Below are 57,025 nucleotides of genomic sequence, written 5' to 3' on the forward strand. Positions count from 1 at the left end.
CTTCGCCGGCGACGACATCTCCCGGGCCGTCTTCTATGCCGAGGACGACGAGTATCTGGTCGACCGCGAGACCACGGTGACTCACCACGAGGTCGTTCGCCGCATCGGCTGACAGGCGGCTCGATCCAGCGCCCCGGTCGCATTATTTCAGGGAGCCGTCCAAGTATTGCGTTCGTGTGAACAGAACTGTCACGATGACCGTCGATCCGTTCCCCGAATCCCCCGGATCGACAGGAGTCCCCCATGCCCGTCACCCGACGAACCCTGCTGTCCACAGCGGCCTTCGGCTCGGCCGCGGCCCTGCTCACCGACCTGTCCCCCGCCTCCGCCGCCTCGCCGCCGGGCGATGTCGTCGGCAAGATCAGCGTCGGCTACCAGGGCTGGTTCGCCTGCCCGGGCGACGGCGCGCCGATCGGCGGCTGGTGGCACTGGAGCCGCGACCGCTTCCAACCGCCCTCGCCGGCCAACACGACTATCGTGTCCTGGCCCGACATGCGCGACTTCACCCACGCCTACCCGACCGCGTACCCGCATCTCGGTGACGGCCGGACCGCGACGCTGTTCTCTTCGTATGACCAACAGACAGTCGACACCCACTTCCAGTGGATGCGCGCCTACGGCATCGACACCGCGGCCCTCCAGCGCTTCAATCCGACGGGTGACGAAGGGCCGACCCGCGATGCCATGACCCTCAAGGTGCGGACGGCGGCCGAGGCCACGGGCCGCAAGTTCTACATCATGTACGACGTGACGAGCTGGACGTCGATGCAGAGCGAGATCAAGGCGGACTGGACAGCCAAGATGTCGGCCCACACGGCGTCACCGGCGTACGCCCAGCAGAACGGCAAACCGGTCGTCTGCATCTGGGGTTTCGGCTTCTCCGACGACGCCCGCCCGTTCGCTCCCGGCCCGTGCCTCGACGTCGTGAACTGGTTCAAGGCACAGGGCTGCTACGTGATCGGCGGCGTGCCGACCTACTGGCGCGAGGGTAAGAACGACAGTCGCGCCGGCTTTTCCGACGTCTACCGCGCGTTCGACATGATCTCGCCGTGGATGGTGGGCCGCACCGGCACGCTCGATGGCCTCGACTGGTTCCTGGCCAATGTGAACACCGCCGATCAGGCCGAGTGCAACGCGTACGGCATCGACTATCAGCCCTGCGTGCTGCCCGGCGACCTGTCGACCGGCGCCCGGCACCACGGCGACTTCTACTGGCGCAGCCTCTACAACATGATCAAGCTGGGCGCCCAGGGCCTGTACGTGTCGATGTTCGACGAGTTCAACGAGGGCAACCAGGTCGCCAAGACCGCCGAGACGGCCGCCTCCGTCCCGGCCGGCAGCGGCATCCGGCCGCTCGACGAGGACGGCACGTTCTGCTCGTCCGACTACTACCTGCGCATCACCCAGGACGGCGGCCGGATGCTGAAGGGTCAGCTCGCCCTCACCGCCGTGCGTCCGACCCCACCCGTCACCGGGACGACACCGCCGCCGCCCACCGGGGACCTCGCCGCCGGCAAGGCAGCCACCGCCGGCAGCGCCAACGGCCCCTACGCGGCGGCCAACGCGGTCGACGCCAGTCCGTCGACCTATTGGGAGAGTGCGGGCGCCCTGCCGCAGTGGTTCCAGGTCGATCTGGGCGCCGGCTACGCGGTCAACCGGCTTGTGCTACGTCTGCCCGCAGGCTGGGAGCGGCGCACCCAGACCATCACCGTGCAGGGCAGCACCAACGGCACGACCTTCACGACGCTCGCCGGCTCGACCGGCTACGTGTTCGACCCCGGCGCCGGGAACACGACGACAGTCATGCTGTCGGGTGCGACGGTCCGCTACGTACGGCTGAGCTTCGCGGCCAACACCGGCTGGCCCGCCGCCCAGCTGGCGCAATTGCAGGCGTACGCGGAAAGCTCGCCGCCGCCGGCCGGCGACCTGGCTCGGGGTAAGCCGACCTCGTCGAGCGGTCAGGCCCAGGCGTACGGGCCCGGTCACGCCGTCGACGGTGACGCCGGGACCTACTGGGAGAGCGCGAACAACGCGTTCCCGCAGTGGATCCAGGTCGACCTGGGCTCCGCGACCGCGGTGAGCCGGGTCGTTCTGAAGCTGCCGTCCGGCTGGGGCGCCCGCTCGCAGACGGTGGCCGTCGCCACCAGCACGAACGGCACCGCCTTCAGCACCTTCTCGGCCGCGGCGGCCCGGGCCTTCGAACCGGCTGCCGGCAACACCGTGACCGTCGACGGCTCGTCCGTTCAGGCGCGGTACGTGCGGGTGACCGTGACCGCCAACACCGGCTGGCCCGCCGGCCAGTTGTCGGCCCTGGAGGTCTACACCACTTGACGTTCCTCGTCGTCGAGGCGGCTCGCGGCTCACTGTGCTCGGCCGCCCCGACGACGAGGACGTGGGAAACATGCGAGCCATCACGGAGACGGACCGCGGCGCGGGCGTGCCGGGGCACGAGGTGGCCGGAGTCGTGGCCGCGCTGGGCCACGGCACCACCGGCCTGACCGTGGGTCAGCGGGTATCGGCCTCACCGACTGGACGCGACGGCTCGCCGGAAGACACCGCCGCCGCCTTCGCTCCGGCTATACGGGTGACGGGAAGGACGATCATTCAGGTACGGCCCCGAGCGGGTCGCAGACCAGCCAGCTCAGCCGCGTCGACGCCGCCCACGAGCTCTGAGGCGATGAGCCGCCCGGCGCTGGGCGCCAGGGTCACGCCCGAGTGCATCACGGCCACGTAGGCGCCCTCGACGCCCGGGACGGGGCCGATCAGCGGCAGGCCGTCGGCCGGCATGGGACGCGCTCCCAGCCGTACGCCGAGCAATTGGACAGCATGGGTGTCGAACGTCGCGACGAGCCGGCGCCGCATCGCCTCGCCCGCTTGGCGCAGCTCGTCGTGGTCGATCTCACCGTGGTAGGCGTCGGCGACCAGCAGCTCGCCGCCGGCTGCCTCCCGCACCTCGAGCTCCGGCGTGACGACCAGCGTGCGCACCAGGCCGGGCGGCGCGGCGAAACGCATGAGCAACGCCGGCGACGGCGTCACCGGCAGGTCGAAGCCCAGCGGCCACAGCAGCGCGGGTGCGTCGGCCCCGGCCGCCACCACGACGGTGTCGGCATCCACACCACCACCGGACCACCGCACGCCGGCGACGCGACCGTCTCGCATCAGAAAGGCGGCCACCGCGGTGTTGGCCATCAGACGCGCGCCGTGACTCCGGGCCGCGCGCACCAGAGCTTGGGTCACGGCAACGGGATCCACCGCGCCGTGGCTCTCGAGGAAGACCGCGTGCGCGGGCGGCTCCCGCAAATGCGGCTCCAGCCGGGCTGCGCCGGTCGTCGGCTCGCCTTCGCCGCAGAGCAGCACGCCGCGCCACCGCACCTGCAGGCCTGGCACGTCCGCCTCCCACCGCCGCCAGTCCCGCAAGACCCCGCGCCGCAGTGCGGTACTGGCATCGACCGCGTCGCCACTCCGCGGCTCGCCGATCCAGGCGAACGAGTCCGCGGTCACCCCCGACCCGGGAAGCGCCTTGTCGATGAGCACGACGTCGCCACCGGCCCGCGCCGCCTCGTACGCCACCGCGGCGCCGACGATGCCCGCGCCCACCACCACGATCCGCGTGCTCATCCCGCCAGCCTGCCACCCGGCGACGAACTGTCCACCGAGTTCCGATCGGGGGAACCGATCGGACGGCCGATGTCTTTGGGACGGTGACGAAGGTTCACTGGCGACAGACCGACGGGGCAGGCCATGACGCAGCGCTTCAAAGAACTGCTGGACGACGCGCCGCACTGGCCGACGCGTTCACCCTCAGCGAGACGCCTTGACCGTAGCCGCTCGCGGGACGGGGGACTCGGCCGACCCGCACCCGGTGGCTCAGTGCGACTCGGCCGGCGCGGAGCAGGACGGCTGGAGCCAGGGGGTCAGGTCTTCCAGGTCAGTCGCCAGGAACCGTGCGAGGCCGAGGCCATAGCGGTGTTCGGTGACAACCGGGCGGTCGCCGAAGGCTCGCAGGACGACCTCGGCGCCCGCGGGTTCGAGGTCGTCGAGCCAAAGGTGGCCCTCGCCGGGGAGGTGGCGAATGGCGCGTATGCCGAGCAGGTCGTCGAAGGCGCCCGGCGTGACCCGGCAGTGCTCGTCGGTCAGGCCACAGCCGAACGTCAGGATCAGGGTGCCGCTGGCCTTGACGTACGACCGCAGGGCGCGGTGGGTGGCGCTCGACACGAGGTGCAGCAGTGGCGCGGCGACAACCCGGTAGGTGTCGAGCGGAGCGCCTATCGGGATCACGTCGACCGGTGGGCCGAGGGCGCGGTGCCAGCGGCGGCAGGTGGCCTCGTAGTCGATCTGGCGGGTGGGCAGGTGCGGGGACTGCCAGGCCCACATCGTCTGTTCGTCATACAACAATGCGCGGTCGGCTCTCTCGGTGGGCGGCGTACAGCCGGCGAGCGCGGCGCCGACAGCAGCGATCTCGCGGAAGACCGGGGTGTCGGGGCCCTCGTGCGGAACGATCGCGGGGTGCCACTGCTCGGCGCCGCCGCGGCTGGCCCGCCACTGGAAGTACATGACTCCGGTGGCGCCGCGATCCGTGTAGGTCTGGGCGGCTGCCAACGCCTCACCTTCGGCGAGCGCGCGGACGACGCCCTGCTCCACCACGGCGCCGGGCGCGTGTTCCATGACCAGCCACGGCCTGCCGTCGGTCGAGCCCGCCTCGCTGGGCCCGCCGTCCCAGCCGGACACGCTGGACCCGCCGGTCGAGCGGGACACGCCCGACCCGCAATGCCAGCCGGACACGGTCGACCCGCCGGTCGAGCGCGACTCGCTGGACCCGCCCGCCCAGCCGGACACGCTCGACGCGCCGGCCGAGCCCGACACGCTCGACCCGCCGGCCGAGGCGGCCCAGCCGCGGGCCAGGTCGGCCACGAAGGCGCGGTCGTCGAGGTGGCCGGCGACCGAGGCCGGGTAGTCGTCGACCGCCACCACGTCGACCTCGCGGGACCAGCGGGCATGGTCGACCGGCACCCAGCCGCCGAGGGCGAAGTTCGTCGTCACCGGCTTGCCCGACGGTCGGACAATGTCGCGCTGCCGGACGTAATGGTCGAGCATCGCGTCCGAGACGAAGCGCCGGTAGTCCAGCAGGTGGGCGGGGTTGTTCAGGTACTGGGTGGTCCGGGGTGGCCGCACCTCGTCGAAGGACGCGTAGCGCTGCGACCAGAAATCGGTGCTCCAGGCGGCGTTGAGGGCGTCCGGGTCCCCGTACGCGCGGAAAAGCCACAGCCGGAACGCAGCCGCGCAATGGTCGCAATAGCACGTCGTGCCGTACTCGTTGTGCACATGCCACATCCGCAGCGCGGGATGGTGCGAGTAGCGCTCCGCCAGCGCCGAGGCGATGTGCGAACTGGCGGCGAGATAGGCCGGAGCGTTCACGCAGTACGTGTCCCGGGAACCGTAGGTCAGCCGGACCCCGTCGGCCGTGACCGGCAGCCCGTCGGTGAACCACGGCGGCGGGGACGCTGTCGGGGTAGCCAGACAGGCGCCGATGTCGTTGTCCCGCAACAGGTCGAGCGCCTCGTCGAGCCAGCCGAAGTCGAACCTGTCCGGCGCCGGTTGCAGCCGGGACCACGAGAACACGCCGACCGTCACGAGATTGACGTGGGCCTCGCGCATCAGGGCGACGTCCTCGTGCCACACCTTGGAGGGCCACTGCTCGGGATTCCAGTCGCCGCCGAAGAAGATCATCCCTTGATGGCCCCGACCAGGACGCCCTTGGTGAAGTGCCGCTGCACGAAGGGGTACACGAGCAGGATCGGGATCAGCGTCAGCGTCACCACGGCCATCTGGATGGCCAGCGGCGTGATCTCCTGGGTGCCGAAGTACTGGCCGGTCGTGTTCTGGCCGGAGCCGGGCATCGCGTTGCCCTGCAAGGTGTACGTGTAGATGACCATCTGCAGCGGCCATTTCTGGTTGTCGGGCAGGAAGAGCAGCGCGTTGAAGAACGTGTTCCAGTAGCCGACCGCGTAGAACAGCGCCACGACGGCGGTGACCGCGCGCGACGTCGGCAGCACCACCGACCACAGCGTGCGCCACTCCCCCGCGCCGTCGATGGCCGCGGCGTCGATGAGGTCCTGCGCGGTGTTCGAGAAGAACGCGCGCACGACCAGGATGTTGAAGACGCTCACCGCGGTCGGCAGGATCATCGACCAGTAGCTGTCGTAGCCGCCGAGGGCCGAGACGACCAGGAACGTCGGGATGATGCCGCCGCTGAAGAACATGGTGGCCACCAGCAGCAGCAGGATCGGGCGGTGGGCCCACGAGTTGTGCCGCGACAGCCCGTACGCGCAGAGGATCGTCACGACCATCGACACGAGCGTGCCGACGATCGTGATGCCGAGGCTGACCGCCAGCGAGTGCATCACCAACTGGTTGGTGAAGATCTGCCGGTACGCCGCGAAGGTGATGCCGTCGGGCACGAGCACCATGCCGCCGGCCTCGTTGACCGCGCTCTGGGTGGAGAGACTGGTCAGCACCACCATCCACAGCGGAATGGCGACGACGGCCACCACCACGAGGAGCACCACGCCCTTGCCGGTCTGGCCGGCTGCGGTCGGCGGCTCCTCCCAGTTGGGCCGGTTGCGGTTGCGGCGGTTCGGATCCGCCAGGGGGGTCACGACAGTCATCGCCGATACAGTCCGTCCTCGCCCAGCAGGTGCGCGATCTTGTTGGCGGCCAGGAGGAAGAGCAGCGACAGCACGCCCTTGAACAGCGAGGCGGCCGCGCCGAGGCTGAAGTTCGCGTTGACGACGCCGTAGAAGTAGGCGTACGTGTCGAGCACCTCGGCCGCGTCACGCCCGACGGCCCCGCGCTGGATGAGCATCTGCTCGAAGCCGACGGTGAGCACGTTGCCCAGGCGCAGCACCAGCATCAGCACGATGACGCCGCGGATGCCGGGCAGCGTGATGTGCCACAGGCGGCGCCAGCGCCCGGCGCCGTCGGCCGCGGCCGCCTCGTACAGCTGGGTGTCGATGGCGGCCAGCGCGGCCAGGAAGACGATGATGCCCCAGCCGGCCTCCTTCCAGATCACCTGCGAGGTCACCAGGAGCGCGAAGGTGTCCGGGTTGGTCATGACGTCGAAGGTGCCGAGGTCGTTCTCGCGCAGGAACTGGTTCAGCGCGCCGGCCCCGCCCAGCATCTGCTGGAAGATGGTCACGGCCAGCACCCACGAGAAGAAGTGCGGCAGGTAGACGACCGACTGCACGATCGTACGGACCTTGGAGCTCATGATGGAGTGCAGCAACAGGGCCAGCGCGATCGGGATCGGGAAGTAGAACACCAGCTGCACGAGGCTGAGCAGGAGCGTGTTGCCGAGCGCGCTCCAGAACAGGGAATCCGAGAACAGCTGCCGGAACGTCTCGAGGCCGACCCACGGGCTGTGCCAGAAGCCGGCGTAGATGCTGTAGCGCTGGAACGCTGTCGCCGTGCCGAACATGGGCACGTAGTTGAAGACGATCAGCAGCACGAGGGCCGGGATCACCATCAGGAGCAGGGAACGGTCGCGCCGGAAACGGTTCTTCCTGACCGGCGCCGCCTCGTCCGGCTTCTGCTGAGCGGGCGGCGCCTCGTGGAGCGCTGTCACTGGCCCGTGCCGTACTTGCTGCGGATGTCCTCGTAGAACGCGCGCAACTGATCGCCTCCCTGCGCCTTCCAGGTCTTCAGGCCCTCCTGGTACGCCGAGATCGGCTTGCGCCCGAACCGGATGTCCTTGACGAGGTCGACCATCGGCTGGTTGATGCTCGCGTACTGCGCGGGCTCGGTGACGTTCATGCCGTAGAACGCGGGCTTGGCCGCGTACTTCACCATGTCGGCCTCCCACGCGGCGTAGTCCTTGACGACCTGGGTCTGCCCGGCGATGACGGTGGTCGGGCTGATCGGCGTGATGAGGAACTGGTAGGTGGTCGCCACCTCCTTGCTGCCGCGCTCGGTGAGCACCGGGTTGCCGTCGACCATCGTGTAGTCGGTGCCCTCGACGCCGAAGTTGACCGTCAGGTACTCCTTCGACCCGTACGGCGCGGCCAGGTAGTTGGCGATCGACAGGCATTCCTTGATCTCGTCGGCGCTCAGCTTCGCGTTGAGGAAGCTGTACATGCCGGCGCTGGGGTTCATCCAGATCTGCGGCTTCCCGTCGGTCGACAGCAGTTTGAAGGCCTGCCGCTCGTACGAGGGATTGGCCGCCTTGCCGCTCTTGGCGTCGTCGCCCTTCCAGGCGCCGGGACCGTCGCCGGTGATGGCCACCTTGCCGCTCCAGAAGCGCTGCTTCGCCTCCTGGGTCTTGTCGGCCAGCGCGTCCGGGTGCACGTGCCCGGCCTTGGCCTGCGTCTGGTACCAGTTCAGCGCCTCGAGGATGCCCGGCGTCTCGTACCGGTGCAGAATCTTGCCGCTCTCGTCGATGACCCAGCGGTTGGGGTCGACCGGGAACTTGTAGATCTGGCCGAGCGTGTCGAAGACGTCGTCGAACGCCCACCGGCCCGCCGCGGCGCTGGTGAGCTGCTGACCCAGCGCGGCCAGGTCGTCCGGGGTCTTGATGTCGTCGGGGTTGATGCCCTCCTTGGCCAGGATGTCCTTGCGGTGGAAGAGCGTGCCCGCGATCGTCGCGCCGCTGTAGTACACGGGCAGGCCGAACAGCTTGCCGTTCCAGATGCAGCACTGCCAGGCGCTGGTCGGGATGGCCGCGAGATTGGGGTACGCCTTGATGGCGTCCCCGGACAGGTAGGGCCCCAGATCGGCGAACTTGTTGACCGCGTCCGCGAAGCCGAGGTTGCCCATGTTCCAGCCCGGAATCTGCAACCAGTCGGGCAGCTTGTCGCCGGCGAACAGCGTGGGCAGCACCTTGTCGTAGTTGTTGCCGTCGGCCGGTTGCAGCTTGAGCGTCGCGCCGATCGCCTGGTTGACCGCGGCGTAGTAGGCGTTGCCGCTCGCCGACGGGATGGCGCCCCACAGCGGCGTCATGGTCGTGTAGCTGCCGCCCTTGCCCGGCACCCCGGTCGAGCTGGTGACGGGGTTGGCCGGGTACTTGAGGAACGCCGGGCTGCTGAAGAAGCCGTTGGCGCCCTGAACACTGGGTATGTCGGCCTTCACGAGCTCGTTCGGCGTATACGCGGGCAGCAGCTTGGCCAGCTGGTCCTGAGTGGTCGTGCCCGGGCCGCTGGACGTCTTGGCGTCACCACAGGCCGCCAGAAGCCCCGACGCCGCACCCAGACCGGTCAGCGCGAGCAGTTGCCTTCTGTCGAGTTTCATCGTTGACTCCTCCGTCTTTAGTTGGGACGGTAAACGAACTAAGTGCGGCCCGGCAAGACCTGCCGGGGATCGGTGCCGTACGCTGCCGGAGGGAATGTTCGTGGGGCGGGGGTCGTCGGTGCTCACCAGGGAGAACGGGCCACAACCGGCCGATTTCGCCGACGTCAGGGCGACCAATCTGGCCGTCGTGCTGCGTCATCTGCGCACCCACGCGCCGTGCTCCCGGGCCGACATCGCGGCCACCACGGGCCTCAACAAGGCCACCGTGTCCAGCCTGGTCACCGACCTCATCGACCGCCGCCTGGTGCGCGAGGTCGGCATGACCGAGAACCGCATCGGCCGCCCCGCGGTGATGCTGGTGCTCGACGGCTCCCCCTACGCCGCAGTCGGGTTGGAGATCAACACCGACTACCTGACGGCGGTCGCGCTCGACCTGGCCGGCGAACGGCTGCTGTCGTGGCGACGCGCCTTCACCGGAACCGCGGGCCAGCCGGGGCAGGCGATCGCGGCGCTGGCGGCCCTGGCCCGGCGCACGGTGTCGAAGCTTTCCCATGATGGACGGCGAGTCCTGGGGCTGACGGTCGCCGTGCCCGGGCTGGTCGACGCGGACGGGGTGGTCGAACTCGCGGCCGGCCTGGGATGGCAGCGGGTCGACGTACGAAAGTCGTTGCTGGCGGCGCTGGGCGAACCGGGCTACCCGCTGCTCGTCGAAAACGACGCGAACCTGGCGGTGCTGGCCGAGCAACGGCTGGGCGACCAGTCCGGCACCGGCGATCTCGTCTACCTGACGGGCGGCGCCAGCATCGGCGCGGGCATCATCAGCGACTTCCGGCTGCTGCGCGGCGCCCGCGGTTTCGCCGGCGAGTTCGGCCACCTGCCGCTCGACCCCGCCGGCCCGGCTTGCGGCTGCGGGCGGCGGGGCTGCCTGGAGGCGTACGCCGGACTGGGCGCCGTCATTCGCCGGGCGCTCCCGGAGGTCGGCATCGAGACGGCGCTCTCCCCCTCGGAGTTCGGCCCCCACATGGACGAGATCCACCGCCTCGCCAAATCCGGCGACGCGCACGTGCTGGCGGCCCTGACCGAGACGGGCGCCCGCCTGGGCCAAGGCCTGGCCATCCTGGCCAACCTCATCAACCCGGCGTGCGTGGTGCTGGGCGGCTACTTCACCGGCATAGCCCCCTGGCTGATCCCGGCCGCCTCCCTCGAGCTGGCCGCCCGCTCCGCCGCCGCCGACAGCGGAGGCACGGTCATCGTCGCCTCAGCCCTCGATTCCAGCGCGGCCGCCGCCGGCGGCGCCACCCGGGTCCTCGACGCCATCGACTCGGGAGCACTACCCACCCCGCGATGACAGGCGGTCGTTCCAGCACGACGAGCCGAACCCCGGCGCACCAGCATCGATGGTGATCTCTTGACGGTCCTCGGCGGCTCGGGTAGACAGATCGTCAAATCGCCGAAACATGGACGACATGCTTGCCTGCCTCTGTCGAAGCGCTTCGACACGGGCGCTCGCCGATGAACCGCCACGGATGTGAAACCCATGAGCGACACACCGATGTTCCGTCAGGTCGCCGCGCCCCTCGCGGAGCGTGTGGAGGATCTGCTGGGCCGCCTCACGCTGCCCGAGAAGATCGCCCTGCTGCACCAGCACCAGCCCGCGATCGACCGGCTCGGCCTCGCCGCCTTCACCACCGGCACCGAAGCGTTGCACGGCGTCGCCTGGCTGGGTGAGGCCACCGTCTTCCCGCAGGCGATCGGGCTGGCCACCAGCTGGGATCTCGGCCTCATGACGAGGGTCGGCGCGGCCGTCGGCGACGAGGTGCGCGGCCTGCACAGCGCGGGCAAGTGCGGCCTCAACGTCTGGGCGCCGGTGGTCAACCCGCTGCGCGACCCGCGCTGGGGGCGCAACGAGGAGGGCTACGCCGAGGACCCGTTGCTCACCGGGCTCATGGGGGACGCGTACGCCCGGGGTCTGGCCGGCGACGACCCACGGGTGCTGCGCACGGCGCCGACGCTCAAGCACTTCCTCGGCTACAACAACGAGACCGACCGCTGCCTCACGTCGAGCAACCTCAGCCCGCGGGTGCTGCGCGAGTACGAACTGCCCGCCTACCGCCCCGCCGTCGAGCGCGGCTCGGCCGTAGCCGTGATGGCCGCGTACAACCTGGTGAACGGCCGCCCGGCGCACGTCTCGCCGTACCTGGAGGACGAGCTGCGCAGCTGGACCGGCGACGAGATCTTCGTGGTGTCCGACGCCTACGCCCCGACGAACCTGGCCGACCCGATGCAGCAGGCCTTCTTCGCCGACCACGCGGAGAGTCACGCGGCGGCGCTGCGGGCGGGCATCGACAGCTTCACCGACGCCGATCGGCGCAGCGAAGTCACCGTCGAGCGGATCACCGAGGCGATGCGGCGCGAACTGATCAAGGAGGAGGACGTCGACCGGGCGGTGCGACGCGCCCTGACCACGCGGGTGCGGCTCGGCGAGTTCGATCCGGCCGGTGAGAACCCGTACGGGAAGATCGGGGCCGGCGTGGTGAACTCGCCGGCCCACCGGGAGCTCGCGCGCGAGGCCGCCCGGGCGTCGATCACGCTGCTCAAGTCGGAGTGCTGCCTGCTGCCGCTGGATCCGGCCCGGCACCGCACCGTGGCCGTCGTCGGCACGCACGCCGACCGCGTCTTCACCGACTGGTACAGCGGTTCCCTGGCGTACGCCGTCACCGTTCGCGACGGCTTGAGCGAGGCCGTCGAAACGGTCGTGCACGCCGAGGGCGTCGACCGGATAGCGCTGCGCCTGGGCGGGCTCTACCTGGCCGCCGACGCCGACGGCATCCGGCTGACCGTCGAGCCGGCCGCGTTCGACGTCTTCGACTGGGGCAACAACGTCGTGACCCTCCGGTCGACGCTCAACGGCCGGTTCCTGCGCGCGGCCGACGGCCGGATCGCCGCCGACTCCCCCGGCCCGTCCGCGTGGGTCGTCACCGAGATGTTCACGCTGGGGCAGCGTCCCGACGGTTCGACCACTGTGCACACTCACGCCGGAAAGGAGGCGATCACGGCCCAGCTCGGCCTGGGTCCGCGCGCGGCCCGCTTCGCGCTCGAGACGCTCGTCGACGGGGCCGCCGACGCCGCCGACCTGGCCGCCACGGCCGACGCGGTGGTGGTCGTGATCGGGAACCACCCGCTGGTCAACGGGCGCGAGACCGAGGACCGCACCGACCTGCAGCTGCCGCCCACCCAGGAACGGCTGGTGCGCGAGGTGCACGCGGCCAACCGGGAAACCGCGCTCGTGCTGGTCTCGAGTTATCCGTACGCCATCGGCTGGGCCGACGCCCACCTGCCGGCCGTGCTGTGGATGTCGCACGGCGGCCAGGAGCTGGGGCACGCGCTGGCCGACGTGCTGACCGGGAAGGCCGACCCGGGCGGGCGGCTGACGCAGACGTGGTACCGCAGCGCGTGCGAGCTGCCCGACATCCTCGACTACGACATCATCACCAACGACGCGACCTACCAGTACTACCGGGGGACGCCGCTCTATCCGTTCGGGCACGGACTTTCGTACGCCTCCTTCGACTATTCGAACCTCGACGTCTCGCAGCCCACGGCGGCGGCGGGCGACGGGGTCACGATCACGGTGTGGGTGACCAACATCGGGAAGCGGGCGGGCACCGAGGTCGTGCAGCTCTACACCCACCAGCAGGTCTCGCGCGTGAAGCAGCCGTTGCGCCGCCTGCGCGCCTTCGACAAGGTGCGCCTCTCCCCCGGCGAGTCGCGGCTGGTCAGCTTCACGCTGCGGATCGACGACCTGTGCTTCTGGGACGTCACCTCCAACCGGTTCGTGGTCGAGACGGCCCGGCACAAGATCCTGGTGGGTCGCTCGGCCAGCGACATCCGGCTCACCGGCACGCTGGCCGTGCGGGGCACCCGGATCGGGGCGCAGCGGGTGCTCGACCGCACCGTCCGTGCCGCCGACCACGACGAGTACAGCGGGATCACGCTGGTGGCCACGGCCGACCCGGTCCGCGGCGAGGCGGTGCGCGCCACCGAGGACGGCGCCTGGTGCTGCTTCAACGGCGCCGACCTCTCCGGCGTACGCGAGGTGGCCGTCGACGGGGACGGGCCGCCCGTCCTGCTGCGCCTCGACGACCCGTACGCGGGCCCGGAATTCGCCTCGGTGACACCCGGCACACCGGCCGCCGTGACCGCGGCCGACGGCGTCCACGACCTCTACCTCGCCCTGGACGCGGGCAGCCGGGTCAGCGCGCTCACCTTCCGACCGTGAGACGCCGGCCGCATTGATGGCCGAACGGCCCGGTGCCATTCGCCGAGTGGCCCGATGCTGACCGATTTGAGGGGATACGTCGCGAGCTGAGGCGGTGCTTGCCGTCCACCGCGGGCGGGCCCGATCCTGAAATGGCCTTTCGCGACCGCTCAGCAGTGCCGCTACCGCCGGCTGCACCTGGAACGCCACCAGGCGGGCTCGCCGGCGCGGCCGCGATCCTCGTTCAGACCGCCTGCAACCGGTAGAGAGTGAGGGCGGCCAGCGACGGTGCGTCCACGATCCGGCCCGAACGAATCATCGCCAGGATCTCGTCGTCGCGGAATGAGCGATGAACCATGTCCTGCTCGCTCGGCTCCCGGTCGGGCGCGCCCTCCTCCAGGTCCGAGGCGAGATAGACGTCGAAACCCTGGGGCGAATAGCCGTACGCCTCGAAGAGATGACCGAGGTGCGTCAACGACCCGGCACGCAGGCCGGTCTCCTCGGCCAGTTCCTGCCGGGCCAGGGCGGCCTGGTCGCCCGTGGCGTTCCGGCCCCAGCTGCCCTGCGGGAACTCCCATGCCCGACGGCCCACCGGATAGCGAAACTGCTCGACCATCCAGAAGCCACCGGCCCAGCGCGGCAGCACCAGCGCGAAGTCGGGTTTCTCGACCACCCCGAAGATGCCGGGGCTGCCGTCGGGGTGCCTGATCTCGTCCTCGCGGACGGTCATCCACGGATTGCGGTACACCACACGGCTGCTCACTCTTTCCACTCCGTGATGATGCCAGCCGCCGGCGTGGTAAATCGGGCGACGGCGGTGTTCGTCCCGGCGAGAATGGCCGCTGTGGACAAGGTCGAGATTGTTCTCGCTCATGAGGAACGGGCGACCCTGCGCGTCGGGGACGTCTTCCTGAAGGTCGACCCGGATCAGGAGCGTACGGACGTCGAGGTCGAGGCGATGACCCTGGCGCCGGTGCCGACTCCGCAGGTGTTGTGGCGCAAGCCGCCCGTGCTGGCGCTAGCCGCTGTTCGCGGGAAGGAGCTGGGCCGCATCGGCCGGCCGTCGACCGCTTCGCCGGCCGCGTGGGTCGCCGCGGGGGCCGCCGTCCGGCGGTTGCACGACGCGCCGCTGCCGCCGTGGCCGGGGCCCGGCCCGGAGCAGTACGCCGCGGATCTCGAGAGCGAGTGCGCGTGGCTGCTTGCGAACGACATCCTGCCGGCCGCCGTCGTCGAAAGGAACCGGGAGGTGGCCGGGGCGGTGCTCCGGCCCTGGAATCCGGTGTTCGTGCACGGCGATCTGCATGTCAGCCACGTGTTCGCCGAGGGAGACGAGATCACCGGCATCATCGACTGGTCCGAGGCGGCTCAGGGCGACGCCCTGCGCGATCTCGCCAGCCTGACACTCGGCCACGAGGAGCATCTCGGCGACGTGATCGCCGGCTACGGCGCCGGCGCCGACATCGACGTGGTCCGCGGCTGGTGGTCGCTGCGCAGCCTGCTGGCGGGCCGCTGGCTGGTCGAGCACGGCTTCGACCCGGACTCGCCGGGTTGCGAGTTCGACGTCCTCCGGGCGGCGTCCGCCCGGACCTGATGCCGGCGGCAGCGCGGCTGAGCCATCCGGGGTGCGATGCCGGTGGGGCGTCGGCGATGCTGTGCGCATGGAGTACGTGTCCAGAGTGCCGCGACCGCCGCTGGACGGGCTGATCGACGACCTCTACTACCTGGCGGGTGCGCCGCCGTACGCCCGGCTCACCCTGCCGGCAAGTCCGGCGGCGTTGCTGGTCGTCAACCTGGGCGCGCCGTTCCGCATCCGCGCCGGCGCCGACATCGAGACGACCGAGTACGCCGACGGCTGCGTGGTCACCACGCCCAGTCGCGCCTTCGAGTTCGGCTATCCGGCGGAGACCCGGTCCGTCGGCGTGCACTTCAAGCCGTGGGGGCCGGCGCCGTTCCTGCCCATGCCCGCGGCCGAGCTGTGTGACCGGCCGGTGACCCTGGAACAGGTCTGGGGCCGGCCAGCCGTCGCCGAGCTACGGGACCGGATGGCCACGGCGAACGGACCGCACGAGATGCTGACACTGCTCGAGGACGAGCTGATGCGACGGCTGGGCGAGGCGGCCGGGCTGGGGCTGGTCCGCCATACGAGCGGCGTCATCGCGGCGGCCGGCGGGGCGGTGGCGATCGGCGACCTGCGGGTGGCCGCCGGTGTCAGCAGCACTCATCTGGCACAGCGGTTCAAGGAGCTCATCGGCGTCACGCCCAAGCAACTGGCCCGCAGCTACCGCTTCACCGCCACCGTCCTCGCGATCAACCCCGCCGGGCCGATCGCCTGGGGTTCCCTCGCCGGAGACGCGGGCTATTACGACCAGGCCCACTTCGGCCACGAGTTCCGGGCGTTCACCGGGCTCACACCGACCCGGTACGTCGAGGTCCGGCGGCGGTTCCTGCGCGAACACCCCGGCCATGTGCTGGACAGCTGGCCGCTGCCCGCCGATTGATTTCTTACAAGACCGGCCGCTCACGGCACGCTAGCTTGGCGGCACCCCAAGTCAGAGGAGAGCCCCGTGGGCACGGTGGTCATGTACAGCTCGGTGTCGGTCGACGGCTTCATCGCGGACGAGAACGACCAGCCCGGACCGCTGTTCGACTGGTTGTCCGGCGGTGACGTCCCGTTGGACGAGAGCGGCGCGCTGAAGGTGTCGCAGACCTCCTACGACTACACCCGGCCGTACTGGGATCAGATCGGGGTGACCATCTGCGGCCGCCATGTCTTCGACCTGACGGACGGCTGGGACGGGAAGCCGCCGGGCGGGATCGACCACGTGGTCGTCGTGACCCACCGGCCGGCGCCCGAGGGCTGGGACGCCGGTGCGCCGTTCCACTTCGTCGACGGCGTCGAGGCAGCCGTGGCCAAGGCGCAGGAGCTTGCGGGTGACCGCCTGGTCGAGGTCGCCGCCGGTGACGTCGGTGGCCAGGCGCTCGCCGCGGGCCTGGTCGACGAGGTGCGCATGGACGTGGTACCCGTCGTGTTCGGGTCCGGCAAGCGCTACTTCGGGTCGGTCGACGCGCAGCACCTGTTGGCGGATCCGGACGTGGTGATCCGGGGCAACCGCGTGCTTCACCTGCGCTATCAGGTACGCCGCTGACCGGCCCGTCCCGTGCGGTCAGAGCCTCGCGATCACCGAGGCCGGGTTCTCGACGGCGTCGGCGACGCTGCGCATGAAGCCGGCCGCGGTGGCGCCGTCGGCCACGCGATGGTCGAAGACGAAGCTCATCTGGGTGATCTTCCGGACGCACACCTGGCCGTCGATCACCCACGGGCGGTCGATGATGCGGCCGAAGCCGAGGATGGCCACCTGAGGGTGGTTGATGATCGCGGCGCTGCCGTCGACGTTGAACCTGCCGTAGTTGTTCAGAGTGAACGTGCCGGCGCCGGTCACCGTGCCGGCGCGGGCGGCAGCCGTGACGCGACGGATCTGTTCGTCGAGGCCGGTCGTGGTCAGGGCGCCGGCGTCGGTGACGGCGGGGACCACCAGGCCGCGCGCGCCCTGGACAGCCAGGCCGAGGTCGATGCGGTCGAGCTCGACGATCTCCTGCCGCTCGGTGTCCACGCGGGAGTTGAAGACCGGGTACTCGCGCAGAGCGGCCACCACGAACCGGGCGATGTAGGCGAGCAGTCCGGGGCCCGGGCGAGTCGATTCGCGCAACTCCCACAGGCGGGTGGCGTCCACGTCGACCCAGACCGTGGCCTCCGGGATCTCGGCTCGGCTGCGGCTCAGCGCGGCCGACACCGCGCGCCGGAAGCCGGTCATCGGAATGCGCCGCTCGCCCGGCGACGAAGGAGCAGCGGGCGCAGCGGGCGCGGACGGCAACGACGGAGCGGGCAGGGCGAGCGCTCGCACGACATCGGAGCGGACGATCAGGCCGCCGGGACCCGAGCCGTCGAGCGTGCGCAGGTCGACGCCGCCCTCGCGGGCCAGCTTGCGCACCAGCGGAGACACAACCAGCGGGACCCGCGAGGCACGGACGGAAGCCGCGTGCGCCAACGCGGCACGGGGACGACGGCGACGCCCCGGCACGGCGGTCGCGCCCGAGGTGCCGTAGCCGATCAGGACGTTGCCGGAACCAGCGCGCTCCTCCTCGCGATAAGTCTCGGCCGAAGCGACCGCAGGAGCGGGCGAAACGGAAGCCGCCGTCGAGGCAGTCGCCGGCGCCACCGTCAGCAGCGGCTTGCCGACCTCGAGGACGCCGCCCTCGGGCGCGTGCCTCGTGGCGACCGTCCCCGCGTACGGCGTCGGCACCTCGACCAGGGACTTGGCCGTCTCCACCTCGACCACCGGCTGGTCGACCTCGACAACGTCGCCCTCGGCCACGAGCCAGCGCACCACCTCAGCCTCGGTCAGCCCCTCGCCCAGGTCGGGCAGCCGGAAGACCTGGTCGCTCACGAGTCCTCCCACTGCAGGTCGTCCACGGCGTCGAGCACCCGGTCGACGCCGGGCAGGTGCAGGTGCTCGTACTTCGGCGGCGGGTAGGGGATGTCGAATCCGGTCACCCGGCGGATCGGCGCGGCCAGCGAGTGGAAGCAGCGCTCGGTCACCCGGGCCACGATCTCGGACGAGACGCCGGCGAAGCCCGCGGCCTCGGCCACCACCACCGCCCGGCCCGTGGAGCGGACCGCCGCGCACACCGTCTCGTCGTCGAACGGCACGATCGAGCGCAGGTCCACCACCTGCAGGCTGCGGCCCTCGCGGTCGGCCACCTCGGCCGCCTCGAGTGCGACGGGCACGCTGGGCCCGTACGCGATGAGCGTGGCGTCCGTGCCCTCGCGCCGCACCACCGCCCGGCCGATCGCCGGCGGGCGCGGGCCGAGTTCGACCTCCTCCTTGCTCCAGTAGAGCTTCTTCGGTTCGAGGAAGACGACCGGGTCGGGCGAGGCGATGGCCTCCCGCAGCAGCCCGTACGCGTCGGTCGCCGTCGACGGCGTCACCACGTGCAGGCCCGGCGTGTGGGCGTAGTAGGCCTCCGACGAGTCGCAGTGGTGCTCGACGCCGCCGATGCCCCCCGCGTACGGGATCCGGATGACCATCGGCAGCGCCACCCGGCCGCGGGTGCGGTTCCGCATCTTGGCCACGTGGCTGACGATCTGCTCGAACGCGGGGTAGGCGAACGCGTCGAACTGCATCTCGACCACCGGCCGCATCCCGTTCATGGCCATGCCGACCGCCACTCCGACGATGCCGGACTCGGCCAGCGGCGTGTCGAAGCAGCGGTCCTCGCCGAACTCGGCGGTCAGCCCGTCGGTGACGCGGAAGACGCCGCCCAGCGGCCCGACGTCCTCACCGAACACCACGACTGTCGGATCGTCGGACAATGCGTCACGCAGCGCCCGGTTCAGCGCCTGCGCCATGGAGAGCTTCTCGTGCCGGGTCATCGCGACGCCACCTCCCGGGAGAGTTCGTCGGCCAGCTGAGCCGCCTGCTCCCGCAGCTGCGTTGTCGGACGGTCATACACGTGGGCGAAGAGCTGATCCGGATCAGGCTCGATGTCACGGTTCAGGCCGTCCCGAAGGTGCTCCGCCACGCGTTCGGCACGAGCACGGAAGTCCGATTCGTCGATCTGAAGGTAGGCCGACAGCCGGGTGACGGGGTCGCGACCGACCCACGCCTCGACATCGGCGGAAGCGCGATAACGCGTGGCGTCGTCGGCGTTCGTGTGCGCCTGCATGCGATAGGTGTGCGCCTCGACCAGCTGCGGTCCCCCGCCGGCCCGGGCCCGCGCCACCGCCTCGCCCAGCACCGACAGCAGCGCGGCCACGTCGTTGCCGTCGACCCGCTCGCCGGGAATGCCGTAGCCGACGCCCTTGTGCGCCAGCGACGGCGCGGCGGTCTGCCGTGCCAGGGGCACGCTGATCGCGTACTCGTTGTTCTGAATGAGGAACACGACCGGGGCCCGGAGCACGGCGGCGAAGTTGAGCGCCTCGTGGAAGTCGCCCTCGCTGGTGCCGCCGTCGCCGCAGAGTGCCATCACGACGGTCGGCTCGCCGCGCAGGCGGGCGGCGTGGGCGACTCCGACGGCGTGCGGCAACTGGGTCGCCAGCGGGGTGGCGTGCGGGGCGACGCGGTGCTCGTACGGGTCCCAGCCGCAGTGCCAGTCGCCCTTGAGCAGACTCAGCGCCTCGACCGGGTCGACCCCGCGCTCGACGGCGGCCACCGTGTCGCGGTAGGTCGGGAACAGCCAGTCGCCCTCGTCGAGCACCTGGGCGGCGGCGATCTGGCACGCCTCCTGCCCGTGCGACGACGGGTAGACCGCCAGCCGGCCCTGGCGGACCAGGGCGTACGCCTGATCGTTGAGCCTGCGCGCGGTGATCAGCGAGGCCAGGGCCCGGCGCAGGGCGGCGTCGTCGGGAAGGGCGCGACCGGCATCGGCGACGGGGTGGCCGTGCGCGTCGATGAGGGTCACCGGGGTGTCGGAGGGCAGAAGGTGGTCTGCGTCACCTGTCATGGGCCCATGCTCGTCGCGGTGCCATCTGGATTCCACTACTGGGTCGGAACCGAGAAGATGTACGTTCGGAGGGCCCAGGACGACGCCAATCGTCCAGGGAGCGCGACCTCGACAGCGGGAGGCTGAGACAAGTGGCCGGGCCGCTCGACGACATCGACCGCCAGATCCTGGCCGAGCTGACCCGCGACGGCCGGCTGTCGATGCGTACGCTCGCCGAGCGCCTGCACATCTCGCGGGCCAACGCCTACGCCCGGGTCGAGCGCCTCCGCACGACCGGCGTGATCAGGGGTTTCCGGGCCGACGTGGATCCGGTCGCGGCCGGCCTGGGCACCACGGCGTACGTGACGGTGAACCTCAATCAGGCCGAGTGGCGGGACGTGGCCGAGCGGCTGCGCTCGCTGCCCGGCGTCGTCCACATCGCGCTGGTCGGCGGCGAGTTCGACGTCATCATGCTGGTGCGGGCCGAGGACAACGCCGCGCTGGGCCGTCTGGTGCTCGACGCCATCCAGGGCATGCCGGGCGTGGTCAACACTCGCACCCTGCTGGTCTTCGAGGAGGCCGAGCCGGGATGAACAGGGAACGCCGAGCCGGGATGAACAGCGGACCCCGAGCCGTCGGGAACAATGGTCCGATGAGATCGATCGTGCGCGTGGTGATGGCCGGTGGACTGCTGCTCGGTGCGGCGGCGTGCTCCCAGGACGCGCCGGCCGGCGAGACGAGAAAGACCGTGCCGCCGTCGGCCGCCATCGACGCCTCGGCCCTGGTCCCGACCGAGGTGCGGGGCGGCTCCGGGCAGTCGATGCTGGCGCCACCGGGCTGGACGGTCAGCCTGTGGGCGCGGGTGCCCGGCGCGCGGCTGCTGGCCTTCGCCCCCGACGGCAGGCTGCTGGTGTCCCGCCCCGAGTCCGGCGACGTGGTGGTGCTCAGCGACGGCAGGCAGCAGACCCTGGTCGAGGGCCTCAACCAGCCGCACGGCCTGGCCTTCGACGGCGACACGCTCTACGTGGCCGAGAGCGACCAGGTCGATGCGTACGCCTACGCGAACGGCGCGGTCTCGGGCCGCCGGGTCGTCGTCGACGGGCTGCCCGACGACAAGAGCCCCGAGCTGGGTGGCAAATACGCGCACGCGCTCAAGAGCGTGGCCGTCGGCCCGGACAAGTCGCTCTACATCTCGATCGGCTCGACCGGCAACATCTCGGCCGAGGACCGCGACGCCGAGCCCGAGCGCGCGACCATCCTGCGGTTCGCGGACGGCCGGCTCGAGACGTTCGCACGCGGCGTCCGCAACGGCACCGGGCTGGCCGTGGCGCCCGACGGCGGCGTCTGGACGGCCGTCAACAACCGCGACAACGTCCCTTTTCCGTACGAGGGTGACGACCAGGGCAAGGTCGAGACCTCGTACGTGAACGACCACCCGCTCGAGCCGCTGGCCCGGCTCGAGAAGGGTCGCGACCTGGGCTGGCCCTACTGCAACCCCGACCCCGACCTGCAACCGGGCGACGAGGACTCGCCGCTCAGCTACTCCGACCGGCCCTTCGTCCGTGACTTCGACACCAATCGCGACGGCTCGAAGCTCGACTGCGCCGCGCTGCGGCCGGTCGAGCAGGGCATGGGCGCGCACTCGGCGCCGCTCGGCCTCAGCTTCGCGGCCGATCTGCCGGGCGTGTACCGGGCGGGCGCGCTCGTCGGCGTCCACGGCTCGTGGAACCGCAAGCCGCCGCGTCCGCCGGAGGTGTCGTTCTTCGCCTGGCGGGACAACAAGCTCGGCCCCCAGCAGACGCTGCTCTCCGGCTTCCAGCGCGAGGACGGCTCCCGCTGGGGCCGGCCCGTGATGGCCGTTCAGGGCCCGGACAAAGCCATCTACGTGAGCGACGACTACGCGGGCGCCGTCTACCGGGTGTCCGCTTCCTGAGTCTGCCGCCGGTTCCGGCGGTAACGTCCCGTACGTGGCCTTCCTGCTCAGCCCGGGCCAACGGGTCGTCGCCGCCGGGCTGGCCGCGGCGCTCGCGGCCGGCTGGCCGTCCCGGGTGGGTCACGAGACCTGGTCGCCGCCGCCACCACCGACCGAGCTCTACGTCGAGCGCACCGGTCCGGCCGTCGAGCAACTCGCGGCGTACGAGAAAGCGGGCCGGACCACCGAGGCCGCGCTCATCCGGAAGATCGCCGACCGGCCGGTGGCAACGTGGTTCGCCGACAGCGACACGACCCGGGTCGGCCGCGTCATGGTGGCCGCCCGAGGCTTCATCCCCGTGGTCACGCTCTACTACATCCCGCATCGGGACTGCGCGAGCCACTCGGCCGGGGGCGCCGCGACCGGCGCCGCGTACTCGGCCTGGATCGACGCCGTCGCCGCCGCGCTGACCGGCCGCCGCGCCATCGTGATCCTGGAGCCCGACGCGGTGGCCCAGTCCCTGCAGGGCTGCCTCACCACGGCCCAGCGCGCCGAGCGCTACCGCCTGCTCACCCGGGCGATCGCCACGCTGACCGCGAACCGCGCCCTGACCGTCTATCTCGACGGCGGCAACCCGGCCTGGATCACCGACACCGCCACGATGGCCGGAGCCCTGAGGAAGGCCGGTGTCGCGCGGGCCCGCGGTTTCGCCCTGAACGTGGCCAACTTCGAGACCACCGCCGCCAACATCCGGTACGGCGCCAGGCTTTCCCAGCGGCTCGGCGGGGCGCGCTTCGTCATCGACACCAGCCGCAACGGCAACGGCCCGGCCCGCAAGTCCTCGGGCGACCGCCACTGGTGCAATCCCCCGGGCCGCGCCCTCGGCAACCCGCCCACCCTGAAGACCGGCCGCAGCCTGGTCGACGCCTACCTCTGGATCAAACGCCCCGGCGAGTCCGACGGCGCGTGCGGCCGCGGCGCCCCACCGGCCGGCCGCTGGTGGCCCGCGTACGCCCTGGAACTGGCGTCAGGCGCCTGATCACAGCGTGATCGCCCGCTCGGCGGCGGCGAGGATGAGCGCGCCCTCCACCACGACGCGGGTCTCGGGGATGCCGTACGCCGGCCACTCGCAGACAAAGGCCACCGGCCCGGACGGCGGCAGCGGCCAGACCCAGTAACCCATGTCGTACCGCCGCCCGCCCCCGCCGCCGCCGTCCTGCATCAGCAGCGGCGCGCTCGGTTCCGCGTCCGGCGGGAGCATCGGACGCCCGAGATTGGTGGCCCCGCTACCGTCGGAGAACTGCACGCCCACCCGCAGGAACTCGTCGGACAGCGGCTCGTCTTCGAAGTAGTCCCGGTGGAACCCGAGCCGGAAGACCCGCCCGCGCCGGTCCTCCCTGCCCAGCACAGCCGTGACGGTGAAGGCGAAGCCGTTCGGGTACGCCGCGAGGCCGCTGATGCCGACGGCCGCCTCACCGCCGCGGCCGAGCACGAACTCCGCGGGCACCGCGGCCCCCAGGGCCGCTGCGGGCTTGGCCCATAGCGGCGGTGGCGGTTCCTCCGGCTCGGCCTCGTCCCGATCCGGCGGCGGGAACTGCTCGAAGAACCTCACGCCCGCAGCTTGCCACCGCACCGCGCATGGCCGCGACCCCGGCCCGCCGGGCACCCCCGGCACCAAAGGCCCGAATTCTGCCTGACATTACTTTATGTGATCGGTGAAGTCGATCACATGGCCTCATGCGTGCGCGGGTCGGCCATTAATCTCCACGTTCAGTTACTTACCGCCAGGCAAATACGCAGTTCGGAAGCGCAATGGCACGTTACGGCGATGACTCCTCGTTATGACGATCGGGTTACTTCGAACCCGATCGTCATAACGGAACGTCACCGACGGTCGAGAGGACGAGGAAGCTTGTGATCCCCGCGCCCCGGTACGACTACCAGGCCTACAGCGGGCTGGCCGGCCCAGCCGCTCCCGCGCCGTCCACGCCGGGGCCGATCGGCCTGCGCCGCCTCGCCGGCCGCCGCCCGGTCGGGAACGTGGCCATCACGCTGTTCGCGTTCGTCTTCGAGGCGACGTTCGTCGGGTGGCTGCTGTCCTCGGTGGCGGTGCCGGACCGGGCCCTGCACCCCGTGCTGCACTTCGCCACCTGGTTCATGATCGGCGCGACGCTCCTCATCGAGGTGTTCCGGCTGATCAACGTGGTGACGCTCTGCCTGGCCACCATCTGGGCCCGCGACCCCGAGCCGCTCGCGCCCGCCCCCGGGATGCGGGTGGCCTTCCTGACCACGATCGTGCCCGGCAAGGAGCCGATCGCCATGGTCGAGCGCACCCTGCGCGCCGCCCTGGACGTGCGCCACGAGGGTCCGTACGCTGTCTGGCTCCTCGACGAGGGCGACGACGCCGAGGTCAGGCAGATGTGCGAGCGGATCGGGGTCCGCCACTTCAGCCGGCACGGCATCGACAAGTTCAACACCCGCACCGGCGAGTTCAAGGCGCGGACCAAGCACGGAAACTACAACTCGTGGGTCGCCGAGCACGGCGACGACTACGACGTGTTCGTCTCGGTCGACCCCGATCACGTGCCGCTGCCCAACTTCTGCGAACGGCTGCTCGGCTACTTCCACGACCCGAGGGTCGCCTTCGTCGTCGGCCCGCAGATCTACGGCAACTACGACAACCTCGTCACCCGCTGGGCCGAGTCGCAGCAGTACCTCTTCCATTCGCTGCTGCAGCGGGCCGGCAACCGGTTCGGCGCGGCGATGCTGGTGGGCACGAACAACGCCGTCCGCATCTCGGCGCTGCGCGAGATCGGCGGCATCCAGGACTCGATCACCGAGGACATGGCGACCAGCCTCGCGCTGCACGCCGCCGGGTGGCGCTCGGTCTACACCCCGGACGTGCTGGCGGTCGGCGAGGGCCCGTCCACCTGGACCGACTACTTCAGCCAGCAGTACCGGTGGTCGCGCGGCACCGACGAGGTCGCCGTCACCTCGTTCTGGCGCACCGCGCGGCGGCTCGGCCCCAGCCGGTCCTTGTTCTACGGCCTGCTGATGTCGTACTACCCGCTGACCGCGATGGCGTGGCTGCTCGGCGCCGTCAACGCGGTGGGGTATCTGGTGCTCGGCGCCAAGGGCGTGCAGGTGCCGCAGCAGGTGTGGCTGATGCTCTATGTGGACGCGGCGCTCTTCCAGTTCCTGCTGTACCTGTGGAACCGCCGGCACAACGTCAGCCCGCACGAGGTGGCCGGCTCGTCGGGCCTGGCCGGCATGCTGGTGTCCACGCTGTCGACGCCGGTCTACGTGTCCGCGTTCGTCTCGGCGGTGCTGCGGCGCCCGGCCCGTTTCGTGGTCACGCCGAAGGGTGAGGCGGCCACGGCCGACCGGCCCGCCACCTTCAAGCACAGCCTGCGGTGGGCCGCCTTCTACGCCGTCCTGCTGGTCGTCGCCCCCGGGATCGGGCACGTGGACGGCTGGATGTGGCTGTGGCCGGCCCTCAACCTCGTCATCTGCCTGACGCCGCCGGCCCTCCGGTTGCTCACCGCCAAGAAGCGCACCCTGTCGATCGAAGAGCCCGTGGAGACGTACGCATGACCCCTCGACCTCGTCCGACCCTCGCCCGGCGCCTGGGCAGCGGCCTGATCGCCCTGCTGGTGCTGACCGTGGTCGCGGTCGTCAACCGGCCGGTCGTCGCCTTCGGCTCGGACGCGCTGCACAGCTTCAGCATCAACCGGCAGTCGTACAAGGAGCAGTTCGGCCACTGGTCGCGCCTGCCCGTGCCGGCCGGCTTCCAGGTCAACGCGATCCACGCCGCCCTGCTCAGCACGGGCAAGGTGCTCATCATCGCGGGCAGCGGCAACAACCGCGAGAACTTCGAGGCGGGCACGTTCCGCACGGTGCTGTACGACCCCGCGGCCGACGCGTTCTCCGAGGTGCCGACGCCGACCGACGTGTTCTGCGCCGGGCACACGTTCCTGCCCAACGGCAACCTGCTGATCGCCGGCGGCACCAAGAGCTACGAGGTGCTCGAGGGCGACATCACCAACGCGGCCGGCGTCATGAAGCTCAAGAACGAGTCGGCCACCGCCGGCCCGCGCTTCTTCGCCAAGGGCACCCGGCTGACCTCCAGGAGCGGCTTCGAGTACGAGACCAGGACCGACGTCACGGTGCCGGCCGCCACGCAGATGGCGCACGACGGCATCCCGATGCAACACGCGGGCGTGGCCGAGGTCTGGGTCGACGCCGTGCTGCCCGGCAACGCGCCCGTCGTCCAGCAGCCCGGCCAGTACGCGATCGAAGTGCTCACCGGCGCCGACCGCGACAACCTGTACGGCGTCTCCGACAAGATCACGCGGGAGAAGCAGGAGTACGGCGGCGACAACACGTCGTACGAGTTCGACCCCGTCGCCGAGCGGTACGTCCGCACCGGCGACATGGTGAAGAGCCGCTGGTACCCCACCCTGGCCGAGTTGCCCGACGGCGACGTGCTGGCCGTCTCGGGCCTCGACGAGTTCGGCCGCGTCCTGCCCGGCGACAACGAGCGCTACGACCGCTCCGCGCGGCGCTGGGTCGACGCGCCCGAGCTGAAGCGCTACTTCCCCACCTATCCGGCGCTGCACCTGATGGCGGACGACCGGCTCTTCTACTCGGGGTCGAACTCCGGCTACGGCTCCGACACCGAAGGCCGTACGCCCGGGCTCTGGAACCTCGAGGACAACAGCTTCGAGGTCGTGCCCGGCCTGGCTCAGCCCCGGCTGACCGAGACCAGCTCGTCGGTGCTGCTGGCGCCCGCGCAGGAGCAGAAGGTGATGCTGTTCGGCGGGGGCGAGGTGGGCGAGTCCCCGGTCTCGACCACCCGCACGGCGATCGCCGACCTGGACACCAACAATCCGGTCTACCTGCCCGGTCCGGATCTGCCCCAGCCGGCCCGCTACCTCAGCACGGTGCTGCTGCCCGACGACACCGTCTTCACCACCGGCGGCAGCTCCGGCTACCGCGGCGGCCCGTACCGCGGCCGGCCCCGCAGCGACCTGTTCAACTCGCAGATCTACCGGCCCGAGGCCAACACGTTCGCCACCGCGGCCGAGTCGACGGTCGGCCGCAACTACCACTCCGAGGCGATCCTGCTGCCCGACGGCCGGGTGATCACCCTCGGCAGCGACCCGCTCTACGACGAGACCGGCAAGAACCCCGGCGCCTTCGAGAAGCGGATCGAGGTCTACAGCCCGCCCTACCTCTTCCGGGGAGAACGCCCGGTCATCACCGGCGGGCCGACCCGGATCGAGCGCGGAACCACGGTAACCTTCACGACCGGCAGCACCGACGTGACCCGCGCCCGACTGATGCGGCCCAGCGCGGTGACCCACGTCGTCGACGTCGACCAGCGCTCGGTGGCCGTCGGCATCGACCCGGTGGAGGGCGGATTGGCGATCAGCGTTCCCGGCGAGAAGGGCCTGCTGCCGTCCGGCTGGTACCTGCTCTTCCTGGTCGACAGCGCCGGCGTGCCCTCGGAGGGCCGCTGGGTGCAGGTCGCCTAGTGGCCCGGCATCGTGCCTCCCGCCGGCGCAAGCTGCTGGCGCTGTCCGCGGCCGCGGTGGCCGGCGTGCTCACCGCGGTCTGGCTGGCCCGCCCCGACGGCGGCCCCGCCGACTCCCCCGCACCGGTGGCCGCCCCGCCACCGTCCCTGTACGTCGAGCCGGCGGGCCCGGCGATCGACCAGGTGCGGGCGTACGAGGCCGAGGGCCGCACGGCCGATGCCGCCCTCATCCGCCGGATAGCCGACCGCCCGGTCGCGGCCTGGTTCGCCGACCCCGACACGACCCGGGCCGGTCAGGTGGCCGCGGCCGCCACAGCCGCCGCCCAGATCCCGGTGCTGACGCTCTACTACATCCCCCACCGTGACTGCTCGGGCGGCCACTCGGCCGGCGGCGCCCCGTCCGCGGCCGCGTACACGGCCTGGGTAGCCGCCATCGCCCAGGCGCTGACCGGCCACCGCGCCATCGTGATCCTCGAGCCGGACGCGGTCGCGCAGGCCGCCGAGGACTGCCTGACCCCCACCCAGCGCGACGAGCGCTACCGCCTGCTCACCGCGGCCATCCGGACGCTGACTGCCAACCCGCAGCTCAGCGTGTACCTGGACGGCGGCAACCCCACCTGGATCACCGACCCGGCCCGGATGGCCACCGCGCTGCGCCGGGCGGGCGTGGCCGACGCCGACGGTTTCGCCCTCAACGTGGCCAACTTCGAGACCACGGCATCGAACGTCGCCTACGGCACCGAGGTGTCCGGCCACCTGGAGGACGCCCACTTCGTCATCGACACCAGCCGCAACGGCAACGGCCCGGCCCGCAGGTCGGCCGGCCAGACCCACTGGTGCAACCCGTCCGGCCGCGCCCTGGGCGACCCACCCACCCTCACCACCGGCCACGCCCTGGTGGACGCCTACCTCTGGATCAAACGCCCGGGCGAATCCGACGGCGCGTGCGGCGCCGACGCCCCGCCCGCGGGCCAGTGGTGGCCGAAGTACGCCCTGGAACTGGCCCGGGGCTGATCGCGTCCCGGCCCCGCGTACAGGAAAGTGGTCGTATCGCCAAGCCGTGAGGCGCGCGAAATGGTTTCCGAGGGGCAAGCGATCGATCTGACGTTTTCGGTTGATCGATGGTCTGCTGGGTAGGGCCAGAAACGATCCTGAAACGCGAAAGAGGGGTACGCCGTGCCGGCCCAAACCCATGACATCGAAGACCTTCGGGTCAACAGCCGGATGTACGACGCCGTCATCGAGGAGATCGACGGACGCCGGATCCGCATCGGCCAGGACTGGCTGGTGGACTGGGCGTCCTGCAACTATCTGGGCTTCGACCTCGACGAGGAGGTCATCGAGGCGGTCGAGCCGCAGCTGCGCCGGTGGGGCACGCACCCCAGCTGGTCGCGCATGCTCGGCAGCCCGCGGCTCTATCCGCAGCTCGAGGAACGCCTGAGCGACCTGCTCGGCGCCGACGACGTGCTGCTGCTGCCGACCATCTCGCAGATCCACCTCGGGGTGATCCCGGCGCTGATCGGCAAGGGCACGGTCATCATGGAGAGCCGGGCCCACCGCACCATCTACGACGGGTGCGTGTTCGCCCGCGGCCAGGGCGCCACCATGAAGCGGTTCCGCAGCGGCGACCTGGACGAGCTCGAGCGGCTGCTCGGCGAGGCCACGGAACGCCCGGTCATGGTCTGCATGGACGGCGTCAACAGCATGACCGGCGACATCCCGGACCTTCGGAAGTACGCCCAGCTGTGCCGCGAGCACGACGCCCTGCTGTACGTCGACGACGCGCACGGCATGGGTGTCATCGGCGAGCGCAGCGCCGTCGAGACCTCCCCGTACGGCATGCGCGGCAACGCGATCGTCAAGCACGCCGGTGAGACGTACGACAACATCATCCTGGTCGGCGGCTTCTCCAAGGCGTACTCGTCGCTGCTGGCCTTCCTGGCCCTGCCGACCGCGGTGAAGAACCAGCTCAAGGTGGCCGCGCCGACCTACCTGTACTCCGGTCCGTCCCCCGTGGCCTCGCTGGCGACCGTCATGGCCGGCCTCGACGTGAACGAGAAGCGCGGCGACGAGCTGCGGGGGCATCTCCACCGCCTGACCACGAAACTGCTTTCCCACGTACGGGGAATGAACGTCCACACCTTGAACGTGCACGACACCCCGGTCGTCGAGATCCCCATCTCGCCCGACCACGACCTGATCGCCGTATCGGAACGGCTGTGGGCCGCCGGCCAGTACGTCACGCTCGCCCCGTACCCCGGCGTCCCGCGCGACGAGATCGGCTTCCGCGTCCAGCTCACCGCCGCCCACACCGAGGCCCAGGTCGACGACCTGAACACCGTCCTGACAGGCCTGGCCCGGGACGGCGCCCTCCGCCCGGCACTCCCCCACCAGCGCCGCCCCATCGCCTGAACCCCGCGGCCCCGGGCACCCATGGCAAGATCTGGCGGGTGCAGATCGGGGTGCTCGGGCCGTTCGAGGTTCGCACGGACGACGGCGGGCTCGCCGACGTGCCGGGCGCGCGGCTGCGTGCGCTGCTCGTGGCGCTCGCATTGGAGCCGGGGCGGGTGGTTTCCAAGTCGACGCTGGTCGACTGGATCTGGGGTGAGCAGCCGCCCGCCGATGCCGCCAACGCGCTGCAACGGCTGGTCTCGCGGCTGCGCAAGGCGTTGCCGGACGGGGTGGTCGAGGGGCATCCGGCCGGCTACCGGCTGGCGGTGGCGCCCGAGGCGGTCGACGCCGTGCGGTTCGAGCGGCTGGTGGCCGACGGGCAGGCGCGGGAAGCCCTGGCGCTGTGGCGCGGTCCGGTGCTGCACGACGTCGGGTTGACCGGCAGCGCGGCGTTCGACTCGGCGGTCGCCCGGTTCGAGGAGCTGCGGCTGACCGCCCTCGAGGACGGCGGCGTCGAGCTGATTCCCGAGCTGACCGACCTCGTGGCCACGCATCCGCTGCGCGAGCGGCTGGCCGGGGCGCTGATGCGGGCGCTGGCGGCGGCGGGGCGCGGCAGTGAGGCTCTGCAGGTCTATCAGCGTACGAGGGAAGCCCTGGCCGACGAACTCGGCGCCGACCCCTCGCCGGAGCTGTCGCAGCTGCACGTCGCTCTGTTGCGGGGTGAGGGCCGGCAGCGGGAACCGGAACGGAAGACCAACCTGCGGGCCGAGCTGACCTCGTACGTCGGCAAGGACGAGGACGTCGCGGCGGTCCGCGCGCTCGTGGCCGCGCATCGCCTGACCACCCTGATCGGGCCGGGCGGCACGGGCAAGACTCGGCTGGCCGGCGAGACGGGGCGCGCCCTGGCCGACGAACTGCCGGACGGGGTGTGGCTGGTCGAGCTGGCCCCGCTCGGCGCCGACGGGGATGTGGCCCAGGCGACCATCGCCGGTCTCGGGCTGCGCGACGCCATGCTCGGCGGTTCGACCGCGGCCGGCCTGACGGAACGGCTCATCACCGCCGTCCGCGACCGGGAGGCGCTGCTGATCCTGGACAACTGCGAGCATGTGATCGAGTCGGCTGCGACCTTCGCCCACCGGATGCTCGGCGAGTGCCGGGGGCTGCGGATCCTGGCCACCAGCCGGGAACCGCTGGGCATCACGGGCGAGGCGCTGTGGACGGTCGAACCGCTGGCCTCGGTCTCGGCGATCGAGCTTCTGCGCGACCGCGCGAGCGCCGTACGGAAGGACTTCGTCGACGACGAGGCCACCATGGCCCGCGTCTGTCAGGCGCTCGACGGCATGCCGCTGGCCATCGAGCTGGCCGCGGCCCGGCTGCGCACGATGACGCTCGACCAGCTCGCACACGGGCTCGACGACCGGTTCCGCCTGCTCACCGGGGGCAGTCGCACCGCGCTGCCGCACCACCGGACGCTGCGGGCGGTCGTCGACTGGAGCTGGGAGCTGCTCACCGACGCGGAACGCCGGGTGCTGCGCCGGCTGTCGGTCTTCGCCGGCGGCGCCACCCTGGAGGCGGCCGAGCGCGTCTGCGCCGACCCGGACGTGTTCGATCTGCTCACCTCGCTGACCGAGAAGTCGTTGCTGGTGACCACCGGCGACCGGGCGCCCCGCTACCGGATGCTCGGCACGATCTACGAGTACGCCGTGCAGCGGCTCGCCGAGGCGGGCGAGACCGGGACGGCACGGCAGGCTCATCTCGCCTGGTTCACCGAGCTCGCCGAGACCGCCGACCCCCACCTGCGCCGGGCCGAGCAGCTGGAGTGGCTGGCGACGCTGGCGGTCGAGCACGACAACCTCACCGCCGCCATGCGGGGCGCGGTCGCGGCGGGCGAGGCGCAGGCGGCGATGCGGCTCGCGGCCGGGGCCGGCTGGTACTGGTGGCTGGCCGGGCACAAGGCCGAGGGCCTCGAGCTGCTCACCGCGGCCACGGAGACGCCCGGCGCGGTGACCGACGACGTCCGGGCCATCGCGTACGCGCTGGCCGTGCACTTCGTCAGCTCGGGCCGCAGCGTCGAGCCCCGGCTGTCCGAGTGGATCCACCGGGCGTACGAGACAAGCCTGCGCAGTGGGTCGAGCGACCCGCGGCTGGGCATCGTGGCCGCGCTGGAGCGGATGGAACGGGCGCCGCACGACCCGCTCTCCGCGTGGGAACCGCTGCTGGACGACCCCGATCCGTGGGTGCGGGCGCTCGCCCGGCTGCACCTCGGCAAGTCGCGCATCATTCTCGGGCACACCGGCCGGGTCGCCGACGACTACCTCGAGGCGGCGCTCGCCGAATTTCGCGCGCTGGGCGAACGGTTCGGCATCTGGTTCGCCCTGACCGAACTGTCGGAGCGGCTCGCCGTACGCGGAGACCTGACCGGCGCGTGCCGGCTGGTGGAGGAGGCGATCGGGGCTGTCACCGAGCTCGGGTCGGTCGAGGACGTCATCCGCATGCGCGGACGGCAGGCCCAGCTGTGGTGGCTGCTCGGCGACGAGGAAGCGAGCGCGTCCGCGCTGGCCGACACCGAGCGGCACGCGGAACGGGTGAACTGGCAGGACTCGCTGGGCGAGCTGGCCCTCTCGAAGGCGGAACTGGCCCGCTGGCGCGGCGACGCAGCCGCGGCGCGGGAACACCTGGGCGCCGCGATGGCCATGCTGGGCGCGAACGCGCAGGCGGTGGCCGACGACCAGCTGGCCTACCTCGCCGAGGATCTGGACGAGGCGCGGACGCACCGGCAGGCGTCCTTCCGGGCGATGGCCGAGGCCGGCTACGCGCCGATGGTCGCGCACGTTCTCGTCGGCGTCGCCGACCTGGCGCTGCGGCAGGACGATGCGGCACAGGCCGCACGACTGCTCGCGGCGAGTTCCGGCGTACGCGGTCTGGAGGATCTCTCCCACCCGGACGTGGCCCGGATCGAGCGGGCAGCGCGCAGCCGCCTCGGCGACACGGGGTTCGCCGAGGCGGCTGCGGAGGGCCGGCTGACCGACTGGCGTCAGCTGGCCGAGGTCACGCTCGCTTCTTGAAGGTGGCGGTCGACCACAGGTAGCCGACCAGGGCGATGCCGGCACACCAGGCGATGGCGGCGATGGCTGTGCCCGCCGACGGCGTGCCGTTCAGCAGGCCGCGCATCGTCTCGATGATCGGGGTGAACGGCTGGTACTCCGCGAACTGCTTGACGCCCGGGCCCATCTTGTCGGCCGGCACGATGGCGCTGCTGAAGAACGGCAGCATGATCAGCGGCACGGTGGCGATGCCCGCCCCCTCCACCGTCTTGGCCGCCAGCCCGAGGGCGACCGTGATCCAGGCGGCGGCGAAGCTGGTCAGCAGCACCAGACCGAGCACCCCGAGCCAGTCCAGGAACCCGCCGGCCGAACGGAAACCCAGCGCGAAGGCGACCCCCACGATGGCCGCGACGGCGATCAGGTTGGTGGCGATGGTGGTGCTCACGTGCCCGGACAGCACCGCGCCGCGCGAGACGTCCATCGCCTTGAACCGGTTGATGATTCCCTTGGTCATGTCGGACGCGACGGCCGTCGACGTGCCGGACAGCCCGTAACAGATGGCCAGCAGCATGAGCCCCGGCGTCGCGTAGTCCACATAGTCCTCACCGACGTTGAACGCGTCGCCCAGCACATACACGAACATCAGCATGATGACGACCGGGAACAGGACGGCGTTGAAAACGGTCGTGGGGTTGCGCACCACGTGCTTGACGTTGCGTCGCAGCATGATCACCGAGTCGGTCATTTGGTCACTACCTCCGCGTTCGGACGTCCGGTCAGAGCAAGGAAAACGTCGTCGAGATCCGGCGTGTGCACGGAGAAGTCGTCGGCGTGCAGGGCGTTGTCGTGCAACTGGTTGAGCAGGATCCGCACCGACTCCGTGTCGCCGTCGCCGGGCACCCGCAGGGTGAGGGCCTCGTCGTCCCGCGTCGAGCCGGCGAACAGCCGGGCCGCCGCGTCGAGGTCGCCGAGGCCGGCGAACCGCAGCCGGACGTGGCTGCCCGGCACCTGGCGCTTCAGCTCGTCCGGCGTGCCCTGGGCCACGATGCGGCCCTGGTCGAGCACGGCGACCCGGTCGGCCAGCTGATCCGCCTCCTCCAGGTACTGGGTGGTGAGGAAGATGGTGACGCCCTCGGCCAGCAGCTCCCGGATGATGTCCCACATCGTGCGCCGGCTGCGCGGGTCGAGCCCCGTCGTCGGCTCGTCCAGGAAGATGATGCTCGGGTCCCCGACCAGCGTCATGGCCAGGTCCAGCTTGCGGCGCATCCCTCCCGAGTAGCTGTTGACCAGCTCGGTCCCCGCCTCCACCAGGTCGAAGCGCTCGAGCAGCCGGCCGATGACCCGCCTGCCGTCGGCCACCCGGTGCAGGTCGGCCATGAGCTGCAGGTTCTCCTGCCCGGTGAGCAGCTCGTCCACCGCGGCGAACTGCCCGGTGACCCCGATGGTGGCCCGCACCGCCTTGGTCTCGGCGGCCACGTCGTGCCCGGCCACCCGCACCGAACCGCCGTCGGCCTTCATCAACGTGGCCAGCACGTTCACGGTCGTCGTCTTGCCGGCCCCGTTCGGCCCGAGCAGCGAGAAGACAGTGCCCGCCTCCACCACCAGATCGATGCCGTCGAGAACCACCTTGTCCCCGAAGGCCTTGCGCAGTCCCGAAACCTCAATGGCTGAACTCATGCGTCAGACGATCGCGGCCCGCCCTGTCACCGCCCTGACACGCCTCTGACACGCCCCCTGTCACGGCGAGACCGGCGCCCGCCACGGGAGCAGGAGGATGCCCGTCAGCAGGATCGCGGCCAGCACGGCGATGGCGGTTCGGGCGCTCGTGACGGCGGCCAGCGCGCCGGCGGCGGCGATGCACAGCGGCTGCACGACCTTGTTGGTGATGGACCAGGCCATCACCACGCGGGACATGTGGGCGTCGTCGGTGGCGCTCATCCGGTACGTGGCGAAGGTGGGGCTGAACATGCCCGCGAACAGCACCATCAGGAACTCGGCCGCGGCGACCAGGACGAAGCCGGCGGTGTGAGCGGCCGGGGCCAGCGCGATCAGGCCGAGCCAGAGGTTGCGGCCGACGCCGCCCAGCAACAGCAGGCGGTGCTCGCCCAGGCGCCGGCGGATCGGGCCGGCCAGCAGCGAACCGAGGACGCCGGCCACCCCGGAGACGCCGCTGATCAGGCCGTACTGCCAAGCCGGCAGGCCCAGGTCACGCAGCACGAAGACGGCCAGCAGCGGGACGAGGGCCATGATGCAGCCCCCGAAGACCATCGAGTTCCAGAACAGCAGAGCCAGGCCGCGGTGGCCGAAGATGTAGCGCCAGCCACCGGTGATCTCCCGCAGCCAGTGGTGCTCGGCGGAGCGTGGTGGTGGCGCCGGCTCCGCGTCGCGCAGGCCGCGCAGCATCAGCGCCGACGCCAGGAAACTGACCGCGTCGAGGACCATCGTGGCGGTGGCGCCCAGCCACGAGATCAGCACTCCCCCGACGGGTGGACCGGTCGCGTTGGCCGCCCACATCGTCGTCTCGAACCTGCCGTTCGCCTCGGCCCGGTGGGGTGCCGGCACGAGCGTACGCAGCTGGGCCACCCCGGCCGAGTCGAAGGCCAGCCGGGCCGCCATCTGGGCGACCGCGACCACGCACAACTGCCAGTAGCTGAGCACTCCGGCGAGGGCGGCCACCGGCACCGACACCACCGCCGCGAGGCGCACCAGGTCGGCCGCGACCATGACCGGCAGTTTCCGGTGGTGCTCGATCCACGGCCCGAGCGGCAGCGCCACCGCCGCGCTGACCACGCCGGCCAGCACGGTCAGCAGCGACACCTGGAAGTCGGCGACGCCCAGCACCAGCACGGCGACGATCGGCAGCGCCGAGTAGCCGAGGGCGCTGCCGAACTCGCTCGTCGCGTAGGCCGCCCAGCGCCGCCTGAAGTCCGTCCGCCAACCGACTTCCGTCACCGGGGCAGGCTACGGGACAGTGCTGAACGGGCCATCACACCGGTGTTCAGCCGCCGGTGATGCTCCAGTGCCACGGCTCGGACGGCAGGTTCACGAAGCCGTACGCCTTGGCGTGCAGCACCAGCCACTTGAAGGCCGGGCTGGTCCGCGTGAGGGTCTTCCCGCCCGAGGTGATGTCGACCGCCATGCCGAGCTCGTGCAGCGACCGCCCCGGAATCGCCGTGGGCACCCGGCAGGACGAGGAGGGCGCGCTCCACACGTCCGGGCAGCCGTTGATCTTCCGCAGCTCGATCTGGCGTTCCTTCGTGCGGAAGCCGCCGCCCGAGATGGCGATGCCGTTGGCGCGGGCGTCGTCGACCATGCGCCTGAAGGCGTACGCGACGCTCCGGTGCACGGTCGTGCCGTAGACCGTCATCGTGTCGGCGACCACGAACCCGGTGCGGGTCTGGTTGACGACGTCCCGGCTCATCGTGGCGGCCTTGTCGGCGTAGGCGCCGGCCGTCGGCAGGGTCGCGATCCGGTTCCGGGTCACGGCGAGCGCAGCCGCCAGCGCCGCACGGGTGTTTGTGGCCTTGGTCAGGGTCGTTTGGGCCGTACGCACGGCCGTCTGCGCGGTGACCAGCGTGGTGGTCGCCTTCTGGGTCTCGGTGCGGCGCACCACCAGAACCTTGGTCACCGCGGTCACGGTTTTCCTGGCCTTGGTCACAGCCGTCTTGCTGACGGGCCGCTTCTTCTGCGCCTTGGTCAGCTTCTGCTTGGCGGTGGTCAGCGCGGTCTGCGCCGCGGCCTGCCGCGCCCGGGCGGTCGTGACCGCAGTGCCGGCGGTGGTCACCCGGGCCTGGGCGGCCGCGAGGCCCGCGGTCGCCTGGCTGACTTCCTTCGTCCGGGTCACGGCGGCGGTCTGCTGCATGGTCAGGGTCGATTTGAGGGTGGCCAGGGTCTTCTGCCGGGTGAGGCTGCGGTACATCAGCGAGCCCCACTCCTGCGCCACCACGGGCGGAGCGGCCTGCACCGGGACCGGGCCGGCAGTGACCGCCAGGCCGACGGCCAGCGCCGCGACCATCGGTGCGGTGATGGCCCGGCGGGCTCGGGAGCGAATCCGCGGATCCGGTCGGAGTTCCTGTCGTGTCGTCACCCGGAAGAGACTCCGGGCCGGCGGGTGCCCGCCGGGGTGCCGCCGGGTTGCTACTGAAGTGCACGCGCGGCGTCGGTGGCCCGCTGGACGACGTCGTCGATGCTGTCCTTGGTGAAGAAGCCCTCGAGGACGAGGGAGGAGTAGCCGTGCGCGACAGCGAGGGTGGCCTCGAGCAGGCGCACGTCGGAACGGGTGAGCTCGAGCATGGTGGTCATCAGGGCCCGGGTCTGGTCGCGGCGGCAGTCGTCGGCCACCTCGTACAACTCTGCCGCGAAGATGACATGGATGCCGGCGCCGGTGCCGACGACGTAGCGGACGTACGCCCCGGCGGCCGCGGCCAGACCGTCATCGGGGTTCTGGGCGACGGCCGCAACCATCGCCTCGCGTAGATCGTGGGCAGCCGTGGCGGAGACCGCGCTCAGCAGATGGGCACGATCCGGGAAATGCCGGTAGGGCGCGGCGGAGCTCACCTTCAGGCGGCGCGCGACTGCGGCCACTGAGAACCGGGACAAACCGGCCTCGGCGAGCAGCTCGAAGCTGGCCCTGATCAGCGCCGCTCGAAGATCGCCGTGGTGGTAGCCCATATCCCCGCTCGCCTTGCATCCATGTGAGTAGGCTCTTACATTAGCGGAAGTGATAGACCTCTTACATCGGCGGGGACAACCATGACCATCCGGCTCGGCTACCAGATCCCGAACTTCACCTATCCCGGCGTCCCGAACGAGAACCTGTTCGACACGGTTGCGGCGCAGGCCCGCGAGGCCGAGGCCGCCGGCTTCGACACCGTGCTGGTGATGGACCACTTCTATCAGCTGCCGGGCATCGGCGACCCGTCGGCGAACATGCTCGAGGCGTACACCACGCTGGGCGCGCTCGCCTCGGCCACTTCGACGGTCCAGCTGTCGACCCTGGTCACCGGCAACACGTACCGCAATCCCGCGCTGCTGGCCAAGACGGTGACCACCCTCGACGTGGTCTCGAAGGGCCGCGCCGTGCTCGGCATCGGCGCCGGCTGGTACGAGCGCGAGCACCACGACATGGGCTTCGAGTTCGGCACGTTCGGGCAGCGCTTCGAGCGGCTCGAGGAGGCCCTGACGATCATTACGCCGATGCTGCGCGGCGAGCAGGCGTCCCTCGACGGCAAGTGGTACCAGGCCCGCAACGCCATGAACAATCCCCGCGTACGCGACACCGTGCCGATCATGCTGGGCGGCTCGGGCGAGCAGAAGACGTTCCGGCTGGCCGCCCGGTTCGCCGACCACATGAACATCATCTGCGACCTCGACGTGCTGCCCCACAAGATCTCGGTGCTGCGCCGGCGCTGCGAGGAGATCGGTCGCGACCCGGCCACGCTGGCCACCAGCTTCCTGATCATGGGCATGGCCGGCGAGACCGAGCAGGAGGCCAAGGAACTCGGCGAGACGATCCCCGAGGACCGCCGCAACCGCGCCTTCCTCGGCACCCCCGACCAGCTGGCCGAGCAGATCCAGGAGCGTGTCCTCGACGCCGGCGTCGACGGCGTCTGCATCAACCTGATCCGCAACGGCCACCGCCCCGGCGTGGTCGCCGCAGTCGGCGCCGCCCTCAAGCCGCTGGTGGCCTGAGGTTCGACAGCCGCCTCAGGGTCGGCAGCACCAACCACGGACCGGGCGCGCGGACGATCCGCGCGCCCGCCGGACACAACGCTGGTCCCAGCGCACGAAAGCCGAGGCTCCCGAGAACCTCACCACGGCTTGAAAGCATTGGACGGCACAACACCCTCAAGATCGGGACAATGCCGCCGAATCAACGAGGTCATGGTGGAGTCGGCAATCCAGTCGAGACCGAACTGCGTATAGACCGAAGCCCGATAATCGGCAGTGAGAAACCGGTCGCTCTGCAACCGCCGCGAAGCCATCAGAATGAACACTCTGAACGCCGTATCCGAGAACGCGAACCCCGGCGGCGGCGTCTCCGCGAACAGTCCGACCATGGTGTCGACCTCATCGATACTGCGATAAACGGCCCGCAGACGGTCCACGGTCTCCGGGTCCGGGCTCAGGTCTTCCCAGCGCTTGATCCGTGGCAGGTGCAGGGCCTCGCGGAAGTCGTTGTAGCGGGGCACCCCGCGGCGACGGTTCCGCACCAGGTCGACGACGGAGAGATCGATCATCTCGCCCTCGCGTTCCAGATTCAGCAGAGCCTGGGGGTAGTTGTGCAGCGTGATCGCTCCCGGATGGGCGATGCCGAACGAATAGAGGACGCTGCTCAACCCCATCGCCCTCAGTTCGTCGTCGGCGCGGCCGCCCTGCAGTTCGGCGAAGCTGCGGTGGCCGAATTCGGCCCCGTCCACGCTGCGGAAGGTGTAGTCGTCGGGAATCAGCGGGTGCATGCGATAGACCGTGACGAAGTCCTCCGTCAACGAGAACGGCGTCCCGTGGTGGTCCGGGTTCGTTTCAGGAATGCCCCGCAACGCGTTCACGTCCGTGAGCCACAGGCCGGCCCGGCTCAGCCAGTCCCGGGGTGGCACGCCGTTCCAGTTGACGTTCATGGCTCGTTCGAGCACGTTCGTGGCGAGCATCGCCGGGGTCCACTCGACGGTGTGGATCTTCGCTATCAGGGCGGCGACGATGAGCCGGGCCGTCTGGTAGAGCCTTTCGTCGTCCCAGCCGGGGTTCCGGTCCTTCAGGTGGTCGCACAGAAGGTTGTGTTCCCGGGCGAAGAGCGTGTGCATGCCGCTGAGCCCCAGCCACCAGGCCTCGTTGAAGCCGGTGATCTCGGAACCGTCGACGTCGACCGGCAGGTAGCCCTCGGGGCTCAGCCGGATCCGGGGCCCGTCGCGCAGCAGCAGGCCCGGGTTCGTGCCGTAGACCTCGGAGCCGTCCCACCAGTGTGATGCCACGTTGGCCGCCGGGACGACGTTGCCGCCGATGCGCATCTCGGGTTCGAGCTGTCCGCCCGGCGTGTTCGCCCAGCCCGGCACGTCCGGCGGCAGGGGCACGCGCACGTCGTCGACGCCGAGCGGGTGGCGGGCGTGGACCACCCAGTCGTGCACCTGGAACTGGATCCACGCGGCGGCCAGGATGTTCAGCGTCGTCGCCGGGCGGAACGTCTCACGATGCAGCAGTTTCCGGCTCACCGTGACCGGATTCGGTTGGTTGTCGAGGTCGGCACGGCGGTCGGCGGGCACGTTGCGGCCGAATCCCGCCCCGACCGCCCCCATGCCGGGCTCGGAAAGATCATTGAAACGGCCTTCATGCGTACGGAATTCTCGCTGCTCGTCGGTGCTGGGCGGAGGCGCCTTCCGTACGCGTGGGGGCGCCTCGACCGCCCCGGTGCCGATCAGGTTGTCGCGCCGCAGCACGTCGCGCAGGGACGCCAGATTCAGCAGGGCCAGGGCGTCGGGCAGGCGATGCCACGGGCGGAAGCGGTTGACCGCGCCGAACACCGTCCGCATGGCCGCGCCCGCCAGGCGGTTGCGAACCGGCGCCTCGGTGAGCCAGCGCTGCCGGTCGCGGTGAGCGGCGCTGGCGTCGTACGCGGCCTTGCGCACCCGGTTGAGGTTGCCCAGCGGCCGGAAGTCATCCGTGGTGTTCCACGGGTTGAAGCGCAGCCCGTGCACGACCGGGTTGTCGCACGAGCCGGCCCGGATGGTGAGCACGGCGATCGGTTCGGGCGGGGCTCCGGGCGTACGCCAATCGACCGCCGCGTCCTCGATCGGCGTCTCGTCGTCGCTGCGGTAGCGCTGCACGCACAGCTCGAACCGGACGTCGCCCTCGGCCAGCCGGTTTTCCATCTCGGACGTCAGGAAGTCGGGCCCGTCGCGCTCGCCGCCCTCGGGAGCGTCGGGGAACGGCCGCAGCAGGTATTGGACGGCGAGGTGTCCGCCCCACATGATCGGGGTGCGGCTCCAGTACGTCTCGGTGGCCACGCTGGTGATGCGGCGGCGCGCCGCCACCACGTTGCGCACGATGCGGGCCGTCTCGCCGGGCCCCAGCACGAAGGCCAGTTTGGCCAGGCCGGTGTAGCGGCCCACGCCGCCGCCCGCCGTAGCCACCGCGAACTCGGCGAACTGGCGGGCGTCGCGGGCGTGCGACACCGGCGCGTTGGTCATCAGCAGGTCGTGCTGCTCGTCGTCGGAGACGGTGATGCGCAGGGCGGCGCCGCGCAGGTCGGGTTCGCGGTCGTCGAGGATGCGGCCCTCGGCGTTGCTGAACCGGACCGACGTGCGGTAGGCAGCGCCGGGCCGGGCGAAGCCCACCTGGAGTTCGGCCGGCAGGTCGTCGGCGAAACGCAGGTGGGCGTCGTCGACCGCGTACGTGCCCTTGGCCTGGAAACCGGCCACGACCGGCGCGTCCCCGGTGGGGCGGTTCTTCAGCTGGGTCAGCATGATCTGCCGAGCCACCCGGTCGAAGATCCGCCGTTCCGCCTCGGGCGAGCCACCCAGATAAACCTCGCGCCACTGCGCTCTGGTCACCGTCGACATCCGCGCGCCTCCACTTCGGAGTGCGGCCGCGACGACGGGCGGTTCCCGATCGCGCGCGCCACCCGAAACCCTAGTGGCGCCGCGCCATGCGGAACTGTCGCTTTACTTACCCATCAACTTCTCGAGGTCGACGACCTCGTTCGCGGCCGGGGCCACGATGTCGGCGAACTCCGCACCGAACTCGCTGAAGTCGAGGCCGCCCTCGGCCGCGTCCTTGCTCTCGATGCGCAGCGGGTAGGGCTCGCCGGTGGTGGCGATGTAGAGCGTGCCGCCGTCTTTCGAGTTGTCGACCAGGCCGATCGCGGGAGTGCCGTCGACGTCCTTGACCCGGCCCTTGGTGACCTTGCCCTCGGCGTCGAGCATCGAGTCGATGTCGGAGAAGCCGAACATGTCGGCGGTGTCCTTGTCGCCCGCCTTGACCTCGACCCAGCGGTCGCCGACGAGCTTCGCGAGCTGCTCGCCCTGCTCCTTGCCGCCGCTCATGCCCCAGAACGCGGCGTCGGGCCGGATGTAACGCTTGCCGCCGACCTCGAGCAGTTCGACGCTCGGGCCGGCCATCGACAGCTTGCCCTTGATCTTGGTGCCGTCGGTCTTGAAGTCGAGGCCCATCGTGTCGCCGTCGGTGACGATGTCACCCTTCATGTGGAACGAGCCGGCCTTCTTGAGAGCCGCCTTGGCCTTGTCCAGGATCTGCTCGGCCTCGAGCGCCTCGACGCCGTTGGTGGCGGGCGCGGCCGAGGTGGCCTGGGCGGCGGGCGCGGCCGCGCCGCCCTTGTCGTCGTTCTGACCCGCGCAACCGGTGGCCAGCAGGGCGGTTGACGCGAGCACGACCACCGCGCCGGCGAAGTTGACCTTCATAACGATGTTTCCCCCGAATGGAGTCGCCCTGATCGACTCATGCCGATCGGTGACGGCGACGAAGATATCAGCGCGACTCAAGCCGGTTCGGGTACTCCACCCGGCTCCGGCGCGGGCTCGACGTCCGGCTCCACGATCGGTTCGACCGGCGCCGGGGGCAGCGGGTCGGGGCTGTCCGGTTCCAGCTCACCGGGGTCGTCGGGGATCGGCGCGCCCGGGTCGAGGGGCGGGTACTTGTCCGGGTCGGTCGACAGGTTCTGCTCGGGCATGACGGCTCCTTTTGTCGGTTTCCGCCCCCTACCCTCAAGATCGGTAGCCGAAACACCGGCGAGGCGCGACCAGCACCCCCAGCAAAGTGCGGTTAAGGTGTACGCATGGTGACGACGGCGGTGCTGACGGCGATCTTGATCGTCGTCGCTGTCCTCGCCGTCGCCGCGGTTCTCAGCCATCGCGGGCCGCTCGAGCCGCGGCTGAGCAGCTTCGAGGCCCGGGCGCTGCGGGCCGATCGGCCGACCGGCCTGCAGCCGCAGCTCACCGCGGGCGCCCGCGGTTGCCGCGCGCCTCCGGCCGCGTTCGCCTGACCGTCGCTCTTCCGGCGATCACCGCTTCCGGCACGGCCGTCCCGTCTCTGACGTTCGCCGCACCGGCCTGAGTTCCGGCGTAGCCGGAGGACAGGCCCGATCGTCGAAGCAGGACGATTGCCGCCCACCCGGGCCCGATCGTCGAGACGTCTCCAGCCGGACCGACGACAGTCGGCACTTTCCGGCCGATCGCCAGGAGCCCGCCGGTCACCACCCTCTCGCCGAGCCGCCGGATCAGCGACGGCCGACGGCCCGGCCGGCCGATCGCCGACCGGCCCCCAACCGTCGAATCGATGGCGGTCGACATCTACCGGCCCAGCGGCCGCCGGAACCAGACGGTCGCGCACCACCCCGGAACTGTTTCACCGAAGGACGGATTCCCATGAACGTGGTTGCGGAAATGCTGCTGACCGAGCCGGCGCCGATGGCCATCTGGGCCACGCTGATGCTGCTCACCTTCCCCGCCCTGCTGCTGCTGGGCAGCCCCGAGGCGATGCGCCGTCCCCGGCACGCGGCGCAGGAGTTCGTCGCGGCGCTGCGGGGCAACAGCTCCGCCGTGCGGCGACAGGCCGAGGAGGCAGCGCAGACGGCACGCTTCGCCGACGAGGTGCGGGTGGCGGCCGAGCGGGCCGAGGCCCATGCGCGGCGGTGGCAGGAGGCGTGGGAGCGGTCCGAGGCCGAGCTGAACGACGCGTACGCGGCCTGGCTGGAAGCCGACGCCCGGCTGCGCACCGCCACCTCGGCGGCGGCGTGGGGCACACCGTGGTCGGTGCGGACCTGCGACGAGTACGCGGCCCGGCAGCGCTACCTGCACCGCGAGGTGACCGCCGCAGCCGGTCGGGGCGAGCTGCCGGCCGCCGCGGTGGCCGACGCCGTGGCCGAGCGGGCCGGTTGGGACGCCCGTCTGCACCCGGTCGAGCAGCAGCTGGTCATGACCCGCGCCTCGGCGGCGTGGCTGCGGCAGCGCTATGAGCAGGCCGTCGCCGCGGAGCGCGCCGCCTGGCACGACGCCGACTCGGCCCGCCGCGCGAGCAGCAACCTGCGCCGCGAAGCAGCCATCGCCGCCGCTCTGGTGGTGCCCGCTCCCCAGGGCCGCGCAACCGCCCGCCCGCACCGCCACACCGTGGCCGTACCCGCCATGTGACCCGCGGCGGGCCTCCCCCGACTCGGCGTCACCAGCCGGAATCAGCTGGGCGGCGTGAGCTCCGCCGCGAGCCCGGAGGAGGCGCGGCGGTGCCACGGACAACGAGGTGCGGCGGGACGACGACCTCCCGCCGGTCGACCGGCTCGCCCTCGACGCGGGCGATCGCCCGCGCCACCGCGAGGCGGGCCAGAACGGCGACGTCCTGGGCGATCGTGGTCAGGTCGACGTGGGCCAGCCGGGCCAGGCTGCTGTCGTCGTAGCCGACGACGCTGAGTTCGCCGGGCACGGCGATCCCGGCCCGGGACACCACGTCGAGGACGCCCGTGGCGCAGCGGTCGTTGAAGACGGTGACCGCGGTCGGCGGGTCGCCCAGCAGCATGTGCGCCGCAGTGGCGCCGTCGGACTCGGTGAGCCGCCTTCACCGATGCCGTCCGGACCGGCTCACCGTCCACTGTGACCGGCGAGGACGCCCGCGCCGCCGTGGCCATCGCCCTCGCCGCCGCCGAGTCCGCCCGTACGGGAAGGGTCGTCGAGGTGACGAAGTGAGGCTGGCCGTCAGCGCGGAGACGGTGTTCCTCGATCTTCCGGTCGCGGAGCGGCTGCGGCGCATCGACGAGCTCGGCTATCAGGGTGTAGTCGCCCTCGAGTCCTGGGCGTCCGGATCGTCGGAGGAGGCGCTGGCCCGGTTCCGCAGCGCTTTCACTGAGGACTGACTTCGCTGTGGTCAGGCTCTGGCCCTCTGCTCCGGTGAGAAGCAGCAGTCCGTGCACAATCGCGGCTGCGGCAGCGTGAAGGCGAGGCAGCACGTCCGCCGTCGCACCGTCACCAGCCCGGCCGGGTCGGCGGCCCACTCGACCAGGCTGTCCAGGCCGAGCCCGTCCAGCAGCGTCCCGACTTCCCGGGCCGAGGCGCCCGGCACGGCCCGGACCGCGTGCCGGGTGGCGTGCGCGAGGTTCGCCGCCAGCGACCCGAGCAGTGGCCGTCGACCGACCCGGACCACCCGCTGGACGGCGTCGATCAGGGGCTCGACATGCTCGCCCAGCAGCACCCGCCGCACCTGTTCCAGCAGCGCCGCCTCGTCCGCCACCACCGAGACCGCCGGGCCGGAGACGAGCGGGCCGGAGACGAGCGGGCCGGACGCGAGCGGGCCGGACGCGAGCGGGCCGGACGCGAGCGGGTCGGAGGCCAGCACCGCGGCCGGGACGGCGGTGCGCAGGCCGAGGCGGATCGGGGCCTGCGGCGCGTCGAGCCGGATCAGCACGTCGGAGGCGGCGACGCGCGGGACCCGGCGAGCCGCCACCCAGCTGAAGGCGACCGGGACCGCCAGCCAGTACGAGTACGCCTTCCACATGAGGGCGGCCGCCACGTGCGGCTGGGCGTGCCAGTGCCGCCGGGCGGCCGCAAGCAGCGGCTCGACGTCGCCATCGGCCGCTGTCCAGCCCGCCGGATCGGCCACGACCAGGTCGGATGCCAGGCCGGGCAGCCGCGTGCTGGTCCCGAAGGCGCCCCTGATCGCAGCGAGAACCGGCATGGCGTCGTCTTCCACACCCCGACCTATACCCGCCTGTCCCGCTCCGACGCGAGGCCGGCCGGTGGACAACGGAAGCCGCCCGCCGCCGGAAAGTCGTAGGCTCGCCGCTACCCCCGGGTGGGTGGGCTGGAGAGGAGTCCTGATCCGGCGGCTGTCACAACGCGCGCGGCACGGCGGTCCTAGCAGGGACAACAGCAATCGGCTGGGAGGTCCCCGATGAGTGACAAGCGATCGGACGCGTGGCAGACGGCGATGACCGTGCTGCAGGAGGCGCAGCCGCCCTTCATCCCGGCGGGCGCACACGCCATGACCATCGTCATCGAATATCCGGCTGGTGACCCGGGGGCGCCGCCGCACCGGCACCCCGGTCCGGCGTTCGGGGTCGTGCTCGAGGGCGAGATGCTCTTCGAGCTGGAGGGCGAGGCGCCACGGGTGGTCAAGGCGGGCGAGGCGTTCTGGGAGCCGGGTGGCGATGTCATCCACTACTCGGACGGCAACGCCCGCGACGACGGGCCGGTGCGGTTCACGGTGACGATGCTGTGCGAACCCGGGAAGCCGATGGTGGCGCTGGTCGACGACGATGAACTGGCCGCCCGCGGGGACCGGCGCGTCCGGTGACGCGGCTGCCGGTGCGGCGCGTCACCACCGAGGTGCTCGAGGTCGCGTATCACGAGGCCGGGCCTTCGGACGGGCCGCCGGTCCTGCTGTTGCACGGTTTCCCGTACGACATCCACAGCTATGTCGAGGTGGCGCCGCTGCTTTCGCCGCCGCCGTCCGGGAGGTCGCGTCGCTGATCGTCACGTGACTGTCATACGTTCGCGGAGCCTTCGCCACCCCGCCCGCCCATCTTTGAACGACAGGCCCGAGCGGGGAGGGTGCGACATGCCGGCACAGGAAGCCGTGGGGTCGCGGGTCGCCCGCCGGCTCTCCAGCGACATCGTCCTCACGCCGAGCGCGTTCGTGCTGCTCGGCGGCGTCTGGCTCGCGATCACGCCGGTGATCATCGACCACGGCGTGTACCCGTGGTGGAACGACGTCGTCGCGGGGGCGCTGCTGATCGTGCTCAGCGTGGCTCAGGTCGTCCGGCCCGGCCGGTCCCTGGCCCTGAGCGTGGCCGCCGCGCTGACCGGTGTGTGGATGGTCGCGGCGCCGTTCGTGCTGGGCTATCACGAGCAGCACGGGGTCGCCTGGAGCGGCATGCTCGTCGGCGCCCTGGTGGTGCTGCTCTCGTTCGTGAACGGGCTGGCCGCCCGGCCGAGGCCGCGCTGAGCTTCCTGGTTATGCGGCTGCGCCTCCGATTCATTCAGGCTCTCATCGAACGCCGCTGCACCGGACGCATGACACTCCTCATCGGTGGAACCGGCAAGACCGGACGGCGGGCCGCGGAGACCGGAGTGTGGAGCGTGCCGTTACGGTGAGCTGATGGACGCGCTGACCGGACTGCTCGACGGGCCACGCGCCCGCGGGGCGTTCCTGCTGCGCTCGGTCTTGGATCCGCCGTGGTCGCTGCGGATTCAGGACGGCTCGCCGCTGTCGCTGATCACGCTGGTCCGCGGTGAGGCCTGGATCCTCAAGCAGCACGCCACCCCGGTCCGCGTCGAGCCGGGCGACGTGGCCGTGGTGACCGGCACCGAGCCGTACGCGGTGGCCGACTCCCCCGGCACCGCGCCCCAGATCGTCATTCATCCCGGACAGCGCTGCGAGTCGGCCGACGGCGCCGAGATGACGATGACCGGGCAGGGCGTCCGCACGTGGGGCGCGGCCCCGGACGGCGCGACCGTGATGATCAGCGGCACCTACCAGATGCACAGCGAGGTCAGCCGGCGCCTGCTCGACGCGCTGCCCGGCCTGCTGATCCGCCCGGCCGAGGCCGGCGACCGGGCGCTGATCGAGCTGCTCGTGCGCGAGATGAGCGGCACCGAACCCGCGCAGGATCTGGTGCTCGACCGGCTGCTCGACCTGGTGCTGGTCTCGGTGCTGCGCTCGTGGCTGGCCACTCCGGACGACGCCGCCCCGGGCTGGCAGCGGGCGCAGACCGACGCCGTGGTCGGGCCGGCCCTGCGCCTCATTCACGACGACCCCTCGTACGCGTGGACCGTCGCCTCCCTGGCCGCGCGCACGGGTGTCTCCCGGGCCTCGCTGGCGCGACGCTTCACCGACGTGGTGGGCGAGTCCCCGATGGCCTATCTCACCGGCTGGCGGCTAACCCTGGCCGCCGACCTGATGCGCCAGGACGACGCGACGCTGGAGGCGGTGGCCCGGCGCGTCGGCTACGGCAGCGCCTTCGCTCTGAGCACGGCGTTCAAGCGCGAACGGGGCGTCAGCCCGCAGGAATACCGCCGCCGCCCCGCGCTCGCGCCCCATCCGTCACCCCTGCCCCGCGTGGTGCGGCTCACGTGACCTGAACACCCGATGTGGGTGTCAGACCCGATGGCAGACCCGGCCCGGGCCAGGCAGGGTCGGGAGGAAGCGTTTTCCTTCCAGGGATCGGGTGAGCCCGCGTGTCGCTGTTCTGGCGCATCTTCTCGTTGAACGCGGCGGTTCTCACCGTCGCGGCCCTCGTGCTGCTCTTCGCCCCGGTGACCGTCTCGGCGACGGCCCGGCTGGCCGAGGCGCTCATCATCCTGGCCGGCACGGCGGTGACGCTGGTGGCCAACGCGGTGATGCTGCGCGTGGGACTGTCGCCGCTGGCCCGGCTCACCCGCGTGATGACCACGATCGACCTGCTGCGCCCGGGCACCCGGCTGGCGGCCCGCGGCCAGGGCGAGATCGCCCAGCTGATCACGGCGTTCAACGCGATGCTGGAACGACTGGAGACCGAACGGGCGTCCAGCGCCGGGCGCGCGCTCTCAGCCCAGGAGGCTGAACGCCACCGCATCGCTCAGGAACTGCACGACGAGATCGGGCAGACGCTGACCGCCGTGCTGCTCGACCTCAAGCGGGTCGCCCAGGCGTCGCCCGAGCCCGTGCGTGGCCAGCTGTTGCAGGTGCAGGAGAGCACCCGCAACAGCCTCGACGAGATCCGCCGCATCGCCCGCCGGCTGCGCCCCGGCGTCCTCGAGGAACTCGGCCTGGCCAGTGCTCTGCGCGCGCTGGCCGGCGAGTTCACGACGGCCGGCCTGGCCGTGCGCCGTCAGGTCGGCTCCGATCTGCCCGTCCTGCCGAAGGAGGTCGAACTGGTGCTCTACCGGGTCGCCCAGGAAAGCCTGACCAACGCCGCCCGGCATGCGGCCGCCCAGCACGTCGACCTGGTGCTGGCCCAGCGGAAGGACGGCGGCGTCCGCCTGTGCGTGCGCGACGACGGCCGCGGACTGCGGGGCGCGCCCGAGGGGGCGGGCATCCGCGGCATGCGCGAACGCGCGTTGCTGATCGGTGCCGACCTGTCTGTGGAGTCCGGGACGTCCGGCGGCACCTCGGTCCAGCTGACGGTGCCCGCATGATCCGCATCCTGCTGGCCGACGACCACGCCCTCGTGCGGCGCGGGGTCCGCCTCATTCTCGACAGCGAGCCCGACCTCGAGGTGATCGGCGAGGCGGCCGACGGCGCCGAGGCGCTGGCGCTGGCCGCCGCCGACCCGCCCGACCTGGCCGTGCTCGACATCGCGATGCCGCGGATGACCGGCCTGCAGGCCGCCCGCGAGCTCAGCCGCAGCCACCCGGAGCTGCGCATCCTCATCCTGACCATGTACGACAACGAGCAGTTCTTCTTCGAGGCGCTGCGGGTCGGGGCGGCCGGTTACGTGCTCAAGTCGGCCGCCGACCGCGACCTCGTCGAGGCCTGCCACGCGGCCATACGCGACGAGCCGTTCCTGTACCCGGGGGCGGAGACCGCGCTGATCCGCGAATACCTGGAGCGCGCCCGCACCGGCGCCGAGATCCCCGAGCGGCCTGTCACCGAACGCGAGGAGGAAGTGCTGAAGCTGGTCGCCGAGGGCCACTCGACGAAGGACATCGCCGAGCTGCTCTACATCAGCGTCAAGACCGTCGAGCGCCACCGCTCCAACATCCTGGCCAAGCTGGGCCTCAAGGACCGGCAGGAACTGACCCGGTACGCGATCCGGGCCGGGCTGATCGAGCCGTGATGCTGCTCGTCGTCCTGATCCTGCACGCCGCGGCCGCGATGCTGGCCCCGGTGGCGATCCGTCACGCCGGCAACCGCGCTCTCTACGGCCTGGCGCTCGTGCCGGCCGGAACCTTCGTGTGGACCGCGACCCGGACGCCGCCGGTCGTCGAGACATACCCCTGGGTGCCGCACCTGGGCATGGACCTGGCCCTGCGGATGGGCCCGCTGTCGTGGCTGATGATGCTGATCGTCAGCGGCATCGGCGCGGTCGTGCTGGCGTACTGCGCCCGCTACTTCCAAGAGGGCGACCCGGGCCTGGGCCGGTTCGCGGGCATCTTCCTCGGTTTCGCCACCGCGATGACCGGCCTGGTCGTCTCGGACGACCTGCTTCTGCTGTACGTGTTCTGGGAACTCACCACCGTCTTCTCGTACCTGCTGATCGGGCACTCGGGCGAGCACTCGGCCGGGCGCCGCGCGGCCATGCAGGCCCTGGTCGTGACCACCGCGGGCGGGCTGGCCATGCTGGTCGGCTTCGTCCTGCTCGGGCACGGCGCGGGTACGTACCGCTGGTCGGAGATCGTCGAGGGGCCGTTGCCCGCGGGCAGTGCGACCGCGGCGGTGCTGATTCTGGCCGGGGCGCTCAGCAAGTCGGCCATCTTCCCGTTCAGCTTCTGGCTGCCGGCCGCGATGGCCGCGCCCACTCCCGCGTCGGCCTACCTGCACGCGGCCTCGATGGTGAAGGCCGGCGTCTTCCTGCTGGGCCTGCTCGGCCCGCTGCTGGCTCTGGCCGAGCCCTGGCGGCCGGTCGCGCTCGTGGCCGGGATCATCACGATGCTGCTCGGCGGCTGGAACGCCATGCGCCAGCACGATCTGAAGCTGCTTCTGGCGTACGGCACGGTGAGTCAGCTGGGCCTGCTGACCATCGCGCTCGGGGCCGGGTGCCGGGCCGCCGCGCTCGCCGGAGCCGCCCTGCTGCTCGCGCACGCCCTGTTCAAGGCGGCCCTGTTCCTGGTCGTCGGCATCGTCGACCGGCTGGCCGGCACCCGCGATCTGCGCGAGCTGAGCGGGCTGGGCGGGCGGATGCCGGTGCTCGCGGTCATCGCCGGGCTGGCCGTCGCCTCGATGGCGGGTGTGCCGCCGCTGGCCGGGTTCGTGGGCAAGGAGACGCTGTTCGCGGCGTTCGAGCACGGCGGCACGACCGGCCGGTTGGTGCTGCTCGCCCTCGTCGCCGGCTCGGCGCTGACCGTGGCGTACGGGTTGCGGTTCCTCTGGGGCGCGTTCGCGGGCAAGCCCGGGGTCGCTCCACTGCAGACGCCACGGCCCGGGTTCGCCTTCCTGGCACCGGCCGGGCTGCTGGCTCTGGCCGGGCTCGGCGTGGGCATCGCCGCCTCGTGGCTGGACGGGGTTCTCACTCCGTACGCGTCGCAATTTCCCGGCGAGACGGAGCATCTCGCGCTGTGGCACGGGTTCGGGCTGCCGTTGTTGCTCTCGGCGGCCGTCCTCGCGACCGGCGGCGCCATCTTCGCCGTGCATCTGCGGGGCCGCCCGTGGCCGGGCCGTCGCCTGCCCGCCGCCGAAACCGTCTACAAGTGGCTGATGTCCTCCGTCGACCGGGCCGCCGTCGAGGTCACCGGGGCCACCCAGCGCGGGTCACTGCCGTTCTCGCTCGGCGTCATCCTCGTCGTCCTGGTGCTGTTCGGCGCGGGCACACTGGTGTTCGTCGCGCCCTGGCCCAGCGGTCTGCGGCTGTGGGACACGCCGCTGCAACTCGTGGCGGGCGCCGTGGTGGTCAGCTCGGCGCTGATCGCGGCCCGGTCGCGACGCCGGCTGACGGCGATGATCCTGCTCGGGGTGTCCGGCTACGGCGTGGCCGTCATGTTCGTGCTGCACGGCGCGCCCGACCTGGCGCTGACCCAGTTCCTGGTCGAGACGGTCACGATCGTCATGTTCGTGCTGGTGCTGCGCCGCCTGCCGGTCCGCTTCTCGGCCCGGCCACTGCGGGCCAGCCGCGTCATGCGCACGACCCTCGCGGCGGCGACCGGTCTGGTGGCCGCGGGCATGGCGTACGTGGCGGTCGGCGGCCGGATCGCGACGCCGATCTCGGTCGACTTCGCGGAACCCGCGGTCTCGTACGGCGGTGGCCACAACATCGTGAACGTGGCGCTGGTCGACATCCGGGCCTGGGACACCATGGGCGAGATCTCGGTGCTCGTGGTGGCCGCGACCGGGGTGGCGTCGCTGATTTTCCGGCGCTCCGGCGCCCTGCAGCGCCGCCGGGCCGAACAGGGCAACGGCAACCTCGACCAACAGGTGCAGGAGCCCGGACCCTGGCTGCGGGCCGGGGACAACCCCGAGGCCCGCCGCCAGTCGATCATCCTGCAGGTGGTGGCACGCCTGCTGTTCCACACGATCGTGCTGTTCTCGATCTACCTGCTCTTCAGCGGGCACAACGCGCCCGGCGGCGGCTTCGCCGGCGGCCTGGTGGCCGGGCTGGCGCTGACCACCCGCTACCTGGCCGGCGGGCGGCGCGAGCTGAACGCGGCGGCGCCGGTCGACGCCGGCCTGCTGCTCGGGGCGGGCCTGCTGACCGCGGTCGGCACCGGAGCGGCGGCCCTGGTGGCCGGGGGCGAGGTGCTGCAGAGCGCGCTGCTCGACCTCCACCTGCCGGTGCTCGGTCACATCCACTTCGCCACGTCGGCCTTCTTCGACATCGGCGTCTACCTGATCGTGGTGGCGCTGGTGCTGGAGATCCTGCGCAGCCTCGGCGCCGAGCTGGACCGCCAGCACGAGGTCGCGGCGCGGACGGAACGACGGGCGATCGAACGACAGAGGGAGCCGGTATGAGCGACTGCACCGGAGTCAGCGGAGCGCCCGTACGGCCAGGAGGGCATACCACAGGAGGCTCAGCATGACTCCGAATCTGGTCTACGTCGTGGTGATCGGCGTGCTCTTCGCGGCCGGGGTCTCGATGGTGCTGGAGCGCAGCCTGACCCGTGTGCTGATGGGAATGATCCTGCTCGGCAACGGTGTGAACCTGTTGATCCTGCTGGGCGGCAAGGCCGGCGCCCCGCCGATCGTCGGCGCGTCCGACGAGGAGATGGCCGACCCGCTGCCCCAGATCATGATCCTCACGGCCATCGTCATCACGCTCGGCATGACCGCGTTCCTGCTCGCCCTGGCCTATCGCAGCTGGGCCATGTCCGGCCACGACGAGGTGCAGGACGACGTCGAGGACCAGCGGATCATGCGGCTGGCCGAGCGGGACGAGGGTTCCGGGACGGACGACACCGACCACCACGAGGCCGCGCGATGAGCTTCCTGGTCCCCCTGCCCGTCGTGATGCCCCTGTTCGGGGCCGCGCTGACGCTGATGATGGCGGGGAAGCCCCGCGCGCAGCGGACGGTCAGCCTCACCGTGCTGACCGCCACCGTGCTGGTCTCGTGCGCCCTGCTCTGGATCTCGACCACGAACGGACCGCTGGTCGTCGCCGTCGGCGGCTGGTCGGCGCCGCTGGGGATCGTGCTCATCGCCGACCAGCTGGCCGCGCTGATGCTCGTGGTCTCCTCGGCGGTGACCCTGTGCGTGCTGGTCTATTCGATCGGGCAGGGCATGGCCGACGGCCACGAGGAGACGCCGCTCTCGGTCTACCACCCGACCTATCTGATCCTGACGGCCGGCGTGACCAACGCGTTCCTCGCCGGCGACCTGTTCAACCTGTACGTCGGGTTCGAGATCCTGCTGGTGGCCAGTTACGTGCTGCTGACCATCGGGGGCACCGAGAACAGGATCCGCGCCGGTTCGACGTACGTCGTGGTCTCGTTGCTCTCGTCGGTCATCTTCCTGACCGCGATCGGCCTCATCTACGCGGCCACCGGCACGCTCAACCTGGCCCAGCTGGTCGAGCGGCTGGACGCGCTGCCCGACGGCCTGCGGCTGATCCTGCAGGGCATGCTCCTGCTCGCGTTCGGCATCAAGGCCGCGGTGTTCCCGCTGTCCTCATGGCTGCCGGACAGCTATCCGACCGCGCCCGCCCCCGTCACGGCGGTGTTCGCGGGCCTGCTGACCAAGGTCGGGGTGTACGCGATCATCCGCACCGAGACGCTGCTGTTCCCCGGCGGCCGGGCCGCCGCCGTGCTGCTTGTCCTGGGCCTGCTCACCATGGTGATCGGGATCCTGGGCGCGGTGGCGCAGTCGGACATCAAGCGGCTGCTGTCGTTCACTCTGGTCAGCCACATCGGCTACCTGCTCTTCGGGGTGGGCTTGGCCACGCAGCTCGGGCTGGCCAGCGCGATCTTCTACGTGGTCCACCACATCACCGTCCAGACCACGCTGTTCCTGGCGGCCGGCCTGATCGAGAAGCGCGGCGGCAGCACGGCCCTCGACAAACTGGGCGGGCTGGCCAAGCTGTCCCCCGTACTCGCCGTGCTGTTCCTCGTGCCGGCGTTGAACCTGGCCGGGATCCCGCCGTTCAGCGGCTTCATCGGCAAGCTGGGGCTGGTGCAGGCGGGCGTGGCCGACGGCGGGCTGCTGGCCTGGCTGCTCGTCGGCGGTGGCATCCTGACCAGCCTGCTGACCCTCTACGCGGTGGCGCGCGTGTGGAACCTCGCCTTCTGGCGCACCCCGCCCGCGTCCGTGCCGCCGGCCTCGGGCTCGCTGCTCCCGCGGCTCATGGTGGCGCCGACGATGGCCCTGGTCGTCTTCGGCATCGCGCTCACGGTCGTGGCCGGTCCGCTGTTCGAGGTCTCCGACGGCGCCGCCTCGTCCCTGATGGAACGTGCCTACTACGTGCGGGCAGTGTTCGGCGGAGGTGCGCCGTGACGCGGGGACGGTGGCGGGACAGGTGCGTCGCCGCGCTCGGGCTGACCGTCATCTGGGTGCTGCTGTGGGGGTCGTTCAGCGCGCTGACCATCGTCGGCGGGCTGGTGATCGCGGTCGTGGTGCTGGTGGTGTTCCCGCTGCCGGCGGTCACCTACGCCGGGCGGATCCAGGCGCTGGGCGTGCTGCGGTTCGCCGGCCGGTTCGCGCTCGACATGGTCGTCGCCAGCTTCCAGGTGGTCTCGCTGGCCTTCCGGTTCGGGCACGTGCCCCGCAGCGCGATCGTCGCCGTCACCCTGCGGGCGCCCTCCGACCTGAACCTGACCATGACCGCCGAGGCCCTGTCGCTGGTGCCCGGCAGCCTGATCGTCGACGTCGACCGCCGGCGCGGCGTGCTGTACGTGCACGTGCTGGGCGTCGAGTCGGCCGAGGAGGCCGAGCAGTTCAAACAGGACGTGCTCGACCTGGAACGCCGGCTCGTCCGAGCCTTCGGATCACCCGCCGAACGACGCATTCTCGAGGAGGCGCCCGCATGACGGCCATCGCCATCGTCGTCACCGTGCTGCTGGCCGGGGGCGCTGTCCTCGCCCTGATCCGAATCGTCCACGGCCCGTCCATCCTGGACCGGATAGTCGCCACCGACGTGCTCCTGGCCGTGATCGTCATGTCCATCGCCGCCGAGGCCGCGTTCTCCCGCGACGCGACCGCCCTGCCCGTGCTCGCGGTGCTGTCGATCCTCGGCTTCACCGGCGCGGTCAGCGTGGCCCGGTTCGCCATCCGCCGCCAGGCCGCCGCCGACCCGGCCAGCGGCCGCGACGCGGACCGGCCCAGCCCGGACTACCAGGCCGAATCGGTCGACCGGCCCGACTCCCTGGGCGTCCCGGAAGCCCTGAACCGGCGCCCACCCGAGCCCCCGGACCGCGGGGACTCACTCAGCCCGCCCGGCCGCGACCTACTCGACCGGCCCGCGGAGGAAGTGCCCGCGGAGGAAGTGCGATGAGCGGCGTGCTGGACGTGATCGCCGGGGCCTGCCTCGTGCTGGGCGCCCTGCTCAGCCTGTCGGCCGGGGTGGCGCTTATCCGCTTCCCCGACCTGCTGTCCCGCATGCACGCCGCCACCAAGCCACAGGTGCTGGGCCTGCTGCTGGCGCTGATCGGCTGCGCGCTGCGCCTGCGCGAGGCCGTCAGTATCACCACGCTGCTGCTGGTAGCGGTGTTCTCGATGGCCACGGCGCCCGTGGCCGCCCACATGATCGGCCGGGCCGCCTACCGAGCCGGCCAGGCCCGGGCCGACCTGCTGGTGGTCGACGACCTGGCCGGCGCCGACGACAAACGCTGAGGAGGTCGCCATGGAGCCCGACGACGCCGACCGGGAACTCGCCCGCCGGCTGGCCGAGTCCCTGGCCGCCGACGAGCGCTACCGCCGCCAGCCCCTGGCCGTCCAGGTGCAGAACGGCGTGGCCATCCTGACCGGCACGGTCGAAAGCCCCGAGGTCTATGACGCGGTCACCGCCCACGTGCGCGAGACTCCGGGCGTTCGGGACCTGTGCGACGGCATCCTCGTGCAGGACGGCGAGGCCCGGTTGCGCGAGGCCCGCCAGTTCGGCGAGCTGGCCGCCCGACTCGCCGTACAGCCCGTGACCGGCACCCGCCGCGGCCGCCCGGCCGCGGTCGTGGCCCGCGTGGCCATGCTGGCCGTGACCGCCCTCATCGTCGTCATCGAGGTCGCGGGCTGGCTGGCCGCCGTCTTCGGCGTGGGCCTGCTGGCCTGGACGGCCGACGTCCTGCTGCGCCGCCGCAAGCGCTGACCTATGCCCTGGGGCAGGGGCCCGTCTCCGTCCTGGGCCCGATGGCCGGCCCGCGCCGAATCCTTACCGTGGTCCTCATGGAAATCATGATCGGCGACAAACTGACCCACACGCTGGGCCGGGCGCGCGGGGCCGCCGACGGACCCATCGGCACCGGGCCGCTGTTGTTCTCGCTGGCGTACGACAAGGGAGTGAAACCGCTGCTCGACGCGTTCGACATCTCGTCGACGGTGATTCTCACGGTGCTACGTACGCCTGGACGCCCATCGGCCGAACCCGACGCCGGGCGTGTCATCGAGCCGGACGCCGGCCCGGTCCTCGGTCCGTCCGGCGAGCACGCGCACGTCCGCGGCACCGACGGTCGCTCCCTGCCTGTCTCGGCGGCCGCAGCCGACGCGCTCCGCGAAGCTCAGGACTCCCCGGCGGCCTTGCTGGCCGCGTTGGTCGACGACCCCGCCGCCGAGGCGTCGGCCGTCATCCGCGACTGCGGCGTCAACCCGGACGAAGTCCGCCAGGCTGCCCTCGACGGCCACCGACCGCAACGCGCCGACCGGGTCGCGCCCGAACTTCGCCCCGCCCGCGACGCCCTGCTGGGCCGCACCCGCTACCGGGGCCGCGGCTTCCAGGACCGCCTGCTCTTCTCGGTGCTGGCACGCAAGGTGAACCACGCCGCCCGTCCCGTGCTCTGGACCCGCCTGGAGGCCGACGAACAGGCCCGCCGCGAGAACCGCCCCACCCGTACCGACGACGTCCTGCTGGCGATGCTGGTCACCCA

Annotated in this window: 53 protein-coding genes and 1 pseudogene (2 of these 54 only partly in view); 34 read left to right on the forward strand and 20 right to left on the reverse strand. The window is 71.4% G+C overall.

Annotated features, from left to right (window positions below):
- The 3 genes and pseudogenes from LXN57_RS01585 to LXN57_RS01595 all read left to right on the forward strand — a co-directional run.
- On the forward strand, positions 1–112 hold the final stretch of the coding sequence (locus LXN57_RS01585; RefSeq protein ID WP_251796159.1) for a hypothetical protein. It extends 173 nt beyond the left edge of the window; the window shows 112 of its 285 coding nt (coding positions 174–285); its start codon lies beyond the left edge, outside the window; it ends in the stop codon at positions 110–112.
- Positions 113–243: 131 nt separating this feature from the next.
- Positions 244–2,331 carry a glycoside hydrolase family 99 protein gene (locus LXN57_RS01590; protein WP_251796160.1) on the forward strand — a complete coding sequence of 696 codons (2,088 nt, stop codon included), beginning with the start codon at positions 244–246 and terminating at the stop codon, positions 2,329–2,331.
- A 70-nt stretch (positions 2,332–2,401) separates the two neighbouring features.
- Positions 2,402–2,494 (forward strand): annotated as a pseudogene (locus tag LXN57_RS01595) (hypothetical protein); the annotation flags it as partial.
- 110 nt (positions 2,495–2,604) lie between these two features.
- On the opposite strand, the gene LXN57_RS01600 reads toward LXN57_RS01595, so the two are convergent.
- The 5 genes from LXN57_RS01600 to LXN57_RS01620 form a co-directional block, all read right to left on the reverse strand.
- The gene (locus LXN57_RS01600) at positions 2,605–3,618 is read right to left on the reverse strand and encodes an NAD(P)/FAD-dependent oxidoreductase (protein ID WP_251796161.1); all 1,014 of its coding nucleotides are present in this window, start codon (positions 3,616–3,618) and stop codon (positions 2,605–2,607) included.
- 249 nt (positions 3,619–3,867) lie between these two features.
- Positions 3,868–5,727 (reverse strand): beta-galactosidase, encoded by a 1,860-nt coding sequence (locus tag LXN57_RS01605; protein ID WP_251796162.1) that lies wholly within the window; start codon positions 5,725–5,727, stop codon positions 3,868–3,870.
- Positions 5,724–6,665: a carbohydrate ABC transporter permease gene (locus tag LXN57_RS01610; protein ID WP_251796163.1), complete on the reverse strand. Its 942-nt coding sequence runs from the start codon at positions 6,663–6,665 to the stop codon at positions 5,724–5,726. Before LXN57_RS01610 ends, LXN57_RS01605 begins: the two co-directional genes overlap by 4 nt.
- Positions 6,662–7,621, reverse strand: coding sequence for an ABC transporter permease (locus LXN57_RS01615; RefSeq protein ID WP_251796164.1), 960 nt, complete (start codon positions 7,619–7,621; stop codon positions 6,662–6,664). Before LXN57_RS01615 ends, LXN57_RS01610 begins: the two co-directional genes overlap by 4 nt.
- Complete coding sequence (locus LXN57_RS01620) at positions 7,618–9,279, reverse strand: type 2 periplasmic-binding domain-containing protein (RefSeq protein WP_251796165.1); 1,662 nt, start codon at positions 9,277–9,279, stop codon at positions 7,618–7,620. Before LXN57_RS01620 ends, LXN57_RS01615 begins: the two co-directional genes overlap by 4 nt.
- A 94-nt stretch (positions 9,280–9,373) precedes the next feature.
- On the opposite strand from LXN57_RS01620, the gene LXN57_RS01625 reads away from it, so the two are divergent.
- Both LXN57_RS01625 and LXN57_RS01630 read left to right on the forward strand, forming a co-directional pair.
- Entirely contained in the window at positions 9,374–10,627 is a 1,254-nt protein-coding gene (locus LXN57_RS01625) for an ROK family transcriptional regulator (protein WP_251796166.1), read from the forward strand.
- 189 nt (positions 10,628–10,816) lie between these two features.
- On the forward strand, positions 10,817–13,558 hold the full coding sequence (locus tag LXN57_RS01630; RefSeq protein WP_251796167.1) for a glycoside hydrolase family 3 protein: 2,742 nt from the start codon (positions 10,817–10,819) through the stop codon (positions 13,556–13,558).
- A 223-nt stretch (positions 13,559–13,781) separates the two neighbouring features.
- Here the strand turns inward: LXN57_RS01630 and LXN57_RS01635 are convergent, their stop codons facing one another.
- A complete protein-coding gene (locus tag LXN57_RS01635) occupies positions 13,782–14,300 on the reverse strand; it encodes an NUDIX domain-containing protein (protein WP_251796168.1) in 519 nt (172 codons plus the stop codon).
- A 72-nt stretch (positions 14,301–14,372) separates the two neighbouring features.
- On the opposite strand from LXN57_RS01635, the gene LXN57_RS01640 reads away from it, so the two are divergent.
- From LXN57_RS01640 to LXN57_RS01650, 3 genes are all read left to right on the forward strand, one after another.
- On the forward strand, positions 14,373–15,128 hold the full coding sequence (locus LXN57_RS01640; RefSeq protein ID WP_251796213.1) for an aminoglycoside phosphotransferase family protein: 756 nt from the start codon (positions 14,373–14,375) through the stop codon (positions 15,126–15,128).
- 67 nt (positions 15,129–15,195) lie between these two features.
- On the forward strand, positions 15,196–16,035 hold the full coding sequence (locus LXN57_RS01645; RefSeq protein WP_251796169.1) for a helix-turn-helix domain-containing protein: 840 nt from the start codon (positions 15,196–15,198) through the stop codon (positions 16,033–16,035).
- A 66-nt stretch (positions 16,036–16,101) separates the two neighbouring features.
- Entirely contained in the window at positions 16,102–16,683 is a 582-nt protein-coding gene (locus LXN57_RS01650; RefSeq protein ID WP_251796170.1) for a dihydrofolate reductase family protein, read from the forward strand.
- Positions 16,684–16,701: 18 nt separating this feature from the next.
- Here LXN57_RS01650 and LXN57_RS01655 read toward each other — a convergent pair whose 3' ends face one another.
- Genes LXN57_RS01655 through LXN57_RS01665 form a run of 3 tightly spaced genes read right to left on the reverse strand, consistent with a single transcriptional unit; the run spans position 16,702 to position 20,116 of the window.
- Positions 16,702–17,982 carry a dihydrolipoamide acetyltransferase family protein gene (locus tag LXN57_RS01655; RefSeq protein ID WP_251796171.1) on the reverse strand — a complete coding sequence of 427 codons (1,281 nt, stop codon included), beginning with the start codon at positions 17,980–17,982 and terminating at the stop codon, positions 16,702–16,704.
- Positions 17,979–18,968, reverse strand: coding sequence for an alpha-ketoacid dehydrogenase subunit beta (locus LXN57_RS01660; RefSeq protein ID WP_251796172.1), 990 nt, complete (start codon positions 18,966–18,968; stop codon positions 17,979–17,981). Before LXN57_RS01660 ends, LXN57_RS01655 begins: the two co-directional genes overlap by 4 nt.
- Positions 18,965–20,116 carry a thiamine pyrophosphate-dependent enzyme gene (locus LXN57_RS01665; protein WP_438872818.1) on the reverse strand — a complete coding sequence of 384 codons (1,152 nt, stop codon included), beginning with the start codon at positions 20,114–20,116 and terminating at the stop codon, positions 18,965–18,967. Before LXN57_RS01665 ends, LXN57_RS01660 begins: the two co-directional genes overlap by 4 nt.
- Positions 20,117–20,169: 53 nt before the next feature.
- On the opposite strand from LXN57_RS01665, the gene LXN57_RS01670 reads away from it, so the two are divergent.
- The 3 genes from LXN57_RS01670 to LXN57_RS01680 are packed head-to-tail and all read left to right on the forward strand — an operon-like array spanning position 20,170 to position 22,968.
- On the forward strand, positions 20,170–20,610 hold the full coding sequence (locus LXN57_RS01670) for an Lrp/AsnC family transcriptional regulator (RefSeq protein WP_221374099.1): 441 nt from the start codon (positions 20,170–20,172) through the stop codon (positions 20,608–20,610).
- A 59-nt stretch (positions 20,611–20,669) separates the two neighbouring features.
- A complete protein-coding gene (locus LXN57_RS01675; protein ID WP_251796174.1) occupies positions 20,670–21,950 on the forward strand; it encodes a PQQ-dependent sugar dehydrogenase in 1,281 nt (426 codons plus the stop codon).
- Between the two features lie 34 nt (positions 21,951–21,984).
- Positions 21,985–22,968: a glycoside hydrolase family 6 protein gene (locus LXN57_RS01680; RefSeq protein WP_251796175.1), complete on the forward strand. Its 984-nt coding sequence runs from the start codon at positions 21,985–21,987 to the stop codon at positions 22,966–22,968.
- Here LXN57_RS01680 and LXN57_RS01685 read toward each other — a convergent pair whose 3' ends face one another.
- A complete protein-coding gene (locus LXN57_RS01685) occupies positions 22,969–23,541 on the reverse strand; it encodes a hypothetical protein (protein WP_251796176.1) in 573 nt (190 codons plus the stop codon). It abuts the gene before it with no gap.
- Between the two features lie 302 nt (positions 23,542–23,843).
- Here LXN57_RS01685 and LXN57_RS01690 point away from each other — a divergent pair, with 302 nt between their 5' ends.
- From LXN57_RS01690 to LXN57_RS01710, 5 genes are all read left to right on the forward strand, one after another.
- Positions 23,844–25,523 carry a glycosyltransferase family 2 protein gene (locus tag LXN57_RS01690; protein WP_251796177.1) on the forward strand — a complete coding sequence of 560 codons (1,680 nt, stop codon included), beginning with the start codon at positions 23,844–23,846 and terminating at the stop codon, positions 25,521–25,523.
- Positions 25,520–27,466, forward strand: a complete 1,947-nt coding sequence (glxA, locus tag LXN57_RS01695; RefSeq protein WP_251796178.1) for a radical copper oxidase GlxA — start codon at positions 25,520–25,522, stop codon at positions 27,464–27,466. The genes LXN57_RS01690 and glxA overlap by 4 nt, the downstream gene beginning before the upstream one ends.
- Positions 27,466–28,479, forward strand: coding sequence for a glycoside hydrolase family 6 protein (locus tag LXN57_RS01700; RefSeq protein WP_251796179.1), 1,014 nt, complete (start codon positions 27,466–27,468; stop codon positions 28,477–28,479). Before glxA ends, LXN57_RS01700 begins: the two co-directional genes overlap by 1 nt.
- A 162-nt stretch (positions 28,480–28,641) precedes the next feature.
- A complete protein-coding gene (locus LXN57_RS01705; RefSeq protein ID WP_251796180.1) occupies positions 28,642–29,877 on the forward strand; it encodes an aminotransferase class I/II-fold pyridoxal phosphate-dependent enzyme in 1,236 nt (411 codons plus the stop codon).
- Positions 29,878–29,915: 38 nt separating this feature from the next.
- Positions 29,916–32,921, forward strand: coding sequence for an AfsR/SARP family transcriptional regulator (locus LXN57_RS01710; RefSeq protein ID WP_251796181.1), 3,006 nt, complete (start codon positions 29,916–29,918; stop codon positions 32,919–32,921).
- Here the strand turns inward: LXN57_RS01710 and LXN57_RS01715 are convergent.
- Genes LXN57_RS01715 through LXN57_RS01735 form a run of 5 tightly spaced genes read right to left on the reverse strand, consistent with a single transcriptional unit; the run spans position 32,905 to position 37,571 of the window.
- Positions 32,905–33,645 (reverse strand): ABC transporter permease, encoded by a 741-nt coding sequence (locus LXN57_RS01715; protein WP_251796182.1) that lies wholly within the window; start codon positions 33,643–33,645, stop codon positions 32,905–32,907. The genes LXN57_RS01710 and LXN57_RS01715 overlap by 17 nt on opposite strands.
- A complete protein-coding gene (locus LXN57_RS01720; RefSeq protein ID WP_251796183.1) occupies positions 33,642–34,577 on the reverse strand; it encodes an ATP-binding cassette domain-containing protein in 936 nt (311 codons plus the stop codon). The genes LXN57_RS01715 and LXN57_RS01720 overlap by 4 nt, the downstream gene beginning before the upstream one ends.
- A gap of 60 nt (positions 34,578–34,637) precedes the next feature.
- Positions 34,638–35,852, reverse strand: coding sequence for an MFS transporter (locus tag LXN57_RS01725; protein ID WP_251796184.1), 1,215 nt, complete (start codon positions 35,850–35,852; stop codon positions 34,638–34,640).
- A gap of 46 nt (positions 35,853–35,898) precedes the next feature.
- On the reverse strand, positions 35,899–36,987 hold the full coding sequence (locus tag LXN57_RS01730) for a M15 family metallopeptidase (RefSeq protein WP_251796185.1): 1,089 nt from the start codon (positions 36,985–36,987) through the stop codon (positions 35,899–35,901).
- A gap of 50 nt (positions 36,988–37,037) precedes the next feature.
- Positions 37,038–37,571: a TetR/AcrR family transcriptional regulator gene (locus LXN57_RS01735; protein ID WP_251796186.1), complete on the reverse strand. Its 534-nt coding sequence runs from the start codon at positions 37,569–37,571 to the stop codon at positions 37,038–37,040.
- Positions 37,572–37,652: 81 nt separating this feature from the next.
- Between LXN57_RS01735 and LXN57_RS01740 the strand changes: the two genes are divergently transcribed.
- Positions 37,653–38,591, forward strand: a complete 939-nt coding sequence (locus LXN57_RS01740) for an LLM class F420-dependent oxidoreductase (RefSeq protein WP_251796187.1) — start codon at positions 37,653–37,655, stop codon at positions 38,589–38,591.
- Positions 38,592–38,710: 119 nt separating this feature from the next.
- Here LXN57_RS01740 and LXN57_RS01745 read toward each other — a convergent pair whose 3' ends face one another.
- The 3 genes from LXN57_RS01745 to LXN57_RS01755 form a co-directional block, all read right to left on the reverse strand.
- Complete coding sequence (locus LXN57_RS01745) at positions 38,711–41,452, reverse strand: peroxidase family protein (RefSeq protein ID WP_251796188.1); 2,742 nt, start codon at positions 41,450–41,452, stop codon at positions 38,711–38,713.
- A gap of 102 nt (positions 41,453–41,554) precedes the next feature.
- Positions 41,555–42,310 (reverse strand): hypothetical protein, encoded by a 756-nt coding sequence (locus LXN57_RS01750; RefSeq protein WP_251796189.1) that lies wholly within the window; start codon positions 42,308–42,310, stop codon positions 41,555–41,557.
- Positions 42,311–42,387: 77 nt separating this feature from the next.
- Positions 42,388–42,579 carry a hypothetical protein gene (locus LXN57_RS01755; RefSeq protein ID WP_251796190.1) on the reverse strand — a complete coding sequence of 64 codons (192 nt, stop codon included), beginning with the start codon at positions 42,577–42,579 and terminating at the stop codon, positions 42,388–42,390.
- A 105-nt stretch (positions 42,580–42,684) separates the two neighbouring features.
- On the opposite strand from LXN57_RS01755, the gene LXN57_RS01760 reads away from it, so the two are divergent.
- On the forward strand, positions 42,685–42,891 hold the full coding sequence (locus LXN57_RS01760; protein ID WP_251796191.1) for a hypothetical protein: 207 nt from the start codon (positions 42,685–42,687) through the stop codon (positions 42,889–42,891).
- A gap of 382 nt (positions 42,892–43,273) precedes the next feature.
- Positions 43,274–44,035: a hypothetical protein gene (locus LXN57_RS01765; protein ID WP_251796192.1), complete on the forward strand. Its 762-nt coding sequence runs from the start codon at positions 43,274–43,276 to the stop codon at positions 44,033–44,035.
- 28 nt (positions 44,036–44,063) lie between these two features.
- On the opposite strand, the gene LXN57_RS01770 is transcribed toward LXN57_RS01765, so the two are convergent.
- Entirely contained in the window at positions 44,064–44,414 is a 351-nt protein-coding gene (locus LXN57_RS01770; RefSeq protein WP_251796193.1) for a substrate-binding domain-containing protein, read from the reverse strand.
- A gap of 163 nt (positions 44,415–44,577) precedes the next feature.
- Between LXN57_RS01770 and LXN57_RS01775 the strand changes: the two genes are divergently transcribed.
- Positions 44,578–44,748: an IolE/MocC family protein gene (locus LXN57_RS01775; protein WP_251796194.1), complete on the forward strand. Its 171-nt coding sequence runs from the start codon at positions 44,578–44,580 to the stop codon at positions 44,746–44,748.
- 11 nt (positions 44,749–44,759) lie between these two features.
- Here the strand turns inward: LXN57_RS01775 and LXN57_RS01780 are convergent, their stop codons facing one another.
- The gene (locus LXN57_RS01780; RefSeq protein ID WP_438872817.1) at positions 44,760–45,581 is read right to left on the reverse strand and encodes a (2Fe-2S)-binding protein; all 822 of its coding nucleotides are present in this window, start codon (positions 45,579–45,581) and stop codon (positions 44,760–44,762) included.
- Between the two features lie 201 nt (positions 45,582–45,782).
- Here LXN57_RS01780 and LXN57_RS01785 point away from each other — a divergent pair, with 201 nt between their 5' ends.
- From LXN57_RS01785 to LXN57_RS01850, 14 genes are all read left to right on the forward strand, one after another.
- Positions 45,783–46,184 carry a cupin domain-containing protein gene (locus tag LXN57_RS01785; RefSeq protein ID WP_251796195.1) on the forward strand — a complete coding sequence of 134 codons (402 nt, stop codon included), beginning with the start codon at positions 45,783–45,785 and terminating at the stop codon, positions 46,182–46,184.
- Positions 46,181–46,360 carry an alpha/beta fold hydrolase gene (locus LXN57_RS01790; protein ID WP_251796196.1) on the forward strand — a complete coding sequence of 60 codons (180 nt, stop codon included), beginning with the start codon at positions 46,181–46,183 and terminating at the stop codon, positions 46,358–46,360. Before LXN57_RS01785 ends, LXN57_RS01790 begins: the two co-directional genes overlap by 4 nt.
- Before the next feature lie 88 nt (positions 46,361–46,448).
- Positions 46,449–46,835 carry an SPW repeat domain-containing protein gene (locus LXN57_RS01795; protein ID WP_251796197.1) on the forward strand — a complete coding sequence of 129 codons (387 nt, stop codon included), beginning with the start codon at positions 46,449–46,451 and terminating at the stop codon, positions 46,833–46,835.
- Positions 46,836–46,988: 153 nt separating this feature from the next.
- Positions 46,989–47,966, forward strand: a complete 978-nt coding sequence (locus LXN57_RS01800) for an AraC family transcriptional regulator (RefSeq protein ID WP_251796198.1) — start codon at positions 46,989–46,991, stop codon at positions 47,964–47,966.
- 101 nt (positions 47,967–48,067) lie between these two features.
- On the forward strand, positions 48,068–49,006 hold the full coding sequence (locus LXN57_RS01805; RefSeq protein WP_251796199.1) for a sensor histidine kinase: 939 nt from the start codon (positions 48,068–48,070) through the stop codon (positions 49,004–49,006).
- Positions 49,003–49,647, forward strand: coding sequence for a response regulator (locus tag LXN57_RS01810; RefSeq protein WP_251796200.1), 645 nt, complete (start codon positions 49,003–49,005; stop codon positions 49,645–49,647). The genes LXN57_RS01805 and LXN57_RS01810 overlap by 4 nt, the downstream gene beginning before the upstream one ends.
- Before the next feature lie 2 nt (positions 49,648–49,649).
- Positions 49,650–52,472: a Na+/H+ antiporter subunit A gene (locus LXN57_RS01815; protein WP_251796215.1), complete on the forward strand. Its 2,823-nt coding sequence runs from the start codon at positions 49,650–49,652 to the stop codon at positions 52,470–52,472.
- 64 nt (positions 52,473–52,536) lie between these two features.
- The gene (locus tag LXN57_RS01820; protein WP_251796201.1) at positions 52,537–52,941 is read left to right on the forward strand and encodes a Na(+)/H(+) antiporter subunit C; all 405 of its coding nucleotides are present in this window, start codon (positions 52,537–52,539) and stop codon (positions 52,939–52,941) included.
- The gene (locus tag LXN57_RS01825; RefSeq protein ID WP_251796202.1) at positions 52,938–54,446 is read left to right on the forward strand and encodes a Na+/H+ antiporter subunit D; all 1,509 of its coding nucleotides are present in this window, start codon (positions 52,938–52,940) and stop codon (positions 54,444–54,446) included. Before LXN57_RS01820 ends, LXN57_RS01825 begins: the two co-directional genes overlap by 4 nt.
- On the forward strand, positions 54,443–54,979 hold the full coding sequence (locus tag LXN57_RS01830) for a Na+/H+ antiporter subunit E (RefSeq protein WP_251796203.1): 537 nt from the start codon (positions 54,443–54,445) through the stop codon (positions 54,977–54,979). The genes LXN57_RS01825 and LXN57_RS01830 overlap by 4 nt, the downstream gene beginning before the upstream one ends.
- The gene (locus LXN57_RS48165; protein WP_308206586.1) at positions 54,976–55,443 is read left to right on the forward strand and encodes an MrpF/PhaF family protein; all 468 of its coding nucleotides are present in this window, start codon (positions 54,976–54,978) and stop codon (positions 55,441–55,443) included. Before LXN57_RS01830 ends, LXN57_RS48165 begins: the two co-directional genes overlap by 4 nt.
- Entirely contained in the window at positions 55,440–55,781 is a 342-nt protein-coding gene (gene mnhG / locus LXN57_RS01840; RefSeq protein ID WP_251796204.1) for a monovalent cation/H(+) antiporter subunit G, read from the forward strand. Before LXN57_RS48165 ends, mnhG begins: the two co-directional genes overlap by 4 nt.
- Positions 55,782–55,791: 10 nt before the next feature.
- A complete protein-coding gene (locus LXN57_RS01845; RefSeq protein WP_251796205.1) occupies positions 55,792–56,250 on the forward strand; it encodes a BON domain-containing protein in 459 nt (152 codons plus the stop codon).
- Positions 56,251–56,327: 77 nt separating this feature from the next.
- Positions 56,328–57,025: the 5' portion of a Clp protease N-terminal domain-containing protein gene (locus tag LXN57_RS01850; protein ID WP_251796206.1), read on the forward strand. 256 nt of this gene lie beyond the right edge of the window; 698 of the gene's 954 nt are visible here — the first part of the coding sequence; its start codon is at positions 56,328–56,330; the stop codon falls past the right edge of the window.

The organism is Paractinoplanes hotanensis (genome assembly GCF_023717965.1).
Taxonomy (GTDB): domain Bacteria; phylum Actinomycetota; class Actinomycetes; order Mycobacteriales; family Micromonosporaceae; genus Actinoplanes; species Actinoplanes polyasparticus.

Coding starts and splice junctions, on each gene's coding strand:
- LXN57_RS01760 (WP_251796191.1), top strand. CDS start 42,685: ATGGTGACGACGGCGGTGCTGACGGCGATCTTGATCGTCGTCGCTGTC.
- LXN57_RS01620 (WP_251796165.1), bottom strand. CDS start 9,279: ATGAAACTCGACAGAAGGCAACTGCTCGCGCTGACCGGTCTGGGTGCG.
- LXN57_RS01605 (WP_251796162.1), bottom strand. CDS start 5,727: ATGATCTTCTTCGGCGGCGACTGGAATCCCGAGCAGTGGCCCTCCAAG.
- LXN57_RS01610 (WP_251796163.1), bottom strand. CDS start 6,665: ATGACTGTCGTGACCCCCCTGGCGGATCCGAACCGCCGCAACCGCAAC.
- LXN57_RS01735 (WP_251796186.1), bottom strand. CDS start 37,571: ATGGGCTACCACCACGGCGATCTTCGAGCGGCGCTGATCAGGGCCAGC.
- LXN57_RS01600 (WP_251796161.1), bottom strand. CDS start 3,618: ATGAGCACGCGGATCGTGGTGGTGGGCGCGGGCATCGTCGGCGCCGCG.
- LXN57_RS01740 (WP_251796187.1), top strand. CDS start 37,653: ATGACCATCCGGCTCGGCTACCAGATCCCGAACTTCACCTATCCCGGC.
- LXN57_RS01625 (WP_251796166.1), top strand. CDS start 9,374: ATGTTCGTGGGGCGGGGGTCGTCGGTGCTCACCAGGGAGAACGGGCCA.
- LXN57_RS01720 (WP_251796183.1), bottom strand. CDS start 34,577: ATGAGTTCAGCCATTGAGGTTTCGGGACTGCGCAAGGCCTTCGGGGAC.
- LXN57_RS01820 (WP_251796201.1), top strand. CDS start 52,537: ATGACTCCGAATCTGGTCTACGTCGTGGTGATCGGCGTGCTCTTCGCG.
- LXN57_RS01645 (WP_251796169.1), top strand. CDS start 15,196: ATGGAGTACGTGTCCAGAGTGCCGCGACCGCCGCTGGACGGGCTGATC.
- LXN57_RS01785 (WP_251796195.1), top strand. CDS start 45,783: ATGAGTGACAAGCGATCGGACGCGTGGCAGACGGCGATGACCGTGCTG.
- LXN57_RS01825 (WP_251796202.1), top strand. CDS start 52,938: ATGAGCTTCCTGGTCCCCCTGCCCGTCGTGATGCCCCTGTTCGGGGCC.
- LXN57_RS01590 (WP_251796160.1), top strand. CDS start 244: ATGCCCGTCACCCGACGAACCCTGCTGTCCACAGCGGCCTTCGGCTCG.
- LXN57_RS01675 (WP_251796174.1), top strand. CDS start 20,670: ATGAGATCGATCGTGCGCGTGGTGATGGCCGGTGGACTGCTGCTCGGT.
- LXN57_RS01770 (WP_251796193.1), bottom strand. CDS start 44,414: ATGCTGCTGGGCGACCCGCCGACCGCGGTCACCGTCTTCAACGACCGC.
- glxA (WP_251796178.1), top strand. CDS start 25,520: ATGACCCCTCGACCTCGTCCGACCCTCGCCCGGCGCCTGGGCAGCGGC.
- LXN57_RS01745 (WP_251796188.1), bottom strand. CDS start 41,452: ATGTCGACGGTGACCAGAGCGCAGTGGCGCGAGGTTTATCTGGGTGGC.
- LXN57_RS48165 (WP_308206586.1), top strand. CDS start 54,976: ATGACGGCCATCGCCATCGTCGTCACCGTGCTGCTGGCCGGGGGCGCT.
- LXN57_RS01845 (WP_251796205.1), top strand. CDS start 55,792: ATGGAGCCCGACGACGCCGACCGGGAACTCGCCCGCCGGCTGGCCGAG.
- LXN57_RS01755 (WP_251796190.1), bottom strand. CDS start 42,579: ATGCCCGAGCAGAACCTGTCGACCGACCCGGACAAGTACCCGCCCCTC.
- LXN57_RS01630 (WP_251796167.1), top strand. CDS start 10,817: ATGAGCGACACACCGATGTTCCGTCAGGTCGCCGCGCCCCTCGCGGAG.
- LXN57_RS01795 (WP_251796197.1), top strand. CDS start 46,449: ATGCCGGCACAGGAAGCCGTGGGGTCGCGGGTCGCCCGCCGGCTCTCC.
- mnhG (WP_251796204.1), top strand. CDS start 55,440: ATGAGCGGCGTGCTGGACGTGATCGCCGGGGCCTGCCTCGTGCTGGGC.
- LXN57_RS01750 (WP_251796189.1), bottom strand. CDS start 42,310: ATGAAGGTCAACTTCGCCGGCGCGGTGGTCGTGCTCGCGTCAACCGCC.
- LXN57_RS01640 (WP_251796213.1), top strand. CDS start 14,373: ATGGCCGCTGTGGACAAGGTCGAGATTGTTCTCGCTCATGAGGAACGG.
- LXN57_RS01800 (WP_251796198.1), top strand. CDS start 46,989: ATGGACGCGCTGACCGGACTGCTCGACGGGCCACGCGCCCGCGGGGCG.
- LXN57_RS01810 (WP_251796200.1), top strand. CDS start 49,003: ATGATCCGCATCCTGCTGGCCGACGACCACGCCCTCGTGCGGCGCGGG.
- LXN57_RS01715 (WP_251796182.1), bottom strand. CDS start 33,645: ATGACCGACTCGGTGATCATGCTGCGACGCAACGTCAAGCACGTGGTG.
- LXN57_RS01765 (WP_251796192.1), top strand. CDS start 43,274: ATGAACGTGGTTGCGGAAATGCTGCTGACCGAGCCGGCGCCGATGGCC.
- LXN57_RS01660 (WP_251796172.1), bottom strand. CDS start 18,968: ATGACCCGGCACGAGAAGCTCTCCATGGCGCAGGCGCTGAACCGGGCG.